54 protein-coding genes (2 of these 54 running past the window's edge) are annotated in these 56,901 nt (G+C 56.0%); 33 read left to right on the forward strand and 21 right to left on the reverse strand.

Features of this window, described 5'->3' with window-relative positions:
* The 5 genes from brnQ to ACMGGH_RS10385 all read left to right on the forward strand — a co-directional run.
* A protein-coding gene (gene brnQ / locus ACMGGH_RS10365) for a branched-chain amino acid transporter carrier protein BrnQ (protein WP_028012134.1) crosses the window boundary here: on the forward strand, positions 1 to 1,186 show its 3' portion. 134 nt of this gene lie to the left of the window's left edge; the window shows 1,186 of its 1,320 coding nt (coding positions 135-1,320); its start codon lies beyond the left edge, outside the window; its stop codon occupies positions 1,184 to 1,186.
* Between the two features lie 81 nt (positions 1,187 to 1,267).
* The gene (gene proY / locus ACMGGH_RS10370) at positions 1,268 to 2,641 is read left to right on the forward strand and encodes a proline-specific permease ProY (protein WP_088205240.1); all 1,374 of its coding nucleotides are present in this window, start codon (positions 1,268 to 1,270) and stop codon (positions 2,639 to 2,641) included.
* Positions 2,642 to 2,782: 141 nt separating this feature from the next.
* Complete coding sequence (malZ, locus tag ACMGGH_RS10375; protein WP_232948750.1) at positions 2,783 to 4,600, forward strand: maltodextrin glucosidase; 1,818 nt, start codon at positions 2,783 to 2,785, stop codon at positions 4,598 to 4,600.
* A gap of 85 nt (positions 4,601 to 4,685) precedes the next feature.
* A complete protein-coding gene (locus tag ACMGGH_RS10380; RefSeq protein ID WP_232948751.1) occupies positions 4,686 to 7,307 on the forward strand; it encodes a DUF2339 domain-containing protein in 2,622 nt (873 codons plus the stop codon).
* Entirely contained in the window at positions 7,304 to 8,689 is a 1,386-nt protein-coding gene (locus tag ACMGGH_RS10385) for a DUF3999 domain-containing protein (RefSeq protein ID WP_232948752.1), read from the forward strand. Before ACMGGH_RS10380 ends, ACMGGH_RS10385 begins: the two co-directional genes overlap by 4 nt.
* 43 nt (positions 8,690 to 8,732) lie before the next feature.
* On the opposite strand, the gene ACMGGH_RS10390 is transcribed toward ACMGGH_RS10385, so the two are convergent.
* Together ACMGGH_RS10390 and acpH are read right to left on the reverse strand one after the other, a co-directional pair.
* Positions 8,733 to 9,335: a peroxiredoxin gene (locus ACMGGH_RS10390; protein ID WP_008503347.1), complete on the reverse strand. Its 603-nt coding sequence runs from the start codon at positions 9,333 to 9,335 to the stop codon at positions 8,733 to 8,735.
* Between the two features lie 127 nt (positions 9,336 to 9,462).
* Entirely contained in the window at positions 9,463 to 10,044 is a 582-nt protein-coding gene (gene acpH, locus ACMGGH_RS10395; protein ID WP_041911095.1) for an ACP phosphodiesterase, read from the reverse strand.
* Between the two features lie 92 nt (positions 10,045 to 10,136).
* Here acpH and queA point away from each other — a divergent pair, with 92 nt between their 5' ends.
* The 7 genes from queA (at position 10,137) to ACMGGH_RS10430 (ending at position 16,803) form a co-directional block, all read left to right on the forward strand.
* Positions 10,137 to 11,207, forward strand: a complete 1,071-nt coding sequence (gene queA / locus ACMGGH_RS10400; protein ID WP_028012140.1) for a tRNA preQ1(34) S-adenosylmethionine ribosyltransferase-isomerase QueA — start codon at positions 10,137 to 10,139, stop codon at positions 11,205 to 11,207.
* 53 nt (positions 11,208 to 11,260) lie between these two features.
* Positions 11,261 to 12,388 carry a tRNA guanosine(34) transglycosylase Tgt gene (gene tgt, locus ACMGGH_RS10405; protein WP_232948753.1) on the forward strand — a complete coding sequence of 376 codons (1,128 nt, stop codon included), beginning with the start codon at positions 11,261 to 11,263 and terminating at the stop codon, positions 12,386 to 12,388.
* 22 nt (positions 12,389 to 12,410) lie between these two features.
* On the forward strand, positions 12,411 to 12,743 hold the full coding sequence (gene yajC / locus ACMGGH_RS10410) for a preprotein translocase subunit YajC (RefSeq protein ID WP_000007630.1): 333 nt from the start codon (positions 12,411 to 12,413) through the stop codon (positions 12,741 to 12,743).
* Positions 12,744 to 12,770: 27 nt separating this feature from the next.
* The gene (secD, locus tag ACMGGH_RS10415; protein WP_072031998.1) at positions 12,771 to 14,618 is read left to right on the forward strand and encodes a protein translocase subunit SecD; all 1,848 of its coding nucleotides are present in this window, start codon (positions 12,771 to 12,773) and stop codon (positions 14,616 to 14,618) included.
* Positions 14,619 to 14,628: 10 nt separating this feature from the next.
* Entirely contained in the window at positions 14,629 to 15,600 is a 972-nt protein-coding gene (gene secF, locus ACMGGH_RS10420) for a protein translocase subunit SecF (RefSeq protein ID WP_047367602.1), read from the forward strand.
* A gap of 142 nt (positions 15,601 to 15,742) precedes the next feature.
* Positions 15,743 to 16,108 (forward strand): VOC family protein, encoded by a 366-nt coding sequence (locus tag ACMGGH_RS10425; RefSeq protein ID WP_045259891.1) that lies wholly within the window; start codon positions 15,743 to 15,745, stop codon positions 16,106 to 16,108.
* A 14-nt stretch (positions 16,109 to 16,122) separates the two neighbouring features.
* Positions 16,123 to 16,803 (forward strand): helix-turn-helix transcriptional regulator, encoded by a 681-nt coding sequence (locus ACMGGH_RS10430; protein WP_028012145.1) that lies wholly within the window; start codon positions 16,123 to 16,125, stop codon positions 16,801 to 16,803.
* 118 nt (positions 16,804 to 16,921) lie between these two features.
* Here the strand turns inward: ACMGGH_RS10430 and ACMGGH_RS10435 are convergent, their stop codons facing one another.
* Positions 16,922 to 17,806 carry a nucleoside-specific channel-forming protein Tsx gene (locus tag ACMGGH_RS10435; protein ID WP_028012146.1) on the reverse strand — a complete coding sequence of 295 codons (885 nt, stop codon included), beginning with the start codon at positions 17,804 to 17,806 and terminating at the stop codon, positions 16,922 to 16,924.
* A 270-nt stretch (positions 17,807 to 18,076) separates the two neighbouring features.
* A complete protein-coding gene (locus tag ACMGGH_RS10440) occupies positions 18,077 to 18,616 on the reverse strand; it encodes a DUF3251 domain-containing protein (protein WP_232948754.1) in 540 nt (179 codons plus the stop codon).
* A gap of 150 nt (positions 18,617 to 18,766) precedes the next feature.
* On the opposite strand from ACMGGH_RS10440, the gene nrdR reads away from it, so the two are divergent.
* The 5 genes from nrdR (at position 18,767) to thiL (ending at position 22,372) form a co-directional block, all read left to right on the forward strand.
* Positions 18,767 to 19,216 carry a transcriptional regulator NrdR gene (gene nrdR / locus ACMGGH_RS10445; RefSeq protein ID WP_008503337.1) on the forward strand — a complete coding sequence of 150 codons (450 nt, stop codon included), beginning with the start codon at positions 18,767 to 18,769 and terminating at the stop codon, positions 19,214 to 19,216.
* Between the two features lie 4 nt (positions 19,217 to 19,220).
* On the forward strand, positions 19,221 to 20,324 hold the full coding sequence (gene ribD, locus ACMGGH_RS10450) for a bifunctional diaminohydroxyphosphoribosylaminopyrimidine deaminase/5-amino-6-(5-phosphoribosylamino)uracil reductase RibD (protein ID WP_045259892.1): 1,104 nt from the start codon (positions 19,221 to 19,223) through the stop codon (positions 20,322 to 20,324).
* Between the two features lie 87 nt (positions 20,325 to 20,411).
* Entirely contained in the window at positions 20,412 to 20,882 is a 471-nt protein-coding gene (gene ribE / locus ACMGGH_RS10455; protein WP_006176874.1) for a 6,7-dimethyl-8-ribityllumazine synthase, read from the forward strand.
* Positions 20,883 to 20,903: 21 nt separating this feature from the next.
* On the forward strand, positions 20,904 to 21,323 hold the full coding sequence (nusB, locus tag ACMGGH_RS10460) for a transcription antitermination factor NusB (protein WP_006809908.1): 420 nt from the start codon (positions 20,904 to 20,906) through the stop codon (positions 21,321 to 21,323).
* Positions 21,324 to 21,400: 77 nt separating this feature from the next.
* Positions 21,401 to 22,372 (forward strand): thiamine-phosphate kinase, encoded by a 972-nt coding sequence (gene thiL / locus ACMGGH_RS10465; protein WP_041911088.1) that lies wholly within the window; start codon positions 21,401 to 21,403, stop codon positions 22,370 to 22,372.
* A gap of 49 nt (positions 22,373 to 22,421) precedes the next feature.
* Here thiL and ACMGGH_RS10470 read toward each other — a convergent pair whose 3' ends face one another.
* The 4 genes from ACMGGH_RS10470 to xseB form a co-directional block, all read right to left on the reverse strand.
* Complete coding sequence (locus ACMGGH_RS10470; protein WP_028012150.1) at positions 22,422 to 23,396, reverse strand: aldo/keto reductase; 975 nt, start codon at positions 23,394 to 23,396, stop codon at positions 22,422 to 22,424.
* 62 nt (positions 23,397 to 23,458) lie between these two features.
* On the reverse strand, positions 23,459 to 25,321 hold the full coding sequence (gene dxs / locus ACMGGH_RS10475) for a 1-deoxy-D-xylulose-5-phosphate synthase (protein WP_059357422.1): 1,863 nt from the start codon (positions 25,319 to 25,321) through the stop codon (positions 23,459 to 23,461).
* Between the two features lie 24 nt (positions 25,322 to 25,345).
* Positions 25,346 to 26,245: a (2E,6E)-farnesyl diphosphate synthase gene (gene ispA / locus ACMGGH_RS10480; RefSeq protein WP_028012152.1), complete on the reverse strand. Its 900-nt coding sequence runs from the start codon at positions 26,243 to 26,245 to the stop codon at positions 25,346 to 25,348.
* Complete coding sequence (xseB, locus tag ACMGGH_RS10485; RefSeq protein WP_003859094.1) at positions 26,246 to 26,488, reverse strand: exodeoxyribonuclease VII small subunit; 243 nt, start codon at positions 26,486 to 26,488, stop codon at positions 26,246 to 26,248.
* A 178-nt stretch (positions 26,489 to 26,666) separates the two neighbouring features.
* Between xseB and thiI the strand changes: the two genes are divergently transcribed.
* Complete coding sequence (thiI, locus tag ACMGGH_RS10490; protein ID WP_045259896.1) at positions 26,667 to 28,115, forward strand: tRNA uracil 4-sulfurtransferase ThiI; 1,449 nt, start codon at positions 26,667 to 26,669, stop codon at positions 28,113 to 28,115.
* Positions 28,116 to 28,202: 87 nt separating this feature from the next.
* Here thiI and yajL read toward each other — a convergent pair whose 3' ends face one another.
* Both yajL and panE read right to left on the reverse strand, forming a co-directional pair.
* Complete coding sequence (gene yajL, locus ACMGGH_RS10495; RefSeq protein WP_028012154.1) at positions 28,203 to 28,796, reverse strand: protein deglycase YajL; 594 nt, start codon at positions 28,794 to 28,796, stop codon at positions 28,203 to 28,205.
* On the reverse strand, positions 28,759 to 29,670 hold the full coding sequence (gene panE, locus ACMGGH_RS10500; RefSeq protein WP_232948755.1) for a 2-dehydropantoate 2-reductase: 912 nt from the start codon (positions 29,668 to 29,670) through the stop codon (positions 28,759 to 28,761). Before panE ends, yajL begins: the two co-directional genes overlap by 38 nt.
* 121 nt (positions 29,671 to 29,791) lie before the next feature.
* Between panE and ACMGGH_RS10505 the strand changes: the two genes are divergently transcribed.
* On the forward strand, positions 29,792 to 30,283 hold the full coding sequence (locus ACMGGH_RS10505) for a YajQ family cyclic di-GMP-binding protein (protein WP_023293165.1): 492 nt from the start codon (positions 29,792 to 29,794) through the stop codon (positions 30,281 to 30,283).
* A gap of 32 nt (positions 30,284 to 30,315) precedes the next feature.
* Here ACMGGH_RS10505 and ACMGGH_RS10510 read toward each other — a convergent pair whose 3' ends face one another.
* From ACMGGH_RS10510 to ACMGGH_RS10545, 8 genes are all read right to left on the reverse strand, one after another.
* Complete coding sequence (locus ACMGGH_RS10510; RefSeq protein WP_232948756.1) at positions 30,316 to 31,677, reverse strand: MFS transporter; 1,362 nt, start codon at positions 31,675 to 31,677, stop codon at positions 30,316 to 30,318.
* 148 nt (positions 31,678 to 31,825) lie between these two features.
* The gene (gene cyoE, locus ACMGGH_RS10515) at positions 31,826 to 32,713 is read right to left on the reverse strand and encodes a heme o synthase (protein WP_003859062.1); all 888 of its coding nucleotides are present in this window, start codon (positions 32,711 to 32,713) and stop codon (positions 31,826 to 31,828) included.
* An 11-nt stretch (positions 32,714 to 32,724) separates the two neighbouring features.
* The gene (locus ACMGGH_RS10520) at positions 32,725 to 33,051 is read right to left on the reverse strand and encodes a cytochrome o ubiquinol oxidase subunit IV (RefSeq protein WP_006176899.1); all 327 of its coding nucleotides are present in this window, start codon (positions 33,049 to 33,051) and stop codon (positions 32,725 to 32,727) included.
* On the reverse strand, positions 33,051 to 33,665 hold the full coding sequence (locus ACMGGH_RS10525; RefSeq protein ID WP_003859057.1) for a cytochrome o ubiquinol oxidase subunit III: 615 nt from the start codon (positions 33,663 to 33,665) through the stop codon (positions 33,051 to 33,053). The genes ACMGGH_RS10520 and ACMGGH_RS10525 overlap by 1 nt, the downstream gene beginning before the upstream one ends.
* Positions 33,655 to 35,646, reverse strand: coding sequence for a cytochrome o ubiquinol oxidase subunit I (cyoB, locus tag ACMGGH_RS10530; RefSeq protein WP_028012157.1), 1,992 nt, complete (start codon positions 35,644 to 35,646; stop codon positions 33,655 to 33,657). Before cyoB ends, ACMGGH_RS10525 begins: the two co-directional genes overlap by 11 nt.
* Positions 35,647 to 35,662: 16 nt before the next feature.
* The gene (gene cyoA / locus ACMGGH_RS10535) at positions 35,663 to 36,610 is read right to left on the reverse strand and encodes a cytochrome o ubiquinol oxidase subunit II (protein WP_008503322.1); all 948 of its coding nucleotides are present in this window, start codon (positions 36,608 to 36,610) and stop codon (positions 35,663 to 35,665) included.
* A gap of 477 nt (positions 36,611 to 37,087) precedes the next feature.
* Positions 37,088 to 38,563: a muropeptide MFS transporter AmpG gene (gene ampG, locus ACMGGH_RS10540; RefSeq protein WP_232948757.1), complete on the reverse strand. Its 1,476-nt coding sequence runs from the start codon at positions 38,561 to 38,563 to the stop codon at positions 37,088 to 37,090.
* 45 nt (positions 38,564 to 38,608) lie between these two features.
* On the reverse strand, positions 38,609 to 39,187 hold the full coding sequence (locus ACMGGH_RS10545; protein WP_028012160.1) for a lipoprotein: 579 nt from the start codon (positions 39,185 to 39,187) through the stop codon (positions 38,609 to 38,611).
* 306 nt (positions 39,188 to 39,493) lie between these two features.
* On the opposite strand from ACMGGH_RS10545, the gene bolA reads away from it, so the two are divergent.
* The 11 genes from bolA to ACMGGH_RS10600 all read left to right on the forward strand — a co-directional run bounded on the left by bolA (position 39,494) and on the right by ACMGGH_RS10600 (position 50,571).
* A complete protein-coding gene (gene bolA, locus ACMGGH_RS10550) occupies positions 39,494 to 39,811 on the forward strand; it encodes a transcriptional regulator BolA (RefSeq protein ID WP_003859051.1) in 318 nt (105 codons plus the stop codon).
* Positions 39,812 to 40,141: 330 nt separating this feature from the next.
* Positions 40,142 to 41,440 carry a trigger factor gene (gene tig, locus ACMGGH_RS10555; RefSeq protein WP_008503318.1) on the forward strand — a complete coding sequence of 433 codons (1,299 nt, stop codon included), beginning with the start codon at positions 40,142 to 40,144 and terminating at the stop codon, positions 41,438 to 41,440.
* 260 nt (positions 41,441 to 41,700) lie between these two features.
* The gene (gene clpP, locus ACMGGH_RS10560) at positions 41,701 to 42,324 is read left to right on the forward strand and encodes an ATP-dependent Clp endopeptidase proteolytic subunit ClpP (RefSeq protein WP_010428105.1); all 624 of its coding nucleotides are present in this window, start codon (positions 41,701 to 41,703) and stop codon (positions 42,322 to 42,324) included.
* 125 nt (positions 42,325 to 42,449) lie between these two features.
* On the forward strand, positions 42,450 to 43,724 hold the full coding sequence (gene clpX / locus ACMGGH_RS10565; protein WP_028012161.1) for an ATP-dependent protease ATP-binding subunit ClpX: 1,275 nt from the start codon (positions 42,450 to 42,452) through the stop codon (positions 43,722 to 43,724).
* Positions 43,725 to 43,907: 183 nt separating this feature from the next.
* A complete protein-coding gene (gene lon / locus ACMGGH_RS10570; RefSeq protein WP_023334706.1) occupies positions 43,908 to 46,262 on the forward strand; it encodes an endopeptidase La in 2,355 nt (784 codons plus the stop codon).
* A gap of 210 nt (positions 46,263 to 46,472) precedes the next feature.
* Positions 46,473 to 46,745 (forward strand): nucleoid-associated protein HU-beta, encoded by a 273-nt coding sequence (hupB, locus tag ACMGGH_RS10575; protein WP_002444653.1) that lies wholly within the window; start codon positions 46,473 to 46,475, stop codon positions 46,743 to 46,745.
* Between the two features lie 212 nt (positions 46,746 to 46,957).
* The gene (gene ppiD / locus ACMGGH_RS10580) at positions 46,958 to 48,829 is read left to right on the forward strand and encodes a peptidylprolyl isomerase (RefSeq protein ID WP_028012162.1); all 1,872 of its coding nucleotides are present in this window, start codon (positions 46,958 to 46,960) and stop codon (positions 48,827 to 48,829) included.
* 148 nt (positions 48,830 to 48,977) lie between these two features.
* Positions 48,978 to 49,358 carry a helix-hairpin-helix domain-containing protein gene (locus tag ACMGGH_RS10585; RefSeq protein WP_028012163.1) on the forward strand — a complete coding sequence of 127 codons (381 nt, stop codon included), beginning with the start codon at positions 48,978 to 48,980 and terminating at the stop codon, positions 49,356 to 49,358.
* 97 nt (positions 49,359 to 49,455) lie between these two features.
* Complete coding sequence (locus ACMGGH_RS10590) at positions 49,456 to 49,854, forward strand: YbgC/FadM family acyl-CoA thioesterase (RefSeq protein ID WP_025756175.1); 399 nt, start codon at positions 49,456 to 49,458, stop codon at positions 49,852 to 49,854.
* 47 nt (positions 49,855 to 49,901) lie between these two features.
* On the forward strand, positions 49,902 to 50,255 hold the full coding sequence (locus ACMGGH_RS10595) for a type II toxin-antitoxin system RelE/ParE family toxin (protein ID WP_028012164.1): 354 nt from the start codon (positions 49,902 to 49,904) through the stop codon (positions 50,253 to 50,255).
* Entirely contained in the window at positions 50,242 to 50,571 is a 330-nt protein-coding gene (locus tag ACMGGH_RS10600) for an addiction module antidote protein (RefSeq protein WP_028012165.1), read from the forward strand. The genes ACMGGH_RS10595 and ACMGGH_RS10600 overlap by 14 nt, the downstream gene beginning before the upstream one ends.
* A gap of 2 nt (positions 50,572 to 50,573) precedes the next feature.
* Here the strand turns inward: ACMGGH_RS10600 and queC are convergent, their stop codons facing one another.
* Complete coding sequence (gene queC, locus ACMGGH_RS10605) at positions 50,574 to 51,269, reverse strand: 7-cyano-7-deazaguanine synthase QueC (protein WP_193031416.1); 696 nt, start codon at positions 51,267 to 51,269, stop codon at positions 50,574 to 50,576.
* A 66-nt stretch (positions 51,270 to 51,335) separates the two neighbouring features.
* Positions 51,336 to 53,036, reverse strand: a complete 1,701-nt coding sequence (locus ACMGGH_RS10610; protein ID WP_420299119.1) for an SgrR family transcriptional regulator — start codon at positions 53,034 to 53,036, stop codon at positions 51,336 to 51,338.
* A 101-nt stretch (positions 53,037 to 53,137) separates the two neighbouring features.
* Between ACMGGH_RS10610 and cof the strand changes: the two genes are divergently transcribed.
* Entirely contained in the window at positions 53,138 to 53,956 is an 819-nt protein-coding gene (cof, locus tag ACMGGH_RS10615) for an HMP-PP phosphatase (protein WP_028012168.1), read from the forward strand.
* Between the two features lie 41 nt (positions 53,957 to 53,997).
* On the opposite strand, the gene ACMGGH_RS10620 is transcribed toward cof, so the two are convergent.
* Positions 53,998 to 55,044 (reverse strand): PLP-dependent cysteine synthase family protein, encoded by a 1,047-nt coding sequence (locus tag ACMGGH_RS10620; RefSeq protein ID WP_049137517.1) that lies wholly within the window; start codon positions 55,042 to 55,044, stop codon positions 53,998 to 54,000.
* 115 nt (positions 55,045 to 55,159) lie between these two features.
* Between ACMGGH_RS10620 and ACMGGH_RS10625 the strand changes: the two genes are divergently transcribed.
* Positions 55,160 to 55,618: an Lrp/AsnC family transcriptional regulator gene (locus tag ACMGGH_RS10625; RefSeq protein ID WP_008503307.1), complete on the forward strand. Its 459-nt coding sequence runs from the start codon at positions 55,160 to 55,162 to the stop codon at positions 55,616 to 55,618.
* A 30-nt stretch (positions 55,619 to 55,648) separates the two neighbouring features.
* Positions 55,649 to 56,901: the 5' portion of a SmdA family multidrug ABC transporter permease/ATP-binding protein gene (locus ACMGGH_RS10630; RefSeq protein WP_232948759.1), read on the forward strand. 520 nt of this gene lie beyond the right edge of the window; 1,253 of the gene's 1,773 nt are visible here — the first part of the coding sequence; the start codon lies at positions 55,649 to 55,651; its stop codon lies off the right edge, out of view.

A 56,901-nucleotide genomic window follows, 5' to 3' on the forward strand; every position in this document is an offset into this window, starting at 1 on the left:
GTTTGGTTTCCTGATTACTGCCGTGGGCCTGCCGGTACTGACCGTTATCGCACTGGCGAAAGTCGGTGGCGGCGTGGATAGCCTCAGCACCCCGATTGGCAAAGTGGCTGGCGTTCTGCTGGCTACCGTCTGCTATCTGGCCGTTGGTCCGCTGTTTGCCACCCCGCGTACCGCGACCGTTTCCTTCGAAGTGGGCATCGCCCCGCTGACCGGCGACGGCGCGATGCCGCTGTTCATCTACAGCCTGATTTATTTCGCCATCGTGATTCTGGTTTCCCTCTATCCGGGCAAGCTGCTGGACACGGTAGGTAACTTCCTGGCGCCGCTGAAAATTGTAGCGCTGATCGTGCTGGCCGTGGCGGCCATCATCTGGCCAGCCGGCCCGATTAGCGACGCGATGGATGCCTATAAAAACGCCGCGTTCTCTAACGGCTTTGTGAACGGCTACCTGACGATGGATACGCTGGGCGCGATGGTGTTTGGTATCGTTATCGTTAACGCCGCGCGTTCCCGCGGCGTGACCGAAGCGCGTTTGCTGACCCGTTATACCATCTGGGCTGGCCTGATGGCCGGTGTGGGCCTGACGCTGCTGTATCTGGCGCTGTTCCGCCTGGGCTCTGACAGCGCGATGCTGGTTGATCAGAACGCGAACGGTGCGGCTATCCTGCACGCTTACGTTCAGCACACCTTCGGTGGGGCGGGCAGCATGCTGCTGGCGGCGCTGATCTTCCTGGCGTGTCTGGTAACCGCGGTTGGCCTGACCTGCGCCTGCGCAGAGTTCTTTGCGCAGTATCTGCCGCTCTCTTACCGTACCCTGGTGTTTATCCTCGGTATCTTCTCGATGGCGGTGTCTAACCTCGGTCTGAGCCACCTGATTCAGGTCTCTATTCCGGTGCTGACGGCGATCTATCCGCCGTGCATCGTGCTGGTGGTGCTGAGCTTCACCCGTCCGTGGTGGCATAACTCCTCACGAATTATTGCGCCAGCCATGTTTATCAGCCTGATTTTTGGTATCCTTGACGGGATTAAAGCATCAGCGTTCGCTGAAATTCTGCCAGCCTGGACACAGCGTCTGCCGCTGTCCGAGCAGGGCCTGGCCTGGCTGATGCCTACCGTTGTTGCACTGGTTCTGGCGGTTATCTGGGACCGTGCTGCAGGGCGTCAGGTCACATCGAACGCTCATTAATCAACGGCAACAAACTGTTTAACCACGGGGCTTAAGGCCCCGTGGTTTTTTGTTTTTTTCGTGTTGAATGGCAAGATTTAAATGGAAAGCACTAACAAACTTAAACGTGGATTGAGCACGCGCCACATCCGCTTTATGGCGCTGGGCTCTGCTATCGGCACCGGTCTTTTTTATGGCTCGGCAGATGCCATCAAAATGGCCGGTCCAAGCGTGCTGCTGGCCTACATCATCGGCGGTGTGGCGGCGTATATCATCATGCGGGCTCTCGGCGAAATGTCGGTTCACAACCCGTCTGCCAGCTCCTTCTCCCGCTACGCGCAGGAAAACCTCGGCCCGCTGGCCGGGTTTATCACCGGCTGGACCTACTGCTTCGAAATTTTGATTGTGGCGATTGCCGACGTAACCGCATTCGGCATCTACATGGGCGTCTGGTTCCCGGCGGTGCCGCACTGGATCTGGGTGCTGAGCGTGGTGTTGCTCATTTGCGCCGTCAATCTGATGAGCGTGAAGGTGTTCGGCGAGCTGGAGTTCTGGTTCTCCTTCTTCAAGGTCGCGACCATCATCATCATGATTGTGGCGGGTTTCGGGATCATCATCTGGGGGATTGGCAACGGCGGCCAGCCGACCGGCATCCATAACCTCTGGAGCAACGGCGGCTTCTTCAGCAATGGCTGGCTCGGGATGGTGATGTCGCTACAGATGGTAATGTTCGCCTACGGGGGCATCGAGATTATCGGCATCACCGCCGGGGAAGCGAAAGATCCGGAGAAATCCATTCCGCGCGCCATCAACTCGGTGCCGATGCGTATTCTGGTGTTCTACGTGGGTACGCTGTTCGTGATTATGTCCATCTACCCGTGGAACCAGGTGGGCACTAACGGTAGCCCGTTTGTCCTGACCTTCCAGCATATGGGCATTGCCTTTGCTGCCAGCATTCTCAACTTTGTGGTGCTGACCGCGTCGCTTTCGGCCATCAACAGTGACGTCTTTGGCGTGGGCCGCATGCTGCACGGCATGGCGGAGCAGGGCAGCGCGCCGAAGGTATTCGCCAAAACTTCACGCCGCGGCACGCCGTGGGTGACGGTGGTGGTGATGACCGTAGCGCTGCTGTTCTCGGTTTACCTGAACTACATCATGCCGGAGAACGTCTTCCTGGTGATTGCGTCCCTGGCGACTTTCGCGACCGTGTGGGTGTGGATCATGATCCTGATGTCGCAGATTGCCTTCCGCCGCCGTCTGTCGCCGGATGAGGCGAAAGCGCTGAAGTTTAAGGTGCCGGGCGGGGTGGCGACGACCGTGGTCGGGCTGATCTTCCTGGTGTTTATCATTGGCCTGATTGGCTACCATCCGGATACCCGCATTTCCCTGTACGTGGGCTGTGCGTGGATCGTTCTGCTGCTGATCGGCTGGGTGTTTAAGTGCCGCCGTGACCGTCAATTGGCAGAAGCACAGTAATATTTTTATCCCCCCTCCCTCGCGGGAGAGGGGATTTTTGCCTCCTCCCCCGTCCTCCTCCCCCAATAAATCTCGTCATGGTGAGCTATCCTTAACCACCCTGTGGCAAGGTGACGTCAATTTCATCAGAGGGGATTCGTGATGTTAAACGCCTGGCACCTTCCGGTTGCCCCATTTGTTAAGCAAAACAAAGACAACCTTGTGATTACGCTCTGGCTGGCGGGGGAAAATCAGCCGGAACGCGTGACGCTCCGCGCCGAAATTGATAACGAAGAGACCGGGCTGAAAATGCACAAGCTGCGCAGCCAGCCGCAGCCGGGGATTACGGCGTGGCGGGCGAATATCGATTTGCGCAGCGGGCAGCCGCGCCGTCGCTATAGCTTTAAGCTTTTATGGAACAACCGCCAGCTGTGGTTTACCCCGCAGGGGTTTAGCCGTTTCCCTCCGGCCCGGCTGGAGCAGTTCGCCGTCGATTACCCGGATAACGGCCCGCAGTGGGTTAACGATCAGGTCTTTTATCAGATTTTCCCGGACCGCTTTGCGCGCAGCGAAAAACGCACCGCCGGCCAGGACAAGGTCTATTACCATCATGCCGCGGGTCACGACATCATCCTGAAAAAATGGGATGAACCGGTGACGGCGCAGGCGGGCGGCTCGACGTTCTACGGCGGCGATCTCGACGGCATCAGCGAAAAGCTGCCGTACCTGAAAAAACTCGGCGTGACGGCGCTGTACCTTAACCCCGTGTTTAAAGCCCCGAGCGTACACAAATACGATACCGAAGATTATCGCCACGTTGACGCGCAGTTTGGCGGTGACGAGGCGCTGCTGCGCCTGCGTAAGAACACCCAAAAAGAAGGCATGCGCCTCATTCTGGACGGTGTGTTCAACCACAGCGGCGATTCGCACGCGTGGTTTGACCGTCATAACCAGTCGATGGGCGGGGCGTGCCATAATCCGGACTCCCCGCAGCGCGACTGGTACAGCTTTAACGAGGAGGGCCGCGCGCTGGACTGGCTGGGCTACGCGAGCCTGCCGAAGCTGGACTTCCAGTCCCAGTCTCTGGTGAACGAGATTTACGGCGGGGAAGACAGCATCGTGCGTCACTGGCTGAAGGCACCGTGGAATATGGACGGCTGGCGTCTGGATGTAGTGCATATGCTCGGTGAAGCGGGCGGGGCGCGAAATAACCTTCAGCACGTGGCCGGGATCGCGCGTTCGGCGAAAGCGGCTCAGCCGGAGGCGTTTGTCTTTGGCGAACACTTTGGCGACGCGCGCCAGTGGCTGCAAAACGATGCCGAAGATGCGGCGATGAACTATCGCGGCTTTACCTTCCCGCTGTGGGGATTCCTGGCTAACACCGATATCTCCTACGATCCGAACCATATCGACGCCGAAACCTGCGCCGCGTGGATGGATAACTATCGCGCTGGCCTGTCGCATCAGCAGCAGCTGCGGATGTTTAACCAGCTCGATAGCCACGACACCGCGCGCTTTAAATCCCTGCTCGGCAAGGATGTGGCGCGTCTGCCGCTGGCGGTCACCTGGCTCTTCACCTGGCCGGGCGTACCGTGCATTTACTACGGAGACGAAGTGGGGCTGGACGGCAACAACGATCCGTTCTGCCGCAAAACCTTCCCGTGGGAGGCAGAGAAACAGGATAAGGTGCTGTTCAGCCTGTATCAGCGGCTGGCGAAGCTGCGCAAACAGAGTCTCGCCCTGCGCTACGGCGGCTGTCAGGTGGCGTACGCCCACGATAATGTGGTGGTCTTTGTCCGCGTCTATAATCAGCAGCGCGTGCTGGTGGCGATTAACCGGGGCGAGGCCTGCGAAGTGGTGCTGGATGATTCGCCGCTGCTTAAGGTGGCGACGTGGACGAACAAAGAGGGCAAGGCGACGATACAGGATGGCGTGCTGGCGCTGCCTGCGGTATCCGCGACGGTCTGGCTCGGCAGCTAATGCGCTAAAGTTTCCCCTTTTAAGATGGCGCAAATGCAACGATTTGTGTCAATCTTAACGGATCGTTTACGGTGAAGGTGGAAACATGGACGAGCTTTACATCCTTGGCTGTTTATTCCTGGTTTTTGCGCTGCTGGTTGCGCCCGTGCTTGCGGTTATCGGGTTTAATCGAAGCACGGCGGCGCAGCAGGAGATCGCCCGGCTACGCCAGCGCATTGAGGTGCTTGAGCAGCGCGGCGCAGTTCAGGTAGCGCCGGAGACAGAACAGGTGCAAGCGGTCACTCCGGCTGTAGTGACCGCGCCTGTGGCTGAGGACGCGCCCGCGCCTGTCGATCCCTGGCGTCCCGACATTCCTACAGCTGAGGCAAAACCCGCTCCGGCCCCTGCGCCTGCGGCTAAAAAGCCTTCTGCCTTTGGCGGCATTGTGACGTCGCTGACGCGCTGGTTTATGCAGGGTAATCCCCTGGCGAAGCTTGGCATTCTGCTGCTCTTCCTCGGCCTCTCTTTCCTGCTGCGCTATACCGTTGAACACTCCCTGTTCCCGCTTGAGCTACGCCTGGTGGCGACGGCGCTGTTTGCCATCGTGCTGCTGGCGTTTGGGTGGCGGCTGCGGCACAAGCAGCCGATCTACGCGCTTATCTTACAGGGCGGGGCGACGGGCATTCTCTACCTGACGGTCTTCGGCGCCTTCCGGCTCTGGCAGATGCTGCCGATGACGCTGGCCTTTGCGCTACTGGTGGTGATTTGCGCCGCGAGCGTTGGGCTGGCCGTGCTGCAGAAAGCGCTGAGCCTTGCCATGCTGGCGAGCCTCGGCGGGTATCTTGCGCCGCTGCTGCTATCTACCGGGGGCGGCAGCTTTGTGGCGCTGTTTTCCTTCTATCTCCTGCTTTCCATCGGCATTCTCGCCATCAGCATCTGGCAGCACTGGCGCGAGCTCAACCTGCTCGGGCTGCTCTTTACCTTTGGCGTGGGCGGCCTGTGGGGGCTGAGGGAGTACCAGCCTGAAGACTATTGGATCTGCCAGCTGTTCCTGATTGCCAATACGCTGATATTCGGCGTGCTGAGCGTGGCACTGTCGCTGCGGGCGCAGGAGAAAGGAAAGCAGATTATTGACGGCGTGCTGCTGTTTGCCCCGCCGCTGATAGGCTTTGGGATGCAGTACGGTATGACCCGGCACTGGGAATATGGTCCGGCCCTGAGCGCTTTGGGATACGGCGCATTTTATCTTGCCCTCGCTTTCCTTGCCCTGCGCCGCTATCCGTCCATCGGGCGACCGCTGGTGATGGCGGCGCTGGCGATCGGCGGCGGGTTTGCCACGCTTGCGATTCCGCTCGCGCTCTCCGCGCGGTGGACGGCGATGGCCTGGGCGCTGGAGGGGCTGGGCATCCTCTGGCTGGGCGTGCAGCAGCACCAGCGGCGCATGAGCTATAGCGGGACGGCGCTGCTGGGGCTGGCGCTCGGCAGCGCGCTGTGGGCGCAGATGAACGGCGTTACGCCGCTGAGCCTGCTGCTTATCTTCGCCATCCTTAGCCTTTGCTGGCTGGCTGCGGCCTGGCTGTGGCGGAACCTCTTTCTGCCGGTTAGCTGGGCGCTGCTGGCAGGCGGGCTGCTGTTCTGGCTCGTGGCGCTATTTGGCGCGTCGCGGCTGGTGTTGAAGCAGGAACTGCCTGTTCTGGCAGGCGTGCTGGCGCTGACGGCGGCGTCGGTCTGGGGCTGGCGGCAGGCTGCCGTTCGTCTGGCGTGGCGGGAGCTGGATGCCAGCAAATGGCTGCTGTGGCCGCTGATGCTGGTGATGGTGGGCTATCAGCTCTCGCACCAGCAGATGTTCGCCGCCGGCTGGTCAAATCTGGCCTGGGGTATTGCGCTTCCCGCCGCGCTGATGCTGCTGCGGCGCGACGGCGCCCGTTTAGCGCCGCGCATCTCTATGGGGCTGCATCTGGCGCTGTTCTGGATGATATTACTGGCGCTGGCGGCGGAGCTTTACTGGTTTGCCCGGTCGCTGCCGTGGGGCATGGCGGCCTGGGGCAGCGGGCTGGCGATGGCCGCAGGCGGCGGGGTGATTATGGCGCTCTCTGCGGCGGTGCGCCGTCGCGGGTGGCCGTTCCGGGAGTGGCCCGCGCTCTACGCGTGCATAGCACCGATCCCCGTGCTCGCGGCGCTGCTGGTATTGCTGGTGGTGACCAATTTCCAGGACGGCGTGGTTTATCGTCAGACCTGGCTGCCGCTGGTGAACCCGCTTGAAGAAGGCGCGGCGTTCGCGCTGCTGGGGCTGGTGGTCTTTTACCGGGCGGTGGATCGCTACTACCCGACGCAGCTCTTGCAGGCCCGTCCGTGGCCTGCCGTCGCGATTATGGCGTTTGGCTTCTGGTGGCTTAACGGTGCGCTGATGCGCGCCCTGGCCTGGTACGGCGACGTGGCCTGGAATATGGCGTCGCTGTGGGATTCGCGGCTGATCCAGACCTCGTTTGCCCTGTTCTGGATGCTGAGCGCGCTGGTTATCATGGTCCACGCCACCCGTAGAGCTTCCCGTCAGGAGTGGCTTGGCGGTGCCGCGCTGCTGGGCGTGGTGATGGTTAAACTGATGCTGGTGGACAGCGCGGGTGGAGGCGGTCTGTCGCGTGCGGTGGCGTTTATCGGCGTGGCAATACTGGTGCTGATCGTGGGGTATTTCTCGCCGCTACCGCCCAAAACAGGAGATGAAAAATGAAATGGATGAAAGCGGTAGCTTGTACCGCTCTGCTGGCGCTTGCAGGCCCGGTGTTCTGCGACGAGGTACAAACGGAATCGCCCCGGGACTATGCCTTTGGCCGCTCGCTGGATACGTCTGCTCCTTCCCAGTGGTATCGGGTGACGCTGCCGCTCGCCGTCTATACACAGAGCACGTCGCCGGATCTGCATGACGTTCGCGTCTTTAACCAGTCGGGCGAGCCGGTTCCTTTCAGCCTGGTCACCGCGACGCGTCCGCAGGTGGCAGCGCAATCCACGGCGCTGCGCCTCTTTCCTCTGGACGCCTCACCGCTTGCGCCTGCGCGTGGGGATGAGGGCAGCGATAAGATCCTGCTCCGTTCCGGAAACGGCGTAGAGATTGTGCTGGAGGGGCAAAAAGCCGCCGCAGCCGGGCAGCATTATCTGCTGACCCTGCCGGAGCAGGCTACGGGTGAGATTGCCCTGTCCCAGCTGCAGCTGCTCTGGAATACCCCTCAGGCGCCGTGGCAGGGAACGGCATCGGTCTATTACAGCGAGGATCTTAAGCGCTGGTATACCCTGCGCGAGGATATGCCGCTGCTGGACGTGATGAGCGGGCAGGATCGTCTTAAGCTCGATCGGATCGATACCGATATCGTTTTGTCTCCCGATACGAATCGCTATCTCCTGGTTGTGCTGAATGCTCAGAGCCAGGGGGTGGCCTTAACCGGCGTTAACGCGATTAGCGCTCCTGCGCGGGCGACGCCGGACGCGATCGCTCTTGAGGGGGTAGGGGAGCAGCTATCGACAAGCGAAGCGCAGTGGCACTGGGCGCAGCCGCAGCCGCTGAGTGCTATCAGCATTTTACTGAATGGCGACGGCGTCCTTCCCGTGGAGATAGCGTGGCGGAGTACGGAAAAAGACACATGGCACCCCCTGAAAAAAGAGGTGCTTTACCGTCTGGAGGGCAAAACGTCTCCACCGGTTTCGCTTAGCGGAGGCCTGGTGCAGGCGGTGAAAATCACGACGCTGAATGCGCGCCTGCCGGAATATCTGCCGGGCGTCACCGGGCATCGTGACCGCTATGACCTGGTGTTCAACGCGCAGGGAAAAGCGCCGTACGTGCTTGCCTGGGGCAATGGCGCTGCAAAGCCTGCCAGCGTGGAACCTGACATGCTGATCCCCGCCGACCTGCGCAAAACCTATGATATGGAGCGCCTGCCGCAGGCCGACATTCTGGATGATGTCGCGTTAGGCGGCGAGGGGCGTCTGACCGCTACCTCTGCGTCCGAGCGGGAGAGCCGGATGAACGCGCTGCTGGTGTGGGGCGTGCTAATTGCGGGCGTAATTCTGCTGGCGGGAATGGCCTGGCGCATCTGGCGAGAGACGCTGCGTAAGGCATAAAAAAAGGCCCGCATAAGCGGGCCTTCTTCGTAAACCGTGCCGATTACAGGCTGGATACGTTCTCTGACAGGTATTTAGCAACGCCGTCTGGGGAAGCAGCCATACCTTCTTTACCTTTTTCCCACTGAGCCGGGCACACTTCGCCGTGCTCTTCGTGGAACTGCAGCGCGTCAACCATGCGCAGCATTTCGTCGATGTTACGACCCAGCGGCAGATCGTTCACAACCTGGTGACGAACGATGCCGTTTGCGTCGATCAGGAAGGAACCGCGCAGCGCAACGCCAGCGTCCGGATGTTCAATACCGTAAGCCTGCTGGATTTCGCGTTTGATGTCCGCAACCATCGCGTATTTCACCGCACCGATGCCGCCTTTGTCGACAGGGGTGTTACGCCATGCGTTGTGTACAAATTCAGAGTCGAAGGAGACGCCAACCACTTCCACGCCACGCTTCTGGAATTCTTCATAACGTTTGTCGAACGCGATCAGCTCAGACGGGCAAACGAAAGTGAAGTCCATTGGCCAGAAGAACAGAACGGTCGCTTTACCGTTGGTGTGCTGTTTGAAGTTGAAGTTTTCAACGATTTCACCGTTGCCCAGAACTGCTGCAGCTGTAAAATCCGGAGCCGGACGAGTTACCAGAACCATATGATTCTCCTGTAGATACTAAGGTTATTTGGAACGCAACGCGAGCCAGTATAGAGAGTGTTCGTGGATAAGACAAAGAGGTGGTGACAATCGTTCCGCCAGCTTTTACCTATCAATGATCGTGCTGTCAGAGCTGCTTGTTTTTCGCCTGCGCCATCATGCGCGGATAAAACTGCCAGAATTGGCTCTCCAGCGCATCGTAATGCTCATCCAGGTCGTACCAGGAGTCCCGCAGCGCATCCAGCCGCGGGCGACGGCTCGCCATGCCATTCAAGACATTCTGGATAAAGTCCATCTCGCGATAGCGCTCCAGCCAGCGTTCCGACCACAGGTAGTTATTCAGATTCACAAAGCGCGGCGGCGAGTCGGGCAGAATTATCGACACCTGCTGGTGGGCGTAGCGCACAAACGCCGGCAACGGCATCTCCGGCGAGAGCTGTTCCCAGTGGCGAGACAGGAAGTGGTCCCACATCACGTCGAGCGTGATCGGCGCAACGCGGCGCGTTTCAGGGCGAAACCACGCTTTCGCTTCCGTCACCTCGGGCAGATTATCAGTGATGACATCAATGCGGCGGTGCATAAAAATCCCGTCGACAACCTCGGGAGAATACGCTTCAGCGGGGTTGCCGCGCACGAAATCGGCCAGCAAATTGCCGGAAAGGGAGCTGTCAGCGAGGTGAGCGAGATGCAGGTGAGCGAGAAAATTCATGCGTTTTATTTGTCCGGGGGCGGCTAGTTGTTGCAGCAAAAGGGTGTGAGCACTAGACTATGCCGCCTGTTTTTAAGTCACGAGTATACGTCATGCGCGTCGCCGATTTCTCCTTTGAACTACCTGAATCCCTGATTGCTCACTATCCCATGCCTGAGCGCAGCAGCTGTCGCTTACTGTCACTGGATGGGCCAACGGGCGAGCTGACGCACGGTACTTTCACCGATTTGCTCGACAAGCTCAACCCTGGCGATCTGCTGGTCTTTAACAATACCCGCGTGATCCCGGCGCGCCTGTTTGGCCGTAAGGCCAGCGGCGGCAAGATTGAAGTGCTGGTCGAACGTATGCTCGATGATAAACGTATTCTGGCACATATTCGCGCTTCCAAAGCGCCGAAGCCGGGCGCGGAGCTGCTGCTGGGTGATGACGAAAGCATCAAGGCGACCATGACCGCGCGCCACGACGCGCTGTTCGAGGTGGCGTTCGACGACGAGCGCACGGTGCTCGACATCCTGAACGCCATCGGCCATATGCCGCTGCCGCCGTACATTGAGCGCCCGGACGAAGAGGCCGATCGCGAGCTGTACCAGACCGTCTACAGCCAGAAGCCTGGCGCGGTCGCGGCACCAACCGCAGGTCTGCACTTTGATGAACCGCTGCTGGAAAAGCTGCGCGCGAAGGGCGTTGAGATGGCGTTTGTGACGCTGCACGTCGGCGCGGGCACCTTCCAGCCGGTGCGCGTGGACAGCATTGAAGACCACATCATGCACTCCGAGTATGCCGAAGTGCCGCAGGATGTGGTGGACGCGGTGCTGGCGGCGAAAGCGCGCGGTAGCCGCGTCGTGGCCGTCGGTACGACGTCCGTGCGTTCACTGGAAAGCGCCGCGCAGGCAGCTAAAAACGGTCTTATCGAGCCGTTCTTTGGCGATACGCAGATCTTCATCTACCCGGGCTATCAGTACAAAGTGATTGACGCGCTGGTGACCAACTTCCATCTGCCTGAATCGACGCTGATTATGCTGGTCTCTGCGTTTGCGGGTTATCAGCATACGATGAATGCGTACAAGTCTGCGGTAGAACAAAAATATCGCTTTTTTAGCTACGGGGACGCGATGTTTATCACGTACAATCCGCTGGCTTTGAATGAGCGTGTCGGGGAATAAGTCCGCGGCACCGTATGACAACGTTGGACTGTTTTTCTGACGTCGGAGAAAAAATGAAATTTGAACTCGATACCACCGATGGCCGCGCGCGTCGCGGTCGCCTGGTGTTTGATCGCGGCGTGGTGGAAACCCCCGCGTTTATGCCTGTGGGCACGTACGGCACCGTAAAAGGGATGACGCCGGAAGAAGTTGAAGCCACGGGCGCACAGATTATCCTCGGTAATACCTTCCACCTGTGGCTGCGTCCAGGTCAGGAGATCATGAAGCTCCACGGCGATCTGCACGATTTTATGCAGTGGAAAGGCCCGATCCTGACCGACTCCGGCGGCTTCCAGGTCTTCAGCCTGGGCGATATCCGCAAGATCACCGAGCAGGGCGTACACTTCCGTAACCCGATCAACGGCGACCCGATTTTCCTCGATCCGGAAAAGTCGATGGAGATTCAGTACGATCTCGGCTCCGACATCGTGATGATCTTCGACGAATGTACGCCGTACCCGGCAGACTGGGACTACGCGAAACGCTCTATGGAGATGTCTCTGCGCTGGGCGAAGCGCAGCCGCGACCGTTTTGACTCCCTGCAGAACAAAAATGCGCTGTTCGGCATCATTCAGGGCAGCGTTTACGAAGATTTACGCGATATCTCTGTTAAAGGTCTGGTAGAGATAGGTTTTGATGGCTACGCTGTCGGCGGTTTGGCTGTGGGTGAGCCGAAGGAAGACATGCACCGCATTCTGGAGCACGTCTGCCCGCAAATCCCGGCGGATAAACCACGATACCTGATGGGTGTGGGTAAACCCGAAGATCTGGTGGAAGGCGTACGTCGCGGCATTGATATGTTCGACTGCGTGATGCCAACCCGCAACGCGCGTAACGGTCATCTATTCGTTACCGATGGCGTGGTGAAAATCCGTAACGCGAAGCATAAAAGTGACACCAGCCCGCTCGATTCCGAGTGCGATTGCTATACCTGTCGCAATTATTCTCGCGCGTATCTGCATCATCTCGATCGTTGTAATGAGATTTTGGGCGCGCGTCTCAATACGATTCATAATCTTCGCTACTATCAGCGCTTAATGTCTGGTTTACGCAAGGCTATCGAAGAGGGTAAATTAGAGAGCTTCGTGACCGATTTTTACCAACGTCAGGGGCGGGATGTTCCATCGTTGAACGTTGATTAATATTAATAATGAGGGAATTTGAATGAGCTTTTTTATTTCTGATGCGGTAGCGGCAACAGGTGCTCCGGCGCAGGGCAGCCCGATGTCTCTGATCCTGATGCTGGTTGTGTTCGGTCTGATCTTCTACTTCATGATCCTGCGCCCACAGCAGAAGCGTACCAAAGAGCACAAAAAGCTGATGGACTCCATCGCGAAAGGCGATGAAGTGCTGACCAACGGTGGTCTGGTCGGCCGCGTAACCAAAGTGGCTGAAAGCGGCTACATTGCTATCGCCCTGAACGACACCACTGAAGTGGTTATCAAACGTGACTTCGTAGCTGCCGTTCTGCCGAAAGGCACCATGAAGGCGCTGTAATCCCAACTTTTCCCAAAGGGAACTGCCGTGTTAAACCGTTATCCTTTGTGGAAGTACATCATGCTGGTCGTCGTGATTATCGTCGGCCTGCTGTACGCGCTTCCCAACCTGTATGGTGAGGATCCGGCCGTTCAAATCACTGGCGCGCGCGGTGTCGCCGCCAGTGAGCAAACGCTGATCCAGGTCCAGAAAACGTTACAAGAAGAAAAAATTACCGCTAAGTCTGTGGCTCTGGAAGAGGGTGCAATTCTTGCTCGCTTCGACACCACCGACACGCAGCTCCGCGCTCGCGAAGCGCTGATGGGCGTGCTGGGTGACAAATATGTCGTGGCGCTTAACCTTGCTCCTGCAACCCCTCGCTGGCTGGCTGCGCTGAACGCAGAGCCAATGAAGCTGGGTCTTGACCTGCGTGGCGGCGTTCACTTCCTGATGGAAGTGGATATGGATACCGCGCTCGGCAAGCTGCAGGAACAGAATATCGACAGCCTGCGCAGCGATCTGCGCGACAAAGGCATCCCATACACTACCGTGCGTAAAGAAGATAACTACGGCATGAGCATCACGTTCCGCGACAGCGCGGCGCGCGATCAGGCTGTAGATTACCTGACCCAACGTCACCGTGACCTGGTGATCACCTCTCAGGGCAGCAACCAGCTGCGCGCGGTGATGACCGATGCGCGTCTGAAAGAAGCGCGTGAATATGCCGTTCAGCAGAACATCAACATTCTGCGTAACCGTGTAAACCAGCTGGGCGTGGCTGAGCCGCTGGTACAGCGTCAGGGTGCTGACCGTATCGTGGTTGAACTGCCGGGTATCCAGGATACCGCGCGTGCGAAAGAGATCCTCGGTGCGACCGCGACGCTGGAATTCCGTCTGGTGAACTCCAATGTCGATCAGTCTGCCGCGGCGTCTGGCCGTATTCCGGGTGACTCCGAAGTGAAACAGACCCGCGAAGGTCAGCCGGTTGTGTTGTACAAGCGCGTGATCCTGACCGGTGACCACATCACCGACTCCACTTCAAGCCAGGATGAGTACAACCAGCCGCAGGTTAACATCTCGCTGGATAGCGCGGGTGGTAACATCATGTCTAACTTCACCAAGGACAACATCGGCAAACCGATGGCGACCCTGTTCGTGGAGTACAAAGACAGCGGTAAGAAAGATGCAAACGGCCGTGCGGTGCTGGTGAAAGAGGAAGAGGTGATTAACATCGCCAACATCCAGTCTCGTCTGGGTAACAGCTTCCGTATTACCGGTATTAGTAACCCGAACGAAGCGCGTCAGCTCTCGCTGCTGCTGCGTGCCGGTGCGCTGATTGCGCCAATTCAGATTGTTGAAGAACGTACCATTGGTCCAACTCTGGGTATGCAAAACATCCAGCAGGGTCTGGAAGCGTGTCTGGCCGGTCTGGCAGTCTCTATCCTCTTCATGATCTTCTTCTATAAGAAGTTCGGTCTGATTGCGACCTCCGCGCTGATCGCAAACCTGGTGCTGATTATCGGCATCATGTCCCTGCTGCCGGGGGCGACGCTGACCATGCCGGGGATTGCGGGTATCGTTCTGACCCTTGCGGTGGCGGTCGACGCCAACGTACTGATTAACGAACGTATCAAAGAAGAGTTGAGCAACGGTCGCTCTGTCCAGCAGGCGATTGATGAAGGTTATAAAGGCGCGTTCAGCTCTATCTTCGATGCGAACGTAACAACACTGATTAAGGTTCTTATCCTGTATGCAGTGGGTACTGGCGCGATCAAAGGCTTTGCGATTACCACCGGTATCGGTGTCGCAACGTCAATGTTTACCGCTATTGTCGGCACCCGTGCCATCGTGAACCTGCTGTACGGCGGCAAGCGCGTCAAAAAGCTGTCTATCTGAGGAGTGCGTTGTGGCACAGGAATATACTGTTGAACAATTGAACCATGGCCGTAAAGTCTGGGACTTTATGCGCTGGGACTACTGGGCCTTCGGCATTTCAGGTTTACTGCTGATTTTGTCCATCGTCATTATGGGCGTGAAAGGCTTTAACTGGGGTCTCGATTTCACCGGTGGTACGGTCATCGAGATCTCCCTGGAAAAACCGGTCGATATGGACCAGATGCGCGAATCGCTGCAGAAAGCGGGCTTTGAAGAGCCGCTGCTGCAGAACTTCGGCAGCAGCCGCGACATTATGGTGCGTATGCCTCCGGTGCACGATGCCAACGGCAGCCAGGAGCTGGGCAGCAAGGTCGTACAGGTCATTAACGAGACCACCAGCCAGAGTGCGGCGGTCAAGCGTATTGAGTTCGTCGGCCCGAGCGTGGGTGCGGACCTGGCGCAAACCGGCGCCATGGCGCTGCTGGTGGCGCTGATCTCCATCCTGGTGTACGTCGGTTTCCGCTTCGAGTGGCGACTGGCGGCCGGTGTGGTTATCGCCCTGGCGCACGACGTGGTGATCACCATGGGCATACTGTCTCTGTTCCACATTGAGATTGACCTGACCATTGTGGCATCCCTGATGTCCGTAATCGGTTACTCACTGAACGACAGTATCGTGGTATCTGACCGTATCCGTGAAAACTTCCGTAAGATCCGTCGCGGCACGCCGTACGAAATCTTTAACGTGTCGTTGACCCAGACGCTGCATCGTACCTTGATCACCTCCGGTACTACCCTGATGGTGATCCTGATGCTGTTCCTCTTCGGTGGCCCGGTGCTGGAAGGCTTCTCGCTGACCATGCTGATCGGTGTCTCCATCGGTACGGCGTCGTCTATTTACGTGGCGTCCGCTCTGGCACTGAAACTTGGCATGAAGCGCGAGCACCTGCTCCAGCAGAAGGTCGAGAAAGAAGGGGCGGATCAGCCGTCCATTCTGCCGTAAGGCGACGTTTAGCGCGTTATCGGAATCCCGGTCTGTTGACCGGGATTTTTTTTATCTGCTCCTGACAAACACTCCTGACAGTATGCTGTCAGGAGCCCTGCCGTAGACTCCTTCTGAACCCAAACAACAGGCAGGAGGATGTATGAAAAGCGTAATTAACTGGTTTGAAATTCCGGTTTCGGATATGGATCGCGCCATCAAATTTTATGAGCCGGTGATGCAGCTCGCGCTGCGTCGCGAGAAAATGGACATTGCCGAGCTGGCGGTTTTCCCGCATGAGGATCCCGCCACCGGAGGAGCGCTGGCAAAATTTGACGGCGTTACGCCCTCTTTGCAGGGCGCTATTATTTACCTGCATACTGACAATCTGGCGGCCACGCTCGATCGCATTGCCTCTGCGGGCGGCGAGTGCGTGTTTGGCCCGCTGGAACTGCCGCATGGTATCGGCACTATCGCACTGTTTACCGACAGCGAGGGTAACCGCGTCGGCCTTCATCAACCTGCCTGAGAGCGAATGACGTTATGACCCGACGCGCTGACCGTTTGTTTCAGATTGTGCAGATCCTGCGGGGCAGGCGTCTGACAACGGCAGCGCATCTGGCGGACCGGCTTGGCGTGTCCGAGCGTACGGTCTACCGCGATATCCGCGACCTGTCGCTTTCCGGCGTGCCGGTGGAAGGCGAGGCGGGAAGCGGATATCGGCTGATGTCGGGTTTTGACCTGCCGCCGCTGATGCTGACAAATAAGGAATCCGAAGCGCTGATGGTCGCGATTCGCCTGCTCAAAACCTGGGGAGGTGAATCGCTGTCGCGCGAGCTGGAGTCGGCTCAGGAGAAGGTGCTGGCTATTCTGCCCGAGGAGAGCCGCAGAAAGGCGGAGCAGACGCGGATCTACGCCCCGGATTTTTGCATGCAAAGCCACTCCCGCAGCGATTTTGACATGATTCACCAGGCGATTTCCGCTCAGCGCGTATTGGCGCTGCATTATCGTGATGAAGCCGGGCTGCTCTCAAAACGTGAGGTGCAACCGCTGGGGTTATTCTTCTGGGGGGAGCGCTGGCTGCTGGCGGCATGGTGTGAACGGCGCGATGACTACCGCTGTTTCCGGCTCGACCGGTGTCTCAATGTTGTAATGACGGAGAGGCGGTTCAGTGAGAGTGCGGACAGGTCTTTGGCAGATTTTTTGCGCAAGGTGAAGCAGTAAAAAGCCGGGTGGCGAGGTAAAAGCAAAACGGCAACGATGTTGCCGTTTTTTGTGTTTGCGCCCTCTCTCATGGGAGAGGGAAGGGGTGAGGGCACCAGCCCGCACAATCCCGCACTGATTAGAAGTTGTAACCCACGACCAGGTAACCACCCCAGCCGGTAGAGCGGACGCTAAAGTCGCCGTTACCGAAGTTCAGGCTCGCGTCGTCGTTCCACTGGCCACCGTTGTGCCAGTAACGCGCAACAACAGAGTAGTGCCAGTGATCGTAGTTCAGCGCCAGGATGTGGCTGGAGGCGATGGAATCGTTGGTACGCGCTTTCTTGCCGTTCAGGTCACGGAAATCGTCGTCGCCCAGGTCTGAGCCCCAGTCAAAGTTAGTGAAGCCGATGTAGCTCAGATTACCGCCCCAAAGCTGGGTAATTGGCACGAAGTATTTCACTTTGAAACGGTAGCCGTCCCACTCGTTTTCATTCGCTGCGCCGTAGTTCTGCCACTGGTATTTTGCATACACGTTCAGGGACAGGCTCATTGGCAGGCCGGTGTCAATGTCAGTACCCAGACCCATATACCAGGTGCTCTGACGACCGGACTTATTGCGGCCCATGTCGTAGATGTAGTTGTTCGCGAAGTACCACTCTTTGAACGGACCAAACGCCAGGCTGGTACCGGTCAGTTTGTCGATGGAGAAGCGCGGTTCAATCTCCATGAACAGTGGGGAACCGTGGTTCCAGATACCTTTCGCATCGGTGTTACCACCGAAGAACACAGGCGCATCCATATAGCCGTAGAAATCAAACCAGTCTTTCTTGGCGAACGCTTCATATTCCAGGTAAGTATCGTTGCGGATCTGCGGTCCGAAACGGGTGTGGTAGCTGCCTACCACGTTAACGCTCTGGTGCCACCAGTCGGAGAGGTATTGTGGTTTCTCGTTTTCCGCTGCGTTAACAGTGAAAGAGGAGGACAGTGCCAGAACTGCACCGGCTGCGAGTAATGTTTTTTTCATAATCATGCCACTGATTGAAATTCCCTTCCGGGAGTGAAAAATGCGCGAATTGCGTTTCTAAATATTTCGTGTTTCTGCGGTGCCTATTATAGGAATCCCTGCTCACAAAAATATGTGTTGTTTCACATATCTCTCACACGCGTAATCGATTGCGTTCACGTTTGCGTACTTTAAACGGCCGGGATTGTAGCGGCAATCATTTCTGTTGCCAATCCATACGAAATGTAAATGTTAGCGGAGTGACATTTCACTCCGCTCAAAAGGAAGGGATTACTGCGCGGCAGGTTGGATGTCGTGAATGCGGATAAAGCCTAACTGCTCAGGCGTAAGTCCGCTTAGCTGAAGTGGAATATCCACATCGCTGGGCGCTAACACGCTGGCCGGAGCGGTGAACAGCTGGTTCTTCACGTTCACCTCCTGGTAGCTCTCCGTGGTGCCCTGGATCTGGCCCCACTCTACGGTGCCGCTGAAGGCGGGCAGCGGCTCGTTGGACTCACCGTGAATACGTAATGTTGCGCGCGTACCATCCGCATTCGCCGCCACATTCACCAGAGACATCTTCAGCGCGCCAATCTGGCTATTAAGCAGGGCAGGCGTATTCGCTCCAGGCAGCAGATATACCCCGCTGGTGGATTTGGCGTTCAGCGCGTTTTGCTGGGTGATCTTCACCGTTTCTTTGTTCAGTTTGTCCATCGCCGTGTTGAGCGTATTCACGCTTTGTTTCATCTGGCGGACTTCGGTTTGCTGTGCACAGGCACTAAGGGTGAAGAGGCTCCCCACCAGTAAAATTTTCAGGTAACGTCTTGTCATAGCGTTTATTCCTTGAAATGACGGATCCCCATAATGGTAGCCAGCAACGTACCGCCAGACATAGATCCTTTATCTCAAAAGCTCCTCCTTTGTTGTCAGGCCAGATCAGGGTAAAATGAAAATCAGTTAACCAGATAACAGGGATACCGTATGCATTGCCCATTCTGCTCCGCTGTGGATACCAAAGTCATCGACTCTCGCCTTGTGGGCGAAGGGTCTTCTGTGCGCCGTCGTCGGCAGTGTCTGGTGTGCAACGAGCGTTTCACGACCTTTGAGGTTGCAGAGCTGGTAATGCCGCGCGTGGTAAAAAGTAACGACGTGCGCGAGCCGTTTAACGAAGAGAAACTGCGCAGTGGAATGCTGAAGGCCCTCGAAAAACGGCCCGTCAGCGCGGATGATGTCGAAATGGCGTTAAACCACATTAAATCTTACCTGCGTGGCCTGGGCGAGCGTGAAGTGCCGAGCAAAATGATCGGCAACCTGGTGATGGAGCAGCTGAAAAAGCTCGATAAGGTCGCCTATATCCGCTTCGCCTCTGTCTACCGCAGTTTCGAAGATATCAAAGAGTTTGGCGAAGAGATCGCCCGCTTACAGGATTAAGCCCATGCAGGATGAGAAGTACATGGCGCGAGCCATGAAGCTGGCGCAGCGCGGTCGTTTTACCACCCATCCTAACCCCAACGTCGGGTGCGTTATCGTGAAAGATGGCGAGATCGTGGGGGAAGGGTTTCACTATCGCGCAGGCGAGCCGCATGCTGAAGTGCATGCCCTGCGTATGGCGGGGGAGAAAGCGCGAGGCGCGACGGCCTACGTGACGCTGGAGCCCTGCAGCCACCACGGGCGCACGCCGCCGTGCTGTGAAGCGCTGATTGCGGCAGGGGTTTCGCGCGTGGTCGCCGCTATGCAGGATCCTAACCCGCAGGTGGCGGGCCGCGGCCTGTATCGTCTGCAACAGGAAGGGATCGACGTCAGCCACGGCCTGATGATGCAAGATGCGGAAGCCATCAACAAAGGCTTTCTGAAGCGCATGCGCACCGGCTTCCCGTTTATTCAGCTTAAGCTGGGCGCCTCGCTGGACGGCCGTACGGCAATGGCGAACGGTGAAAGCCAGTGGATCACCTCGCCGCAGGCAAGGCGCGATGTGCAACGTCTGCGCGCGCAAAGCCATGCTATCCTCACCAGCAGTGAAACCGTTCTGGCTGACGATCCGGCCATGACCGTGCGCTGGGATGAGCTGAATGCCGATACCCAGGCGCTTTATCCGCAGGAGAACCTGCGCCAGCCGCTGCGTATTATTATTGATAGCCAGAACCGCGTGACCCCGGCGCACCGCATCGTGCAGCAGCCGGGTGAAACCTGGATTGCGCGCACCAAAGAAGATACGCGCGAATGGCCGGAAGGCGTGCGTAGCATTATGGTGCCGGAGCATAACGGACATCTGGATCTCGTGGTGCTGATGATGTTGCTCGGCAAGCAGCAGGTGAACAGTATCTGGGTCGAAGCCGGTCCGACGCTCGCCGGCGCGCTGCTCCAGGCGGGGCTGGTGGATGAACTGCTCGTCTACGTTGCGCCTAAACTGTTAGGTCACGACGCGCGCGGCCTGTTTGTGCTGCCTGGCCTTGAAAAACTGGCCGATGCACCGCAACTCACATTCAGCGAGATTCGTCCGGTGGGTCCGGATGTCTGCCTCCATTTAAAGACAGCGTAATTGCTCCCGAAATAGGGAAGCAGTGCGCAAAGTATTATGATAAAATCCGCCCCCCTGCGGGGCCAAATGAACCCGTAAAGGAAGAGTATGAACATTATTGAAGCTGCTGTAGCTACCCCGGACGCTCGCGTCGCCATCACCATTGCGCGTTTCAACAACTTCATCAACGATAGCCTGCTGGAAGGTGCGATTGACGCCCTGAAACGTATCGGCCAGGTTAAAGATGACAACATTACCGTTGTTTGGGTTCCAGGCGCTTATGAGCTGCCACTGGCGGCGGGCGCGCTGGCGAAAACCGGTAAATACGACGCGGTGATTGCGCTGGGTACCGTTATTCGTGGCGGCACTGCGCACTTCGAATACGTTGCGGGCGGTGCAAGCAACGGTCTGGCACACGTTGCGCAGGATGCTGAAATTCCTGTCGCGTTCGGCGTGCTGACCACCGAAAGTATTGAACAAGCCATCGAACGTGCTGGCACCAAAGCCGGTAACAAAGGTGCAGAAGCTGCACTGACCGCGCTTGAAATGATCAATGTATTGAAAGCCATTAAGGCCTGATTTTTTTGTAAGGGGAATTCCGTGAAACCTGCTGCTCGTCGCCGCGCCCGTGAATGTGCCGTCCAGGCACTTTACTCCTGGCAGTTGTCCCAGAACGACATCGCTGATGTTGAATACCAGTTCCTGTCAGAACAGGACGTGAAAGACGTTGACGTTCTGTACTTCCGTGAACTGCTGTCGGGAGTGGCGACTAATAGCGCGTATCTCGATGGCCTGATGAAGCCATACCTGTCCCGTCTGCTCGAAGAACTGGGTCAGGTAGAAAAAGCAGTGTTGCGTATCGCGCTGTTTGAGTTGTCTAAACGTGATGATGTGCCGTACAAAGTGGCCATCAACGAAGCGATCGAACTGGCGAAAACCTTCGGCGCCGAAGACAGCCACAAGTTCGTTAACGGCGTACTTGATAAAGCCGCACCTGCGATCCGTCCCCACAAAAAGTGATCCGCAAACCGGAGTTCTGCATTGCCTGACGGGCAGTGCGGCTCCGGTTTTTTCTTTTATTTGCTGAGGCATAACGTATGGCATGCGGCGAATTCTCCCTGATTGCCCGTTATTTCGACCGTGTCAGAACCTCTCGTCTTGATGTTGAAACCGGCATTGGCGATGACTGTGCACTTCTCAATATTCCTGAAAAGCAGACGCTGGCAATCAGCACCGACACCTTAGTGTGCGGACGTCATTTCTTACCTGATATCGATCCTGCCGATCTGGCGTATAAAGCGCTGGCGGTCAACGTCAGCGATCTGGCGGCAATGGGCGCTGACCCGGCCTGGCTGACGCTGGCCCTGACGCTGCCGGAGGTGGATGAAGCCTGGCTTGAAGCGTTCAGCGATGCGCTGTTTGAACAGCTGAACTACTACGATATGCAGCTGATTGGCGGCGATACGACTGCCGGGCCGCTGTCGATGACGCTGGCGATCCACGGCTATGTGCCGCTCGGTCGCGCGCTGAAGCGCTCGGGCGCTAAACCGGGCGACTGGATCTACGTGACCGGTACGCCGGGAGACAGCGCGGCAGGGCTGGCGATCCTTCAGGATCGCTTAAACGTGAAGGACGCTGACGATGCGGCGTATCTGGTGAAGCGCCACCTGCGCCCGACACCACGTATTCTGCACGGTCAGGCGCTGCGCGAGCGGGCCAGTTCGGCTATCGATCTCTCTGACGGTCTCATCTCGGACCTCGGACATATCCTGAAGGCCAGCGGGGTGGGCGCGCGCGTTGACCTGGATCTGTTCCCGCTGTCGGAGCAACTGCTTCGCCATGTGGAGCCTGAGCAGGCGCTGCGCTGGGCGCTCTCCGGGGGGGAAGACTACGAGCTGTGCTTCACGGTGCCAGAGCTGAACCGTGGAACGCTGGACGTGGCATTGGCCCATCTTGGCGCAAAGTTTACCTGCATCGGTCAGATCATGCCGGAGAGTGAAGGGCTGAAGTTTGTGAAAGACGGTGCGCCCGTTACGCTGGACTGGAAAGGGTACGATCACTTCGGGTAAGTTTGTGCACTCAGTATTGCCGGGTAAGCGTACGCCACCCGGCAAGTGTTTACTTAAACCCCACCACCGGATGCTGCTGATACGGCGTCTCCAGCTCGGCAACCTGCTCCGGCGTCAGCGATAAATCCACCGCGCTTAACAACTCGTCCAGCTGTTCTTCCCGCGATGTACCAATAATCGGTGCGGCGACACCCCGCTTGCCCAGCAGCCACGCCAGCGCCACCTGCGCGCGCGTTGCGCCGATATCGTCGGCGATCCCGGCTAAACGTTCGGCAATCAGCGCATCGCTGGCTTCGGTACCGGAATAAAGATTTTTACCCACTTCATCCGATACCAGCCGCGCCGTGGTTTCTCCCCACGGACGAGTTAAGCGTCCGCGCGCCAGCGGGCTCCACGGGATCACCGCCACGCCTTCCTGGTAGCAGAGCGGCAGCATCTCGCGTTCTTCTTCCCGGTAAATCAGGTTGTAGTGATCCTGCATGGTGACAAAGCGTGCCCAGCCGTGCTGCGCCTGGAGATCGAGCGCCTGAGCAAACTGAGATGCGTGCATTGACGACGCGCCGATATAGCGCGCTTTACCCGCTTTCACGACATCGTTCAGCGCTTCAAGGGTTTCTTCAATCGGCGTGTTGTAATCCCAGCGGTGAATTTGCAGCAGGTCGACGTAATCCATGTTCAGGCGTCTGAGGCTGTCATCAATGGAGCGCAGGATCTGCGCGCGAGAGAGGCCTTCAGCCAGATCGCCTGACGGGTAATACACCTTGGTGGCGACCACAATCTCATCCCGACGGGCAAAATCACGCAGAGCGCGGCCCACAATCTCTTCGCTGCTGCCGTCAGAGTAGCTGTTGGCGGTATCGAAGAAGTTGATGCCGCCGTCTATAGCGCGCTTGATGATAGGGCGGCTGCTCTCTTCCGGCAGCGTCCAGGCGTGATTTCCCCGGTCAGGCTCGCCAAAGGTCATGCAGCCCAGGCAAAGCCGGGACACCCTGAGGTCCGTTTTTCCTAATGTCGTGTATTGCATGGTTCCGCTCCTGCTGTTTAAACAATACGTTTAAGCATAGCAGGAGCAGAAAAGGGGAGGGATCAGGCCAGCCAGCTGCGGATTCTGGCTTCGATACCGGCGGCGTCCAGGCCGATATCGGCACGCGCCTCGTCCTGAGTGCCTTGCGGGATGAAGTGGTCCGGCAGGCCGAGGTTCAGCACCGGAACCAATTTACGGTTCGCCATCAGTACCTCGTTAACGCCGCTACCCGCGCCACCCATGATGGCGTTCTCTTCCAGCGTGACCAGCACGTCGTGGCTTTCCGCCATGCTCAGAATCAGAGATTCATCGAGCGGCTTCACAAAGCGCATATCCACCAGCGTCGCGTTCAGGGCTTCAGCGACTTTTGCCGCTTCCGGCATCAGCGTACCAAAGTTCAGGATCGCCACTTTTTCGCCGCGACGTTTCACCAGACCTTTACCGATGTCCAGTTTTTCCAGCGGCTGAAGTTCAACGCCCAGGGCATTGCCGCGCGGATAGCGTACCGCGCAGGGGCCGTCCTGATAGTGGTAGCCGGTATACAGCATCTGACGACACTCGTTTTCGTCGCTTGGCGTCATGATGACCATGTCCGGAATGCAGCGCAGGAAGGAGAGATCAAACGCCCCCTGGTGCGTCTGGCCGTCAGCCCCCACGATGCCCGCGCGATCGATAGCAAACAGCACCGGCAGCTTCTGAATGGCAACGTCATGGATCACCTGGTCGTAGGCGCGCTGCAGGAAGGTGGAGTAAATCGCCACCACCGGCTTGTAGCCGCCAATCGCCAGCCCTGCCGCAAAGGTGACCGCGTGCTGCTCGGCAATGGCGACGTCGAAATACTGGTCCGGGTATTTTTTGGAGAACTCGACCATGCCGGAGCCTTCACGCATGGCAGGCGTGACCGCCATCAGCTTGTTATCTTTTGCCGCCGTCTCGCACAGCCAGTCGCCAAAGATTTTTGAGTAGCTTGGCATTCCGCCGCTGCTTTTCGGCAGGCAGCCGCTGGTATGGTCGAACTTTGGCACCGCGTGGAAGGTGATCGGATCTTTCTCCGCCGGTTCGTAGCCACGCCCTTTTTTGGTCATGATGTGCAGGAACTGCGGGCCTTTCAGGTCGCGCATGTTTTTAAGCGTGGTCACCAGACCCAGCACATCGTGCCCGTCCACCGGGCCGATATAGTTAAAGCCCAGCTCTTCGAAAAGCGTGCCCGGCACGACCATGCCTTTGATGTGTTCTTCGGTACGCTTGAGCAGCTCTTTGATCGGCGGCACGCCGGAGAAAACTTTTTTCCCGCCTTCCCGCAGCGACGAGTAAAGCTTGCCGGAAAGCAGCTGCGCCAGATGGTTGTTCAGCGCGCCGACGTTCTCGGAGATCGACATTTCGTTATCGTTGAGGATAACCAGCATGTCCGGCTTGATATCGCCCGCGTGGTTCATGGCTTCAAAAGCCATCCCGGCGGTGATCGCACCGTCGCCAATCACGCAGACGGTGCGGCGCTGCTTGTTCTCTTTCTCGGCGGCAACGGCAATACCGATGCCCGCGGAAATGGAGGTAGAGGAGTGGCCGACGCTCAGCACGTCATACTCGCTCTCACCGCGCCACGGGAACGGGTGCAGGCCGCCCTTCTGACGAATGGTGCCAATTTTATCGCGACGTCCGGTCAGAATTTTGTGCGGATAGGCCTGGTGGCCAACATCCCAGATCAGCTGATCGAACGGCGTGTTATAGACGTAATGCAACGCCACGGTCAGCTCAACCGTGCCAAGCCCGGAGGCGAAGTGGCCGCTGGAGCGGCTAACGCTGTCGAGCAGGTAGCGACGCAGCTCGTCACACAGCTTCGGCAGACTCTCTTTCGGCAACAGACGTAACTCCTGGGTGGAGTCAACTAACGCCAGTGTCGGGTATTTGGCAATATCAAAACTCATCAAAGGCTCATCGAGATATATAGTTTATTTATCACGCTGGATTATATAGTCCGCTAGCGCTTCCAGTGCCGAGGTATCCAGCGATTGCGCGGCCAGCTCATTCAGCGACTGGCGGGCATCGTCAATCAGATCCCGGGCTTTACGTTGGGCTTGCTCAAGACCCAGCAGGGCGGGATAGGTACTTTTGCCAAGCTGCTGGTCCGCACCCTGACGTTTACCCAATGTTGCAGTATCGCCCACCACATCCAGAATGTCATCCTGAACCTGGAATGCCAGACCGATACTTTCTGCGTATCTGTCCAGAATCGGCAGGGCTTTGCGCCCTTGCTCACCCGCGCTCAGCGCGCCCAGGCGAACGGCGGAACGAATAAGCGCGCCCGTCTTATGGCGATGAATACGCTCCAGCTGTTCCAGATTAACCTGACGTCCTTCCGCTTCAAGATCCAGCGCCTGACCGCCGCACATGCCGGCCACGCCGCTGGCCATTGCCAGTTCGGAGATCATCGCCAGGCGGTCGCGGTCGGCCACTTCCGCCATCGGCGCATCGCTCAGAATCGAGAACGCCAGCGTCTGCAAGGCATCGCCCGCCAGAATGGCATTCGCCTCGCCAAACTTAATGTGGCAGGTTGGCTGACCCCGGCGCAGATCGTCGTCGTCCATCGCCGGGAGATCGTCGTGGATCAGCGAGTAGGCATGGATGCACTCCACGGCGGCAGCCGGGGCGTCCAGCGTATTATCGCTGATGCCAAACATATTGCCCGTGGCATACACCAGGAACGGGCGCAGGCGTTTTCCCCCTAAGAGTGCGCCATAGTGCATGGCTTCAACCAGTGGAGTGTTCTGAAAAGGCTGTGGCTCAATAAAACGGCGCAGGGCGTCGTTGGCGCGAACGACGCGCGCCTGAAGCGCGTTGGTAAAATCCATTTACTCGGCGTCCGGTGTGAATGGCGTGGTTTTAGCGTCTTCGCTGTCGGAAAGCAGGATCTGCACACGCTGCTCGGCCTGCTGGAGTTTTACCTGCCCCTGGCGCGCAAGCTGCACCCCGCGCTCAAATTCGTTGAGGGCGTCTTCCAGCGGTAAATCGCCGCTCTCGAGGCGGGTAACAATCTGCTCAAGCTCACTCAGCGCAGTTTCAAAACTGGCCGGTGCGTCGTTCTTCTTCGGCATAGTGAATTAACTCTTATATTCTTCGCCCCAACATGGTAACGGACTCGGGGCAATTATCAAATAACGCGAGTGGCGCGATGGTGGTATACTTGCGCGCCTGGATGCAGCCACGGGTGTGGGCTGCTGTATCATTTTCCACTACAAGCCTTTATAAGCTTGCCTAAGAAACATTGCCGCCATGAAGTTTATCATTAAATTGTTCCCTGAAATCACCATCAAAAGCCAATCTGTGCGTTTGCGCTTTATTAAAATTCTCACCGGGAACATTCGTAACGTATTAAAACACTACGACGAAACGCTCGCCGTAGTGCGTCACTGGGACCACGTTGAAGTCCGTGCGAAAGACGAAAGCAAACGCCTTGATATTCGCGACGCGCTGACCCGTATTCCAGGTATTCACCATATTCTGGAAGTGGAAGACGTTCCGTTCAGCGATATGCACGATATCTTCGAAAAGGCGCTGGTACAGTACCGCGACCAGATCGAAGGCAAAACCTTCTGCGTGCGCGTGAAGCGTCGCGGTAAGCACGAGTTTAGCTCGATTGAAGTTGAGCGCTACGTCGGCGGTGGTCTGAACCAGCACGTTGAGACGGCGCGCGTGCGCCTGACTAACCCGGACGTCACCGTTAACCTTGAGATCGAGAACGATCGTCTGCTGCTGGTTAAGGGCCGTTATGAAGGTATTGGCGGTTTCCCGATCGGCACGCAGGAAGATGTGCTGTCGCTGATCTCCGGCGGCTTCGACTCCGGCGTCTCCAGCTATATGCTGATGCGTCGCGGCTGCCGCGTGCACTACTGCTTCTTCAACCTGGGCGGCGCGGCGCATGAGATTGGCGTTCGTCAGGTGGCGCATTACCTGTGGAACCGCTTCGGCAGTTCCCACCGCGTGCGTTTTGTGGCGATCAACTTTGAGCCGGTAGTGGGCGAAATCCTTGAAAAAGTGGATGACGGCCAGATGGGCGTGATCCTCAAACGTATGATGGTGCGCGCGGCGTCCAAAGTCGCCGAGCGCTACGGCGTGCAGGCGCTGGTCACCGGCGAAGCGCTGGGCCAGGTCTCCAGCCAGACGCTGACCAACCTGCGTCTGATCGACAACGTATCAGATACGCTGATCCTGCGTCCGCTGATCTCCCACGATAAAGAGCACATCATCGACCTGGCGCGCGAAATCGGCACCGAAGACTTTGCCCGCACCATGCCGGAATACTGCGGTGTGATCTCTAAAAGCCCGACCGTCAAGGCTGTGAAGGCGAAGATCGAAGCGGAAGAAGAGAACTTCGATTTCAGCATCCTGGAAAGAGTAGTGGCAGAAGCGTCCAACATCGACATCCGCGAGATTGCCCAGCAGACCGAGCAGGAAGTGGTTGAAGTGGAAACCGTGAGCGGTTTCGGTGCGAACGATGCGATTCTGGATATCCGCTCCATCGACGAGCAGGATGACAAGCCGCTGAAGGTTGAAGGCGTAGAGGTGGTTTCTCTGCCGTTCTACAAGCTGAGCACTAAGTTTGGCGACCTCGATCAGAGCAAAACGTATCTGCTGTGGTGTGAGCGCGGGGTGATGAGCCGCCTGCAGGCGCTGTACCTGCGCGAGCAGGGATTCGCGAATGTGAAGGTGTATCGTCCGTAGCGTGCGGCCTGGTGCCCTCACATTAAAAACGGCAACCAAAGGTTGCCGTTTTGCTTTTACCTCGCGCCACCCGGCTTTTTTTATGCACTACTCTTCATAGTAATTATAAATCCCCGCCGGCATCACCAGCGACGACGCCACTTCGTAGGCCTTCTCCCGCCCGACCAGCAGATCAATAATCTTTAAGCCAAAATCAATCGCGGTGCCGGGCCCCTGGCTGGTCAGCAGGTTGACGCGCGGATCCCAGACGACGCGTTTATCCACCCAATGCTCTTCCGGGATCGTATCCTTAAGCCCCGGGAAGCCAGTCATATTGCCGATGGGGAAGATATCGTGCGGAATCAGAACTGTTCCAGCGGCGGCACAGATTGCCGCGACGATGCGGCCGGACAGATGAAACTGACGCACGGTTTCAACCAGCAGCGGGCTGTCGCGGAAACATTCCGCGCCTTTTAAGCCGCCGGGCAGGACGATGATGTCGTAATCGCCGTCAGCAACCTGGACAAGCGGTGCGTCTGCCAGGATTTTCACCCCTCGTGAACAGGTGATTGCCAGATTGCCGTCGCTGGCTACGCTGGCGGTTGTTACCTTAATGCCGCCACGTACCATTAAATCAATGGTGGTGACCGCTTCCATCTCTTCGCTACCAGGAGCGAGGCAAATCAGTGCCGACGCGCTCATATTCACTCTCCTTACGTTTAACCAGGTCATACAGACGGGCGTTTTCCGGCACGGCGATGCCGTGCGAGCGGGCGCGCTTTAGCAGATAGCCGGTAATGTAATCTATCTCCGTATGGCGTAATGCCCGAACGTCCTGCAGCATCGAGGAGATGTTCTCAGCCGTACTCTCAATAACCTGCTCGACATAACAGCGTAAATCCTCTGCTGAGGTGTGCAGGCCTTCTCGCTCAATGACCGACGCGACTTCTGCACACAGGGACGCCACCTCCTGCGGATGGTTTTTCAGTTCCCCGTTCGGGCAGTTCCACAGCGCCGTCAGAGGATTGATCACGCAGTTTACGGCCAGCTTGCGCCACAGCTGAGGGCGGATGTTGTTGTGCCAGGCGACGTCCGGCAAGACCTTTTGCAGAACATCGGCCAGATAGCTGTAGTCGCCATCCTGTGTTCTGGCCGGGCCGATGTGCGTCACGCCGCTGGCGACATGCACGATAATAGTCCCGTCGCGACGCGCAGCGTGGGTGGTGGTCGCCATTAGCAGAGGCTGCGGGACGCTTTTCAGCTCATCAAGGGTTCCCATACCGTTATGCAGCAGCAGTATGAGGGACGTGGGGGGGAGCTGCGCGGCCAGAGTCTTAACCGCATCTGAGACCTGCCACGCCTTGAGCGTCACCAGCAACAGGTCGCTTTGCGCCAGGAAATCAGGATCGTTCGCGGTGAGGGATTCGTTAAAAATGCTTCCGTCTTCACCAATCAGGTTGACACTGCAATAGGGCTGGGGCACGCGCAGCCAGCCCTGAACCTCATGTCCGTGCTTGCACAGCGCGGTCAGCCACAGCTGGCCGAGCGCTCCGCATCCGAGCACCGTAATTTTCATTGTTCCTCCTCACCTGCAACTGCGCCAGGTGTTACAGCTTAATTATACAGCTAAGCTTCTGTTGAGTTATGCCTCGTAGCGGGTATTATGCAACGCAACAAAAGTGAAGGGAGAAGAAAAGATGCCATCTTTCGATATTGTTTCCGAAGTTGATATCCAGGAAGTTCGCAACGGCGTTGAGAACGCAACCCGCGAAGTTGAGTCACGTTTCGATTTTCGCGGCGTTGAGGCGTCGTTTGAGCTGAACGACGCAAATAAGACCATTAAGGTGCTGAGCGAGTCTGATTTCCAGGTGAATCAGCTGCTCGACATTCTGCGCGCCAAGCTGTTAAAACGCGGCATCGAAGGAACGTCTCTGGACGTGCCGGACGAGTTTGTCCACAGCGGTAAGAACTGGTTTGTAGAAGCCAAACTGAAGCAGGGCATCGAGAGCGCGGTGCAGAAGAAGATCGTGAAGCTGATTAAAGACAGCAAGCTGAAGGTGCAGGCGCAGATCCAGGGCGAAGAAATTCGCGTGACCGGTAAATCTCGCGATGACCTCCAGTCCGTGATGGCGCTGGTGCGCGGCGGGGATTTGGGTCAACCTTTCCAGTTTAAAAACTTCCGCGATTAAGACAAAAAAGCCCGGTTCATCCGGGCTTTTTTTCACGCTTTGATCGCCTGCTCCACCTCGAAACGGTTCGTCACTTTGCTGTCAATTTTGACATAAGCACTGCGCTCTTCGGGAACAATCAGCACCTCTGTGACCCCTTCTTTTCCTTCCAGACGCTGCTTCAGCGCGTCGCTAATCTCCACGTCATCCGGGATTTCTACCCGCAGGCTGCTCACATAGCGTGGCTCTTTCATGGTGCTGGCAACCAGCAGCCAGACTGTCGCCAGCAGCGCGCCCGCGAGAAACACGGTTTGTGAATCAAACAGGCCGTCGACCCAGCCGCCAAGCGATCCGCCGATCGCCACGCCGAGGAACTGGCTGGTGGAGTAAATGCCCATTGCCGTGCCTTTGTAACCGGCGGGGGACTCTTTGCTGATCAGTGACGGCAGCAGCGCTTCCATCAGATTAAACGCCAGGAAGAACAACTGCACGCCTGCGATCAGCTCCCAGAAGTGCGGGCCGGCACCCCACAGCACGATCTCGGCAATCAGCAGTAACGCCACGCAGCCCACGAAGACGCGCTTCATTTTGCGCTTCACTTCGGCGTAGATGATGAACGGCACGACAGAGACAAACGAAATCAGCATCGTGACCAGATAAATTTTCCAGTGCTCGGCCGCCGGGAAACCTGCTGCGGCAAGCTGGCCGGGCAGGGCGACGAAGGTGGACATCAGCAGAATATGCAGGCACATAATGCCGAAGTTAAGCTTTAGCAGACGCGGCTCGGCGATGACTTTGCTAAAGCAGCCTTTAACCATCCCGGATTCACGGTTAAGGACATGATTTTTACTGTCTGGCACAACCCACAGGGTGAGTGCGATCCCGATGGTCGCCAGCACCGCAATCATCCAGAACAGGGCGTGCAGACCCAGTTTGTGCGTAATGATGGGACCGAGCACCATCGCAATCGCAAACGTTACGCCAAAGCTCACGCCGATGAACGCCATCGCTTTGGTGCGGTTTTGCTCGCGGGTTAAATCTGACAGCAGCGCCATCACCGCGGCGGCAATCGCACCGGAGCCCTGCAGGGCGCGGCCCAAAATAATGCCCCAGATGGAGTGGGAGAGGGCGGCAATAACGCTCCCGAGCACAAAGACCAGCAGCCCGCCGACAATCAGCGGCTTGCGGCCCACCCGATCAGAGAGCAGGCCAAAGGGGATCTGGAACACCGCCTGCGCCAGACCGTAGATACCGATCGCCAGACCAATCAGCGCTTCGCTGGAACCCTGTAACGCCATGCCGTACGTGGTCAGAACGGGCAGGACCATAAACATGCCAAGCATCCGCAGCGAGAAAACAGTCCCTAAACCCCAGGTCGCACGCAGCTCGCCCGGCGTCATTTTATAATCGTTCATTACCACCTCAGTTCAAAAGCAGGCCATAGTGTAGTGCGGGGAAGGGGCGGGGTAAATAAAGGCTTATTTAACAAATATTACATGCGCAATTAATAGATTTCGTGAATAAAAAAGGGTGCCGAAGCACCCTTTTCATCATCACATAAACTTACCAGACGTAAGTCAGCAGGTTTTGCGAGTCCGGCACCATGAAGTCTACGGACATCATCACGGACAGGGAGGTGATGGCGACAATCGAGAACACAAACAGCTTGCGTGCCCAGACTTTGTCATCTTCCACCTTGTAGCCGCGCAGGGCCATGCCGAGCCACCAGACGCTCACCGCGGCCGCTACCACCAGATATTTATATCCGGCGTAACCGCCCAGAGAAAGCATCAGCGTTGCCACGGCAAAAGCGATGATGTAGAGCGTGATGTGGTTCTTGGCAACTGAAATGCCCTTCACGACCGGCAGAACCGGAATGTTCGCCGCCTGATAATCCTTGAAGCGGAAAATCGCGATGGCATAGGAGTGCGGCATCTGCCACAGGCTAAAAATAGCCAGCAGGATGAGCGCACCGCTGTCGAACTCGTTCGTGACGGCGCAGTAGCCAATCACCGGCGGCGCAGCGCCGGAGAGAGAACCAATCAGCGTGCCGTAGACGGAGTGACGCTTCATATACAGGCTGTAGACGCCTACATACACCACGAACCCCATCACCCCCAGCCAGCAGGCCAGCGGGTTAGCACCAAACCACAGCAGCATAAAGCCAGCAATACCCAGCAAGGTGGCGTACACCAGCGAGACGGAAGGGGCAATCAGGCCTTTAACCAGCACCCGATTTTTGGTCCTTTCCATCTTCTTGTCGATATCCATGTCGATGTAGTTGTTAAATACACAACCGGACGCAACCACCAGTGACACACCGACCAGCGTGTAAATAAAGAGGGTGTAATCAATGCTGCCTTTAGAGGCCAGCAGGAACCCTCCGATTACGGAGATCAGGTTGCCAAAGATGATGCCTGGTTTCGTGACTTGCAGGTATTGCTTAAACATACTCGCCGCTCTTAGTGAACCATCATGTTGTAGTTGAGGTTCCACATAATCCAGATGGAACCGACTACCAGGATAGCGATGATAATCACGGTAAAGATAAAGGCAGTCATATTCCAGCCTTCATCGGACTTGGTGTTCATGTGCAGGAAGCAAACCAGATGCACCAGAATCTGAATCACCGCGGTCACCAGGATTGCTCCCAGGATAACCGGCTTGGACGCAGAACCGCTCATCACCATCCAGAACGGGATCACCGTCAGGATGATCGACAGGATGAAACCTGTCATGTAGGTTTTTACGCTGCCGTGGGAAGCGCCATGATCGTTAGAATGACTCATTACATCGCCCCCATCAGATAGACAACAGAGAACACGCAGATCCATACCACGTCCAGGAAGTGCCAGAACAGGCTCAGGCACATGATACGGGTACGGTTAGTGCTGGTCAGGCCGCGGCGGGAGATCTGGAACATCAGTACTGCCATCCAGATCAGACCCGAGGTCACGTGCAGACCGTGGGTACCCACCAGCGCGAAGAACGCGGACAGGAAGCCACTGCGATCCGGTCCGAAGCCTTCCATAATCAGGTGGTGGAATTCATAGATTTCCATCCCGATAAAGCCAGCACCAAACAGCCAGGTCAACGCCAGCCAGGAGACAACCTGGCTCTTGTTGTTTTTGTACATGGCGATAGCCGCCATGCCGTAGGTGATGGAGCTGAATAACAGCAGTGCGGTTTCAACCAGAACGAACGGCAGTTCAAAAATGTCCTTGCCGGTCGGGCCGCCCGCTGTGCCGTTCACCAGAACGGCATAGGTCGCGAACAGACAGCAGAACAGAATGCAGTCGCTCATCAGGTAGATCCAGAAACCGAAGACTTTGGTCGGTCCTGTATCATGGTGCGCATGTTCATGCGCGTGGGCAGTTGAGTGCGCCAGAGTATCAGTTGCCATTTTTCAGCCCCGCTTTAGAAATCTCGTCGAAATGCTGATTTTCCAGCTTTTCAACTTCACGGACTGGTACGTAGTAGTCCACGTCCTCGTCAAAGCTCTTCACAATCCAGCTGATTACGATGCCAGCGAAGCCAACAATCGCCATCCACCAGATGTGCCAGATCATTGCGAAACCAAATACCGTTGCGAAAGCGGCAATCACGATGCCCGCAGCGCTGTTTTTCGGCATATGGATCTCTTCGTAATGCTCAGGTTGCTTGTACGCTTCACCTTTTTCTTTCATTTCCCAGAATGCGTCACGCTCGTGAATGTGCGGCACTACGGCAAAGTTATAGAACGGTGGTGGAGAAGAGGTTGCCCACTCCAGCGTACGGCCACCCCATGGGTCACCGGTCAGGTCGCGGTTCAGGTTACGGTCGCGGATGGACACGTAGTACTGAATCAGCTGGCACAGAATACCGCAGGCAATCAGCGCTGCACCGCCCGCTGCAACCATCAGCATTGGGTGGAACTGCGGATCGATCTGCTGGCTCAGACGACGGGTCATACCCATGAAGCCCAGCACGTACAGCGGCATAAATGCCACGAAGAAGCCGATGATCCAGAACCAGAACGCGCGTTTACCCCAGGTTTCGTTCAGCGTGAAGCCAAACGCTTTAGGCCACCAGTAGGTCACACCTGCGAAGCAGCCGAAGACGACGCCGCCGATGATAACGTTATGGAAGTGCGCAATCAGGAACAGGCTGTTGTGCAGAACGAAGTCAGCACCTGGTACCGCCAGCAGTACGCCGGTCATCCCACCTACGGAGAAGGTCACGATGAAGCCGATGGTCCACAGCATTGCTGAGTGGAACACGATACGGCCCTGGTACATGGTGAACAGCCAGTTGAAGATCTTCACCCCGGTAGGGATGGCGATAATCATGGTGGTGATACCGAAGAAGGCGTTTACGTTCGCGCCCGCACCCATGGTAAAGAAGTGGTGCAGCCAAACGATGAACGACAGAACGGTAATACACACGGTTGCCCACACCAGAGAGGTGTAACCAAACAGACGCTTACGCGAGAAGGTTGCCGCGATTTCGGAGAACACACCGAAGACAGGCAGAACCAGAATGTACACTTCTGGGTGACCCCAGGCCCAAATCAGGTTGATGTACATCATCATGTTGCCACCCATATCATTCGTGAAGAAATGGGTGCCCAGGTAGCGGTCCAGGGTCAGCAGCGCGATGGTGACGGTCAGAATTGGGAACGACGCGATAATCAGTACGTTGGCGCACAGAGATGCCCAGGTAAATACTGGCATCTTGAACATCGTCATACCTGGTGCACGCATCTTCAGGATGGTCACGAAGAAGTTGATACCGGTCAGGGTAGTACCGACACCGGAGAGCTGAAGCGCCCAAATCCAGTAGTCAACGCCTACACCCGGACTGTACTCAATTCCCGAAAGCGGCGGGTAAGCCAGCCAGCCGGTCTGTGCGAATTCGCCCACGCCCAGTGACAGGTTAACCAGGATAACGCCGACAACCGTGAACCAGAAGCTCAGGTTGTTCAGGAACGGGAACGCTACGTCGCGCGCGCCAATCTGCAGCGGAACGACAACGTTCATCAGACCGATTACCAGCGGCATCGCCACGAAGAAGATCATGATAACGCCGTGGGCGGTAAAGATCTGATCGTAGTGGTGCGGTGGCAGGAAGCCGGCTTCGCCCGCAGACGCGAGTGCCTGCTGGCTACGCATCATGATTGCATCCGCAAAGCCACGAATTAACATGACGATACCGACGATGCAGTACATGATACCGAGTTTTTTGTGGTCAACCGAAGTCAGCCACTCATTCCACAGGTAGCTCCACTTACCGAAGTAAGTGATCAGGCCAACTAAGGCCGCGCCACCAATGATAATTGCAGCCACCGTAACCATGATAATCGGTTCATGGTAGGGCACTGCATCCAGTGTCAATTTTCCGAACATTTTCTTCCTCGGCCCCTTAGTGAGCGGTTTCCGCGTGGCTCATGTCCATGCCTTCCATACCTTCGTGCGCGCTGTGCTCGCCTTCTGGCTGGGTCATGTCCATGCTCTTGCCGTGATCCATAAATTTGCCAATAACGTCTTTGAACAAATCTGGTTTCACGTTAGAGAAGTACTCCACCTTGTTGTATTCGCTAGGTGCAGCCACTTTTTCGAACGCCGCCATGTCAGACATGGTGTTTGGAGACTGCTTCGCTTTTTCAACCCACTGGTCGAAAGCGGCACGGTCCGGCGTCGCAATAGCTTTGAACTTCATACCTGAGAAGCCCGGGCCGCTATAGCTGGCGGAGATACCATCGTAGGTGCCTGCTTCATTCGCGATCAGATGCAGGTTCGTCTGCATACCGGCCATCGCGTAAATCTGGCTACCCAGACGCGGGATGAAGAAGGAGTTCATTACGGAGTTGGAGGTCACTTTGAACTGAACCGGAGTGTTCGCCGGGAAGGCGATTTCATTCACGGTAGCAATGCCCTGCTCTGGATAGATGAAGAACCATTTCCAGTCCATGGAGACCACTTCAATGGTAATAGGTTTTTCATCGTGAACCAGCGGCTTGCTTGGCTCAAGTGCGTGAGTGGTTTTCCAGGTCAGCACGGCAAGGAACAGGATGATCAGGATAGGTACCGTCCAGACCACAGCTTCAACTTTGTTGGAGTGTGACCAGTTCGGGCTATACTTCGCATCTTTATTGCTCGCACGATACTTCCAGGCGAAACCAACAGCCATCAAAATGGCAGGAATAACCACAATCAACATCAGGCCAAAAGCCGTCAATATCAGTGAACGTTGTTCCAGTCCAATCTGTCCTTTGGGGTCTAGTAGTGCAGAATCACAGCCACTGAGTAATACAGTACCTGCGAATAATGACAACCATCCCAAACTTTTATTGTATTTCCTGAGTCTCATTTAACGACCTCAATTCCACGGGAGTCTGGTGGCGTTTAAAGTGTGCGGGCATTTTACGGGAAGGTTACATTACTGTAAACATCATTAGGCCTGTGTCAGGAAGGTGTTACCGGGTTCTGCCGCACGTGTCACAAGTGTTGCAGATTATGTCGGTTTTTATGACCGAAGCCGCATGATATGGGCTTTATAACGAAAGGACCCCCAAGCATACCCTAAAAGGGGCAATTGGTATAACCATTGTTAAAAATATACAAAAAATTAACAATTAATTATCAATAAAAAGACATCTAAAAAACGAAAAATCAAACTTTCCAATGCTGAATCGTTTAATGAAAAATAGCGTTTTGGAATTGGCTCCAATAATTTCCAAATCCTATCCCGCACAAAACAACAAATATTTTTTTAGCGGCTGTTGGCTATTTCACCGTTATAATTTCGGTTAGTGATTACAACGGGAAATAACCTTTCACTTTTTCTTCAGGTCATCTTCGTTTTACGCAATGCCATAAAATCTAGCAAACCGCCCGTCAGGATCCCGGCGATGGCCAGCAGGGCTCCTGCGTCCAGCAGAAGAGCTTCGAGGGGGAGCGCCAGAGACGTACTGGCGTTAACGATAAGTACCACAAGCCATAGCGCCAGCGCGCCGCAGCCCGCCATTAGCAGACGTAACGCAAATCGGTAGGCGCGGTGATATTCAGTACGCGGCATAAAGTGTTCGGTCCGCTGGGTATATTCCAGCGTCTGGCGACACACCAGCAATAATAAAATCCCCGGCACGGCAGCCGCGACCGAGAAGAGATAAAACGTTGGCCAGCCGTGGGCTTCTACAAACCAGCCGGCAATCGGACCTACGTACACGCGGCCAACGGCCGAGAGCGCCGAGAGCAGCGCAAACTGCGTAGCGGAAAACGATTTATTGCACAGGGTCATCAGCAGGGCGACAAACGCCGCCGTCCCCATGCCGCCACAGAGATTTTCAAAGAACACCGCCGCGGCCATGCTGAACATATGCTTGTCCGTCACCGACAGCAGCCAGTAGCCCGCGTTAGATGCGCCCTGCAGGATGCCGAAGATCAGCAGCGCGCGGAACAGCGTCAGGCGCTGCATCAATACCCCGCCGTAAAGCGCGCCGACGATGGTCGCAAACAGCCCCAGCGTTTTATTCACCACGCCCACTTCACCGGCATCAAAACCGACGCCGCGGATCAGGAAGGTGGTGGTCAGGCTCATGGCAAAGGCATCGCCCAGCTTATAAAGGACAATGAGCAGCAGGATCAGCCAGGCATTGTTGCGGCCAAAAAAGTCACGCAGCGGTTCGGCCACGGCCTGCTCCAGCGAGCGGGGAACCGGAATGACGTCGCTCGGTTCGGGTGCAAATAGCGTAGCGATAATGCAGGGGATGAGCAGGGCAGCCATCAGCCAGTACATACCCTGCCAGCCGAGATAACGGTCGGCCAGCCACAACGCCAGCCCGCCGGAGACCAGCATCCCGAGGCGATAGCCCAGCACGCTGATCGCCGCACCGGCACCGCGCTCTTCCGCAGGTAACACGTCCGTCTTCCAGGCGTCGAACACGATATCCTGAGAGGCGGAACAGAAGGCTATCACCACCGCAAGCGCGGCCATCCAGCGGAGCTGTGTGGTCGGCTCAAGAAAGCCCATCGCCGCAATCGCCAGCAGCAGCAGGACCTGTGTCATCACTAACCAGCCGCGACGACGCCCCAGAAACGGCGGCGTATAGCGATCCATCACCGGCGACCACAGGAACTTAAAGACATACGCCTGACCGACAAGCGAGAAGAAACCAATGGTTTTGAGATCGATGTTCTCAACCGTCATCCACGCCTGAAGCGTGCCGGAGGTGAGCGCGAGGGGTAAACCGGAGGCAAAGCCGAGGATCAGCAGAATTGCTGATTTCGGTTGCTGGAAAATGCGTAAGTAGTGACTGGACATGTTCTTATGAACTGACCCGGTGAAGCACCGGGCCAGTGAGCAGGATTAACGTGCGTTCTGCTTGATAAAGTCGTGAATGCTGGTGTCCTGCGCCATATCGGCGATGGTGTCCGTCAGCACGCTGTTAACGGCGTTAGCAATATTCTTGTTAGAGGCCTGGAACGCGCCTTCAACAGAGTAGCTGGCGCGGTAGTTTTTGGTCATCTTGTTGCCGTTCTTCGCGGTGGCAATGATGGCGATATCCGCTTTGGTCGCAATGTTGTAGCGCACGTTGCCCTGAGAGACGTCTGCGTACAGGTTGTTGACGATAATCTGCAGATCAACCGCGCCGCTTGGGCCAATCATGTAACCGCGAGCGGTCATTTGCTTCTCAAGCACTTCCTGCAGCAGGAAGCGCAGGTCGCGGGACGCGGTCAGCGTCACCTGCTGGTTGTCGCGGGTTACTTTTGCCAGCGCCTGGTCCTGACGCTGATCGGCACCGTTAATGCTCACGGTGACGCCCATCAGGCTTGGGTCCTGCTGAGGCAGGGTGATTTTTGGTGAGACATCAATAGTGGTAGGCGGAGTCGCACAGCCTGCCAGCATAAAAAGGGCTACCAACGGAAAGAAGAGTTTTTTAAACATTTTCAGGTTCTCAACGAATCGTAAGCATTAAAGAGAGAAAAATTGCCGCCATCATATCATCGACTACGGCCAGGGGAAGTGGTCAACGCATGTAAATTCATCGTCTTGTCTGAAAACTGACCAGCTCATCCTTTTTCTCCTCCCGCCAGAGACGACAGGTATGAGTCTCACAGTGAACTTCATGCATTTGAATGAGAAAATCAGACGAAAGCTAAATATTTGTTGTCAAGGTGTAATGGAAACGGTAAAAGCGGCTAACATTTAAAGGGATGGGTGACATCTTAGCGTTGTCGGAGGAGTAATTTCATGATGATACGTGAACAGATAGAAGAAAAATTAAGGGCAGCGTTCAACCCTGTGTTCCTCGAAGTCGTCGACGAAAGCTATCGTCATAACGTGCCGGCAGGTTCTGAAAGCCACTTTAAAGTGGTTCTGGTTAGCGATCGCTTCACGGGAGAACGTTTCCTGAACCGACATCGCCTGATCTACAGCACCTTGACGGAAGAACTCTCCACGACCGTGCATGCGCTGGCACTGCATACCTATACCATTAAGGAATGGGAAGGCTTGCAGGATACGGTTTTTGCGTCGCCGCCTTGTCGCGGTGCAGGCACCATCGCCTGATAAATCGGATTTGCAACGGCTGGAGCTTTTCCAGTATGTTGCTTACAGATTTCCTCAAAACGGCCTCCGGGCCGTTTTGTTTTGTCTGAGTTTTGAGCGGATGGTGCGATTTTAAGGCTAAAAATAGCCTTAAAGTGTGAAAAAAGCCGCAGCAACATGCTCCAACCGTTCTCGACTCACCTAAGTGATGCCGCTATAATGCCGCGTCTTATTGAATGTCTTCGGGATGATTCTGGCGACAGGGAATGTGAATCTGCACTAAGAGAGCATCCCGGTATAACAGACAGATTCAGAGTTGACCGAGCACTGTGATTTTTTTGAGGTAACAAGATGCAAGTTTCAGTTGAAACCACTCAAGGCCTTGGCCGCCGTGTAACGATTACTATCGCTGCTGACAGCATCGAAACTGCTGTGAAAAGCGAGCTGGTCAACGTAGCAAAAAAAGTACGTATTGACGGCTTCCGTAAGGGCAAAGTACCAATGAATGTTGTTGCTCAGCGTTATGGCGCTTCCGTGCGTCAGGATGTGCTGGGTGAACTGATGAGCCGCAACTTTATCGACGCGATCATCAAAGAAAAAATCAATCCAGCCGGCGCGCCAAACTACGTGCCAGGCGAATACAAACTGGGCGAAGACTTCACCTACTCCGTAGAGTTCGAAGTGTACCCGGAAGTTGAGCTGAAAGGCCTGGAATCTATCGAAGTTGAAAAACCGATCGTTTCCGTGACTGACGAAGACGTTGACGGCATGCTGGACACCCTGCGTAAGCAGCAGGCGAACTGGAAAGAGAAAGAAGGCGCTGTTGACGCGGAAGACCGCGTAACCATCGACTTCACCGGTTCTGTAGACGGCGAAGAGTTCGAAGGCGGCAAAGCGTCTGACTTCGTACTGGCAATGGGCCAGGGTCGTATGATCCCAGGCTTCGAAGACGGCATCAAAGGCCACAAAGCGGGCGAAGAGTTCACCATCGACGTGACCTTCCCTGAAGAGTACCACGCTGAAAACCTGAAAGGTAAAGCAGCGAAGTTCGTCATCAACCTGAAGAAAGTTGAAGAGCGCGAACTGCCAGAACTGACTGAAGAGTTCATCAAGCGTTTCGGCGTGGAAGATGGTTCTGTTGCTGGCCTGCGTACCGAAGTGCGTAAGAACATGGAGCGCGAGCTGAACGGTGCTGTGCGTAACCGCGTGAAATCTCAGGCGATTGAAGGTCTGGTAAAAGCGAACGAAATCGACGTTCCTGCTGCCCTGATCGACAGCGAAATCGACGTGCTGCGCCGTCAGGCTGCACAGCGCTTCGGTGGCAACCAGCAGCAAGCGATGGAACTGCCGCGCGAGCTGTTCGAAGAGCAAGCGAAACGCCGCGTTGTTGTTGGCCTGTTGCTGGGCGAAGTGATTCGTACCCACGAGCTGAAAGCTGACGAAGAGCGTGTGAAGGGCCTGATCGAAGAGATGGCGTCTGCATACGAAGATCCATCAGAAGTGATCGAGTTCTACGGTAAGAACAAAGAGCTGATGGACAACATGCGCAACGTCGCACTGGAAGAGCAGGCTGTTGAAGCGGTACTGGCGAAAGCGAAAGTGACCGAAAAAGCGACCTCTTTCAACGAACTGATGAACCAGCAGGCGTAATTTCGCTCTAACGGTTTAAAGTTTGAACAAAAAACCCGTTGCCTTCCGGCGACGGGTTTTTTTTATCGCTGCATGGGTTCTGGAAGGGTGCTAAAACGCCCTTTCAGTGTTAGCGTTACAACAAAAGGTTGTTATGCTTGAAATAGGGCGTGGCGAACCCCATAAGTATGTAATCACGATGATTGAGACTGGCTGATAATCCGTCCATAAGGTTACAATCAGTACAGCAGGTGTTTTCAATTTTGAACCAGGAGACGGAAATGTCATACAGTGGCGAACGAGATAACTTTGCACCCCATATGGCGCTGGTGCCAATGGTTATTGAACAGACCTCACGCGGTGAGCGTTCTTTCGATATCTATTCCCGTCTGCTCAAGGAACGCGTTATCTTTCTGACCGGCCAGGTAGAAGACCATATGGCTAACCTGATCGTGGCGCAGATGCTGTTCCTGGAAGCGGAAAACCCGGAAAAAGACATTTACCTGTACATCAACTCGCCTGGCGGTGTGATTACGGCGGGCATGTCCATTTATGACACCATGCAGTTCATCAAGCCAGATGTCAGCACTATCTGTATGGGGCAGGCTGCATCCATGGGGGCCTTCCTGTTAACCGCAGGGGCGAAAGGTAAGCGTTTCTGCCTGCCTAACTCCCGCGTGATGATTCACCAGCCGCTGGGGGGTTACCAGGGGCAGGCGACGGATATCGAAATCCACGCCCGCGAAATTCTGAAAGTAAAAGCGCGCATGAATGAACTTATGGCGCAGCATACGGGTCAACCTCTCGAGCAGATCGAGCGCGATACCGAGCGCGATCGCTTCCTCTCTGCTCCAGAGGCAGTTGAGTACGGCTTAGTCGACTCCGTATTGACCCATCGTAATTGATGCCCGCGACGCGAGTGTGCCGCTATACTAAGGTAGGGCGGCACGCTGCTTAAAGCACACGCGTCTTAGAATGGCATTTGCGTCGTCATGTGCGGCACAAAGAACTTAAAAAGAGGTTTGGACTCATGACAGATAAACGCAAAGATGGTTCGGGCAAACTGCTGTACTGCTCTTTTTGCGGCAAAAGCCAGCATGAAGTGCGTAAACTGATTGCCGGGCCGTCCGTGTATATCTGCGACGAATGCGTCGATTTATGTAACGACATCATTCGCGAAGAGATTAAAGAAGTTGCGCCGCACCGTGAGCGTAGCGCATTGCCAACGCCGCATGAGATTCGTCATCACCTTGACGACTATGTCATCGGTCAGGAGCAGGCTAAGAAAGTGCTGGCGGTGGCGGTATACAACCACTACAAACGTCTGCGTAACGGCGACACCAGCAATGGCGTAGAACTGGGCAAAAGTAACATTCTGCTGATCGGGCCAACCGGCTCCGGTAAAACGCTGCTGGCGGAAACCCTGGCGCGCCTGCTGGATGTTCCGTTTACCATGGCGGATGCCACCACCCTGACCGAAGCCGGTTATGTGGGTGAAGACGTTGAGAACATCATTCAGAAGCTGCTGCAGAAGTGCGATTACGACGTTCAGAAAGCACAGCGCGGGATTGTTTATATTGATGAGATCGACAAGATCTCCCGTAAATCAGACAACCCGTCCATCACCCGTGACGTGTCGGGTGAAGGCGTGCAGCAGGCCCTGCTGAAGCTGATCGAAGGTACGGTTGCGGCCGTTCCGCCGCAGGGTGGACGCAAACATCCGCAGCAGGAGTTCCTGCAGGTCGATACCTCCAAGATCCTGTTTATTTGCGGCGGCGCGTTTGCTGGTCTGGATAAAGTCATTTCCCACCGTGTTGAAACCGGCTCCGGCATCGGTTTTGGCGCAACGGTGAAGGCGAAGTCCGAGAAAGCCAACGAAGGTGAACTGCTTTCGCAGGTTGAGCCCGAAGATCTGATCAAATTTGGTCTGATCCCTGAATTCATTGGCCGTCTGCCGGTTGTGGCAACGCTGAATGAGCTGAGCGAAGACGCGCTGATTCAGATCCTGAAAGAGCCGAAAAATGCGCTGACCAAGCAGTATCAGGCGCTGTTCAATCTGGAAGGCGTTGAGCTGGAATTCCGTGACGAAGCGCTGGATGCGATTGCCAAGAAAGCGATGGCGCGTAAAACCGGTGCGCGTGGTTTGCGCTCTATCGTTGAAGCGGCATTGCTCGACACCATGTACGATCTGCCGTCGATGGAAGACGTCGAAAAAGTGGTTATCGACGAGTCCGTGATCGGCGGCCAATCCAAGCCGCTGCTGATTTACGGTAAACCGGAAGCCCAGCAGGCATCTGGCGAATAATTCACCAAATCATACAAGCAGTTAATCAAAAAGGGGGGATTTTATCTCCCCTTTACTTTTTCCGTATTCATAGCGTTGAATGTGTGGGAAACATCCCCATATACTGGATACATGTTAATGGTTATGTGAAGCACTGTGACATGACCAGCTTACCTGGCGGACACTAAACTAAGAGAGAGCTCTATGAATCCTGAGCGTTCTGAACGCATTGAAATCCCCGTATTGCCGTTGCGCGATGTGGTGGTTTATCCGCACATGGTCATACCCTTATTTGTAGGGCGGGAAAAATCTATCCGTTGCCTCGAAGCCGCCATGGATCATGATAAAAAAATCATGCTGGTGGCCCAGAAAGAAGCATCAACGGATGAGCCGGGTGTAAACGATCTTTTCACCGTCGGGACCGTGGCCTCTATTTTACAAATGCTGAAGCTGCCGGACGGCACCGTGAAGGTGCTGGTCGAAGGCTTACAGCGTGCGCGTATTACCACGCTGTCAGACGATGGCGAACACTTCTCTGCCAAGGCAGAGTACCTTGATTCGCCTGAACTTGATGAGCGCGAGCAGGAAGTGCTGGTACGTACCGCGATTAGCCAGTTCGAAGGCTATATCAAGCTGAACAAGAAAATCCCACCAGAAGTGCTGACGTCGCTGAACAGCATCGACGATCCTGCGCGTCTGGCGGACACCATCGCTGCACACATGCCGCTGAAGCTGGCTGACAAACAGTCCGTGCTGGAGATGTCCGACGTTAACGAACGTCTGGAATATCTGATGGCGATGATGGAGTCTGAAATCGATCTGCTGCAGGTTGAGAAGCGCATTCGTAACCGCGTGAAAAAGCAGATGGAAAAATCTCAGCGTGAGTACTATCTGAATGAGCAAATGAAGGCCATTCAGAAAGAGCTGGGCGAGATGGACGACGCACCGGACGAAAACGAAGCGCTGAAGCGTAAGATCGACGCGGCGAAGATGCCGAAAGAGGCGAAAGAGAAAGCCGAAGCAGAACTGCAGAAGCTGAAAATGATGTCTCCGATGTCGGCTGAAGCAACCGTCGTGCGCGGTTACATTGAGTGGATGGTGCAGGTTCCGTGGAACGCCCGCAGCAAGGTCAAGAAAGACCTGCGTCAGGCCCAGGAGATCCTCGATACTGACCACTACGGCCTGGAACGCGTGAAAGACCGCATCCTTGAGTACCTCGCGGTACAGAGCCGTGTAAACAAAATTAAAGGCCCAATTCTGTGCCTGGTAGGACCGCCGGGGGTGGGTAAAACCTCTCTGGGCCAGTCCATCGCCAAAGCGACCGGACGTAAGTACATCCGTATGGCGCTGGGCGGCGTGCGTGATGAAGCGGAAATCCGCGGTCACCGCCGTACCTACATCGGTTCTATGCCGGGTAAACTGATCCAGAAAATGGCGAAAGTGGGGGTTAAAAACCCGCTGTTCCTGCTTGATGAGATCGACAAAATGTCGTCGGACATGCGCGGCGACCCGGCGTCTGCTCTGCTGGAAGTGCTTGATCCAGAACAGAACGTGGCGTTCAGCGATCACTATCTGGAAGTGGACTACGACCTCAGCGATGTAATGTTCGTGGCAACGTCCAACTCCATGAACATACCGGCACCGCTGCTGGACCGTATGGAAGTGATCCGCCTCTCCGGTTATACCGAAGACGAAAAGCTGAACATTGCTAAACAGCACCTGCTGCCGAAGCAGATTGAGCGTAACGCGCTGAAAGCCAACGAGCTGACCGTCGAGGACAGCGCGATTATCGGCATCATTCGCTACTACACCCGTGAAGCGGGCGTGCGTAGCCTTGAGCGCGAAATATCTAAGCTGTGCCGTAAGGCGGTAAAACAGCTGCTGCTGGATAAGAGCCTGAAGCACATCGTGATTAACGGTGACAATCTGCATGCCTACCTCGGCGTTCAGCGCTTCGACTATGGCCGCGCGGATAACGAAAACCGCGTGGGTCAGGTGACCGGTCTGGCATGGACGGAAGTGGGCGGCGATCTGCTGACCATCGAAACCGCCTGTGTGCCGGGCAAAGGCAAGCTGACCTACACCGGCTCGCTGGGTGAAGTGATGCAGGAGTCCATCCAGGCTGCGCTGACCGTGGTGCGCGCGCGCGCAGAAAAACTGGGTATCAACCCGGATTTCTACGAAAAACGCGACATTCACGTTCACGTTCCTGAAGGGGCGACGCCGAAAGATGGCCCAAGCGCGGGTATTGCCATGTGTACCGCTCTGGTTTCCTGTCTGACGGGCAACCCGGTACGTGCCGATGTGGCAATGACCGGTGAAATTACCCTGCGCGGTCAGGTCCTGCCAATCGGCGGGTTAAAAGAAAAACTGCTGGCGGCACACCGCGGTGGGATCAAAACCGTATTGATCCCTTACGAAAACAAACGCGATCTGGAAGAGATTCCGGACAACGTGATTGCCGATCTGCAGATCCATCCTGTTAAGCGAATTGAGGAAGTTCTCAGTCTCGCACTGCAGAATGAACCCTCCGGAATGCAGGTTGTAACCGCAAAATAGTGACCTCGCGCAAAGAGCGTCAATAAAAACAAGGCTGGTAAGTCATTTCGCACTTGCCAGCCTTTTTTTGTATAGCTAATTTAGATTGCTGATCAGGTCAGCCATCAACAACGGGTGTTGTAAGGTCATGGCAGGCCTGATATAACTGCTGCGCGGTCGCGTTGTGAAGGACTCAGGCGCGATATAAATTATAAAGAGAGGAAGAGAACAGTGAATAAATCTCAACTGATTGACAAAATTGCTGCTGGTGCTGATATTTCTAAAGCTGCAGCTGGACGTGCGTTAGATGCATTAATTGCTTCTGTTACTGAATCTCTGCAGGCTGGGGACGACGTTGCACTGGTAGGCTTCGGTACTTTTGCTGTTAAAGAGCGTGCTGCCCGTACTGGCCGCAACCCTCAGACCGGTAAAGAGATCACCATTGCTGCTGCTAAAGTGCCGGGTTTCCGTGCAGGTAAAGCGCTGAAAGACGCAGTAAACTGATTGCTTTCCCGTTTCAGGGAAGCCGGATAGTACAAGGGCGCATCGTTTGATGTGCCTTTTTTGTTTGTCCAGACCTGATTTGTGCGAGTTTATGCGAGTTGTGGGCTGACAATCGCCCCGTTTTCTTGTCACAATACGCCTTCACGCGCGACGGGCAGGATTTTCCGTCAGCGTCAGGTAACCAGTCACCTACAGCGGAGTGTTGTTACACCATGATGGACAGCTTACGCACGGCTGCTAACAGTCTCGTGCTCAAGATTATTTTCGGTATCATTATCGTGTCGTTCATATTGACCGGCGTGAGCAGTTACCTTATTGGCGGTGGCGCGAACTATGCCGCAAAAGTGAATGGCCAGGAAATCAGCCGTGGTCAGTTCGAGAATGCTTTTGCCGGTGAGCGTAACCGTATGCAGCAACAGCTGGGCGACCAATTCTCTGAACTGGCGGCGAATGAAGGGTACATGAAAACCCTGCGCCAACAGACACTGAACCGTCTTATCGACGAAGCGCTGCTGGATCAGTATGCCAAAAAGCTGGGCCTTGGCATCAGCGACGAACAGGTCAAAAAAGCGATCTTCGCCACTCAGGCATTCCAGTCTAACGGTAAATTCGACAACGCGCGTTACAACAGTATCGTTAACCAGATGGGCATGACGGCGGATCAGTACGCGCAGGCGCTGCGTAACCAGCTGACAACCCAGCAGCTCATTAACGCTGTCGTGGGTACCGATTTCATGCTTAAAGGTGAAACCGACGAACTGGCCGCGCTGGTGGCCCAGCAGCGCGTGGTCCGTGAAGCGACCATTGATGTGAACGCCCTGGCGGCGAAACAGCAGGTGAGCGACGCAGACGTTAATGCTTACTACGAGCAGAATAAAAACGCCTTTGTTTCTCCGGAGCAGTTCCGCGTCAGCTACATCAAGCTGGATGCAGCTGCGCTGCAGGAAAGCGCGTCTGATGCCGAGATCCAGTCTTACTACGACCAGCATCAGGATCAGTTCACTCAGCCGCAGCGTAACCGCTACAGCGTGATTCAGACCAAAACTGAAGCAGATGCTAAGGCGGTACTGGATGAGCTGAACAAAGGCGCTGATTTCGCCACCCTTGCGAAAGCGAAATCCACCGACATTATCTCTGCGAAAAACGGCGGTGATATGGGCTGGCTGGAAGACGCAACCACGCCCGACGAGCTGAAAAATGCCGGCCTGAAAGAGAAAGGCCAGCTGTCTGGTGTGATTAAATCATCCGTTGGTTTCCTGGTCGTGCGTCTGGACGACATCACCCCGGCGAAAACCAAGCCGCTGGCTGAAGTTCGTGATGATATTGCCGCGAAAGTGAAACAGGAAAAAGCCCTGGATGCCTACTACGCGCTGCAGCAGAAGGTGAGCGATGCTGCCAGCAACGACAACGAATCTCTGGCAGGTGCAGAGCAGGCGGCGGGTGTGAAAGCGGTTGAGACCGGCTGGTTTGGTCGCGACAACCTGCCGGAAGAGCTGAACTTCAAACCGGTTTCTGATGCCATCTTTAACGGTGGTCTGGTGGGCGAGAACGGCACGCCGGGCAGCAACTCTGACATCATTACCGTTGACGGCGATCGCGCCTTTGTTCTGCGCGTCAGCGAGCACAAGCCAGAAGCGGTCAAACCGCTGGCGGAAGTGAAGGATCAGGTCGTCGCTCAGGTTAAGCACAACAAAGCAGAACAGCAGGCTAAACTGGACGCTGAGAAGATTCTGGCCGATCTGAAAGCGGGTAAACAGGACGCGCTGAAAGCGGCAGGTCTGAGCTTCGGTGAGGCGAAAACGCTGAGCCGTACCGGTCAGGACCCAATCAGTCAGGCCGCGTTTAGCCTGACGCTGCCGGCAAAAGACAAGCCAAGCTTCGGTACCACCACCGATATGCAGGGTAACGTTGTTCTGCTGGCGCTGGACGACGTGAAAGCCGGCACTCTGCCAGAAGCGCAGAAGAAGGCGATGGTTCAGGGCATTACTCAGAACAATGCTCAGATTGCTTTCGAAGCCATGATGAGCAACCTGCGTAAAGACGCCAAAATCAAGCTGGGCGATGTCATGACTCAGCAGCAGTAATTACGTGTCTGCTCGCAGATTTTCGTAACGCTCTGCAAAAACTAAAGGCCGCTTTCGCGGCCTTTTCCATTTCTGCAATCTGCTGTTTGTGCCTGTTTTCACAGGCGGCTATCGTTGCGTGGCTGTCAACAAACAAGGAGATAACAGCATGAAATGTGGAATCAAAGCACTGTTAATTACGCTGGCTATTGCCACCACCGGGATGAGCGCGGGCGCGCAGGCGGCGACGCCCGCCGCCAAACCACAGGCTACGCAGAGCAAGTCAGACGCGGCCGCGCCGGTACAAGGGCAGACCAAAGCGGCTGACGCCGGTAAAAATGCGGATGATGACGGTACGCGGGTCAGCATTAACTCGGCCTCGGCAGAGGATCTCGCCCGCGCAATGAATGGCGTGGGCCTGAAAAAAGCGCAGGCTATCGTCAGCTATCGTGAAGAGTACGGCCCATTCAAAACGGTCGACGATCTCAAACAGGTTCCGGGCATGGGCAGCGCGCTGGTTGAGCGCAACCTCTCACACCTGACACTGTAATAACGCAATTTCTTGCACTGCGGCAAAAGTTTGCCAGGATAAAGAGGTCATACCAGTTATGACCTCTGATCCTAAAACAATGAAAGGCTATTGCGCTATGCAGACAAAAATCAAAGTACGCGGTTTCCATCTTGATGTTTATCAGCACGTCAATAACGCTCGCTATCTCGAGTTTCTTGAAGAAGCGCGCTGGGACGGGCTGGAAAACAGCGAAAGCTTTCAGTGGCTGACCGCGCACAACATTGCGTTCGTGGTCGTCAATATCAACATCAACTATCGCCGTCCGGCCGTGCTGGGCGATGTGCTCACCGTGACCAGCCAGGTACAACAGCTAAACGGCAAGAGCGGCGTGTTAAGCCAGGTGGTGACGCTCGATCCAGAAGGGCAGGTGGTGGCTGATGCACTGATCACCTTTGTCTGTATCGATCTGAAAACTCAGAAAGCGCTGCCGCTGGAAGGGGAGCTGCGGGAAAAGCTGGAGTTGATGATCGCGTAGGATTTTGTCTTTTATAAAAGACAAAAGGATTTTTCAGGGATAGAATAATGGACAGGGACTACGTTGTTGAACGTTACCGGACCCGTGACGGGAAAGTGCCGTTTGAGGAGTGGGTAGCCAGAATGAATCGAAGGGATCCGGATACGGTTTTCCGGATCCTTATGCGGATCAACCGCGCAATAAAACGTAATTTTGGCGATTACAGATACCTCAGGGAAGGTGTTTGGGAGATGCGAGTCGACAGTGGCCCCGGCTACAGAATCTATTTTGCAGTAAAGAATCGGCAGGTTTTATTGTTACTTATCGGTGGTGACAAAAAGAGCCAAAAAGCGGATATCAAACTGGCAATAGATTACTGGAAAGATCATCAAATTAAAGGACAATCGAATGAGCGCCACTGAACGAAAATATTCGAGTTCTGTTAGCCATCATGATGCTGTTGTGAAAATGCTACGAGAGAATCCTTCCTACGCTCAGCGTTATTTGCAAACAGCCCTGGAAGAAATCTATGAAGACCAGGGGATCCCTGCCTATCTCATTGCACTCCGCCAGGTTATCGAAGCACGCGGTGGCATCGGAGAAATTTCTGCTAAATCAGGCCTCTCTCGTCAGCAGCTATACCGAACCTTATCAGACAACGGCAACCCAACGCTGACAACGCTGATGAAAGTCACCCGTGCTGCCGGTGTGAAACTGTTCGACAGCACGGTTAAGTAGCCCTATTTAAGCCCGGTCTTTTTCTGCATCGCGGCCATCACGCCGGCTTTATCGGCAAGATAGTGGTTAAGCCCGTTAGCGCGCAGATTACAGGCGGCGCACTGGCCGCAACCGTCGCCTTTGATGCCGTTATAGCAGGTGAGGGTTTCGCTGCGAACCAAATCCAGCTTGCCCCAGTAGTCGGCCAGCGCCCATGTTTCGGCTTTATCTAGCCACATGAGCGGGGTTTCAAAGCGCGTCTCTTTCGCCATCCCCAGACTGACGGCGTGGTTGAGCGCTTTGACAAACTCATCGCGGCAGTCCGGGTATCCTGAGAAGTCGGTCTCGCATACGCCCGTAATTACCGCTTCGGCTTTTACCTGATAGGCATAAATCGCCGTCAGGGTCAGGAACAGAATATTACGCCCCGGCACAAACGTGTTCGGAATGCCGCTGGCATCGGGTTCGTAGTCCGGTACAGGAATACTGTCCCGGGTGAGGCTGCTGACGGCCAGTTCATTTAACAGCGTAACGTCCAGCACCTTGTGCGCGCGTGCCCCTAGTTTGAGAGCCAGTTCACGGGCAACGTCGATTTCAGCGCGGTGACGCTGGCCATAATCGAAAGTCACACAGTGAACTTCATCATACTGATGAAGGGCCTGAACCAGGCAGGTTGTAGAGTCTTGTCCTCCGCTGAACACGACGACGGCACGTTTCATAAATCATCTCGACTGTTACGGTAAAAACGTTATGTTACCGTCTGGCTACGGCGGCGACCAGCTTCTTCACGATTTGGGGGCGGGTAGCCAGGCTTCGGTAAAATCAAACCAGCCGCGGGTGTTGAGGCGTATGCCGTTGACTCCCGGCGGGGCGCTGATTTGATATTGATAGTTAAAAAGTGGCGTCAGCACCGCATTCTCCATCAGGCGGTTGAAAATGGCTTGCAGGCCGGCGTGTCGGTCCCGAGCTTCGGCCTGAGACTGCACCGCATCCAGCGTGGCTTGCAGATGGGCGTAGGCCGGTGCGCTTAACACGTGCGGCCACAGGGCATCGCAGCGCAGCCACTGCTCAAGCGTATACGCTGGCGCTTCGCCAATCAGCCTGTCCCCCATCATGATGTCTGCATCGGCAAGCTGCTGGCATCCGTCCCACGTCTTGGCGTCGTGGAAGATGACGGTCAGGTCACAACCCTGTTGCGCCAGGTACGCCTTTAACTGGCTGGCCATGGTGTGAAGCTCAACGGGAAGATGGTAAACCAGCGTCAGCGCCTCAGGCAGGGCAACGTCCGTTAAGTCAGGCCATTCGGGGATTGTCCAGCCGGGAAGCAGTTCCCCGGTGGGCGTAATGAGTCCTTCGTTGAGCGGAAGCGTGTGCAGAAGCCTGGAGAGATGGATGATATTGATAAGCCGCTTCGCCTGGATCTCACTCAGACGCGCGCTCTGTTTCAGCGTGAGGTAACAGAAGCCCAGGCTGGTGCTGCTGCTGACCAGCCTCAGGGTTTCAAGCTCATCGGCCTCGCCAATCGCGATTTGCACCGGGTGACGACAGCTGGTGCCCAGCCTGTAATAAAACAGCTGGGGGGTGATCCAGTATTCGATGGCTTTGAGCAGCGGATGGCTCAGGTGGTATTGCTCATGGCTTTCCAGACGAACCAGGTCGGGCTCAAAGGCGGCCAGCCGGAAGGGGCCGCAGCCAAGTTCAGGATAGTCGGGATGCGCCAGACGGCTGCAGTAGGTTGCCAGCCTGTGCGCCAGCCAATAGTCCGGTTGATGCAGCATAAATGTCAGACACTGTGGATGCGTTGTTTCGATACGTAAAACGCTCCTGAACAGAGTGCGCAGGGCGGGAAGCGTCAACAGTGCCGTCAGGCTTCGCTGGAGCTGCGCCGTTTCTATTTTATCGCCGTTATGCCAGTGCAGGGTGGAGCGAATGTAGAAATGCCAGCGCAGCCCGTCAGCAGAGACCTCCCAGTGATGCGCGAGATCGCCCGTGGGTTCACTGCTGTTACCGTTAAAACGCGTCAAGCCTGAAAATACCTGTCCTGCCAGATGCTGCTCCGCCCGGCCAGGCAAAAAGCCCGGCTGAAGCGGCTCCAGCGAGCGATAGTAGGGGATGCGCAGCGTCGGCGTGTCGTTTTGCCACTGCCCGCCTAAAAACGGATGCAGCAACGATCTCAGCGCTTCAGGAGCAAGCTGGGCCAGCTCCAGCGCGTTATGCTGCTGCCCGCTTTTCAGCGCCTCTTCCATCATCGCATTGCGCAGTGACTCCGGGCTGGCATTGAACGTCAGCTCACCGCGCTTGCCGCGACCAGACCGCGCGTGCCAGCTAAGCCAGCCCGCCTCCTGAGCCTGACGCAGCAGGGTGCGGACATGCCGCTCGCTACAAAAACAGCGGCTGGCAAGCTCACTTATGGTGACCTGCTGTGGAGCGCCAGCGGAAGGTTGCCACAGGCGTTGATACTGGTTAAGACGGTTAAGCTGGCGCATAAGAAACCCGGAACAATAATTTTCATCTATTCACTATTACTTCCGTATATCTCACACGATACTGATGCACAAGTTAATCGCATCACATTTCAGGAGTAATCATGGCCCGCCTCGCTGCATTTGATATGGACGGTACGTTGTTAATGCCGGATCACCGTCTGGGGGAGAAAACGCTGAGTACCCTGAAGCGTCTGCGCGAGCGTGATGTCACCCTGACGTTTGCCACTGGCCGCCACGTGCTGGAGATGCGTCATCTGCTGGGCACGTTTTCCCTGGATGCGTTTTTAATCACGGGTAACGGAACGCGCATTCACACCGTTGAAGGAGAGGTGCTGCACCGCCAGGATCTCAACCCGGAAGTGGCGGATATTGTTCTGCACAGCACGTGGGACACGCAGGCCAGTATCCACGTATTCAACGATCAAGGCTGGTTTACCGGAAGCGAAATCCCCGAATTATTACACGCGCATGTTTATAGCGGCTTCAAATACCAGCTTATCGATCTGCGCCGGATCCCTGCCCACGCGGTGACCAAGATTTGCTTCTGTGGCGATCACGACGATCTTTGCCGCTTACGCATTCAGTTAAATGAGGCGCTGGGCGACCGGGCGCACCTGACCTTCTCGGCGGTGGATTGTCTTGAAGTCCTGCCGGTGGGCTGTAACAAAGGTTCAGCCCTGGCGGTGCTCAGCGACCACCTGGGCTTAACGCTGCAGGAGTGTATGGCGTTTGGCGACGCCATGAATGACCGCGAAATGCTGGGCAGCGTGGGGCGCGGTCTGATTATGGGGAATGCGATGCCGCAGCTGATCGCAGAGCTTCCTCATCTGCCGGTTATCGGACACTGCGGCAACGAAGCGGTGTCCCATTTTTTGACGCATTGGCTGGACAACAACAACCTCCCATATTCCCCCGAATAGTGAGACCCTTCCAGCAAGCCAGACTTCGGTCTGGCTTTTTTTTATTTCAGCAGCTGCGCAATCTGCGCTTTCCACGGGGTGATGTCGCCGATGTTGGCCTGTACCCACTCCGCATTGTAGTAGGTCTCAAGGTAGCGCTCGCCGCTGTCGCACAGCAGCGTGACGATGGAGCCGGTACGGCCTTCCTCGCGCATGCGTGCCGCAAGCTGCAGTGCGCCCCACATGTTGGTGCCCGTTGATGCGCCCACTTTGCGCCCAAGCTGCGTTTCCAGCCAGTGCGCGGTGGCGACGCTGGCGGCGTCCGGCACGCGGAGCATTTCGTCGACAACGTCAGGAATGAACGACGGTTCCACGCGCGGGCGGCCAATTCCTTCAATTTTACTGCCCACCGGACTGCGCAGGCCGGCATCGCGGCTTTGCCAGTAGTCGAGAAACACGGAGTTCTGGGGGTCAACCACCATCAGTTGGGTATCGTAGCCTTGACAACGAATGTAGCGTCCGATAGTGGCTGACGTGCCGCCCGTACCGGCGCTCATCACAATGTACGACGGAACCGGATGCGGTTCGTGGGTCATCTGGCGGAAAATACTGTCGGCAATGTTGTTATTGCCGCGCCAGTCCGTTGCGCGCTCGGCAAAGGTGAACTGGTCCATATAGTGGCCGTTTAGCTCGCGGGCGAGCATTTCAGAGGCGGCGTAGATTTCGCAGGCGCTTTCCACAAAATGGCAGCGTCCGCCGTAAAATTCGATCTGCTCGATTTTGCGTTTTGCGGTGCAGGAGGGCATCACGGCGATAAACGGCAGGCCCAGCAGACGAGCGAAATAGGCTTCAGACACCGCCGTTGAACCGGATGAGGATTCAATAATGGTCGTGCCTTCTTTGATCCAGCCGTTGCACAAACCGTATAAAAACAGAGAGCGCGCCAGGCGATGCTTCAGGCTACCGGTAGGATGGGTGCTTTCATCCTTCAGGTAGAGCTGAATACCGTCAAATCCCGGCAGGGGGAGGCGAATCAGGTGGGTATCCGCCGAGCGCTGGTAGTCGGCATTGATTTCGCTGATGGCATGTTTAACCCAGGTGCTATTCATCGTAGTTATCCGTTTGTCATTTTGTGCCCAGCATAGCGAAAAGCACAGAAAAAATTGTTGCTATCTGGCCTTTAAAATAGAATGAAGGGAGAAAAATTTTCTCTATGAGGTGGGTATGCTAGATAAAATTGACCGCAAGCTCCTTTCATTGCTGCAAAGTGACTGTACCCTCTCTTTGCAGGCGCTGGCAGATGCCGTTAATCTGACCACCACACCGTGCTGGAAGCGCCTAAAAAAGCTGGAAGATGACGGCATTCTTCTGGGGCGCGTCGCATTACTCGATCCCGAAAAACTGGGGCTTGGGCTGACGGCATTTGTGCTGATAAAAACCCAACACCACAGCAGCGAGTGGTATTGCCGCTTCGTCACTCAGGTGTCTGAGATGCCCGAGGTGCTCGGCTTCTGGCGTATGGCCGGCGAGTACGACTACCTGATGCGCGTCCAGGTGGCTGACATGAAGCGCTATGATGATTTCTACAAGCGGCTGGTGAACAGCGTCCCGGGCTTGTCGGACGTCACCTCAAGCTTCGCCATGGAACAGATTAAGTACACCACAGCCTTACCTATTGAATAACTTCGTAAAATACCTTCAGGAACAAACCGCGTGCGATTATTTGCCCAATTAAGCTGGTACTTTCGTCGGGAGTGGCAACGCTACCTCGGTGCAGTCGCCCTGCTTATTATCATTGCCATTTTGCAGCTGATCCCGCCGAAGGTGGTGGGCTACGTCGTGGATGGCGTCACTGAACAGCATTACACCACCGCACGGGTGTTGATGTGGGTCGGCACGCTGGTGCTGACGGCGGTCATTGTTTATCTCCTGCGCTACGTCTGGCGCGTGCTGCTGTTTGGTGCGTCCTATCAGCTGGCCGTTGAGCTGCGTGAAGATTTTTACCGCCAGCTGAGCCGACAGCATCCCGAATTTTATCTGCGTCATCGCACCGGGGATCTCATTGCCCGCGCGACGAACGACGTCGATCGCGTGGTCTTTGCCGCCGGGGAAGGGGTGCTGACGCTGGTGGACTCGCTGGTGATGGGCTGTGCGGTGCTGATCGTCATGTCCACGCAGATCAGCTGGCAATTAACCCTGCTCGCCCTGCTGCCGATGCCGATCATGGCGCTGGCGATCAATCGCTACGGCGAACAGCTGCACGAGCGCTTCAAGCTGGCGCAGGCGGCGTTTTCTTCTCTGAACGATCGCACCCAGGAGAGCATGACCAGCATCCGCATGATCAAAGCGTTTGGCCTGGAAGATCGGCAGTCCGCGCTGTTTGCGGCCGATGCGGCAGACACGGGGGCGAAAAACATGCGCGTCGCGCGTATTGATGCGCGATTTGATCCAACGATTTATGTCGCAATCGGTATGGCAAACCTGCTTGCCATTGGCGGCGGGAGCTGGATGGTGGTGCAGGGCACATTGACCCTGGGGCAATTGACCAGCTTTGCGATGTATCTGGGGCTGATGATCTGGCCGATGCTGGCGCTGGCCTGGATGTTTAATATCGTAGAGCGCGGCAGCGCCGCCTACAGCCGCATCCGCGCCATGCTGGCCGAAGCGCCGGTGGTCAATGACGGCAGCGAAGCGGTGCCGGAAGGGCGCGGCGTTATGAACGTCGACGTTCGCAAATTTGTCTATCCGCAAACGGAACATCCTGTGCTGGAGAACGTTAGCTTTACGCTGCGGCCGGGCCAGATGCTGGGCATCTGCGGCCCGACGGGGTCCGGAAAAAGTACCGTGCTCTCTCTGCTTCAGCGCCACTTTGACGTCATCGAGGGCGATATCCGTTTCCATGATATCCCCCTGGCGAACCTGCTGCTGGATGAGTGGCGTGGCCGACTGGCGGTAGTCAGCCAGAC

It is taken from the genome of Enterobacter sp. BNK-16 (assembly GCF_048684955.1).
GTDB classification, from domain to species: domain Bacteria; phylum Pseudomonadota; class Gammaproteobacteria; order Enterobacterales; family Enterobacteriaceae; genus Enterobacter; species Enterobacter bugandensis.

Bases quoted from the DNA above. Each gene is read 5' to 3' on its own strand.
- ACMGGH_RS10600 (WP_028012165.1), top strand. From the start codon at position 50,242: ATGAGCGCCACTGAACGAAAATATTCGAGTTCTGTTAGCCATCATGAT.
- lon (WP_023334706.1), top strand. From the start codon at position 43,908: ATGAATCCTGAGCGTTCTGAACGCATTGAAATCCCCGTATTGCCGTTG.
- ampG (WP_232948757.1), bottom strand. From the start codon at position 38,563: ATGTCCAGTCACTACTTACGCATTTTCCAGCAACCGAAATCAGCAATT.
- ribE (WP_006176874.1), top strand. From the start codon at position 20,412: ATGAACATTATTGAAGCTGCTGTAGCTACCCCGGACGCTCGCGTCGCC.
- queC (WP_193031416.1), bottom strand. From the start codon at position 51,269: ATGAAACGTGCCGTCGTCGTGTTCAGCGGAGGACAAGACTCTACAACC.
- ACMGGH_RS10610 (WP_420299119.1), bottom strand. From the start codon at position 53,036: ATGCGCCAGCTTAACCGTCTTAACCAGTATCAACGCCTGTGGCAACCT.
- clpP (WP_010428105.1), top strand. From the start codon at position 41,701: ATGTCATACAGTGGCGAACGAGATAACTTTGCACCCCATATGGCGCTG.
- ACMGGH_RS10545 (WP_028012160.1), bottom strand. From the start codon at position 39,187: ATGTTTAAAAAACTCTTCTTTCCGTTGGTAGCCCTTTTTATGCTGGCA.
- ACMGGH_RS10425 (WP_045259891.1), top strand. From the start codon at position 15,743: ATGAAAAGCGTAATTAACTGGTTTGAAATTCCGGTTTCGGATATGGAT.
- proY (WP_088205240.1), top strand. From the start codon at position 1,268: ATGGAAAGCACTAACAAACTTAAACGTGGATTGAGCACGCGCCACATC.
- thiI (WP_045259896.1), top strand. From the start codon at position 26,667: ATGAAGTTTATCATTAAATTGTTCCCTGAAATCACCATCAAAAGCCAA.
- ispA (WP_028012152.1), bottom strand. From the start codon at position 26,245: ATGGATTTTACCAACGCGCTTCAGGCGCGCGTCGTTCGCGCCAACGAC.
- ppiD (WP_028012162.1), top strand. From the start codon at position 46,958: ATGATGGACAGCTTACGCACGGCTGCTAACAGTCTCGTGCTCAAGATT.
- tig (WP_008503318.1), top strand. From the start codon at position 40,142: ATGCAAGTTTCAGTTGAAACCACTCAAGGCCTTGGCCGCCGTGTAACG.
- tgt (WP_232948753.1), top strand. From the start codon at position 11,261: ATGAAATTTGAACTCGATACCACCGATGGCCGCGCGCGTCGCGGTCGC.
- malZ (WP_232948750.1), top strand. From the start codon at position 2,783: ATGTTAAACGCCTGGCACCTTCCGGTTGCCCCATTTGTTAAGCAAAAC.
- bolA (WP_003859051.1), top strand. From the start codon at position 39,494: ATGATGATACGTGAACAGATAGAAGAAAAATTAAGGGCAGCGTTCAAC.
- cyoB (WP_028012157.1), bottom strand. From the start codon at position 35,646: ATGTTCGGAAAATTGACACTGGATGCAGTGCCCTACCATGAACCGATT.
- nrdR (WP_008503337.1), top strand. From the start codon at position 18,767: ATGCATTGCCCATTCTGCTCCGCTGTGGATACCAAAGTCATCGACTCT.
- ACMGGH_RS10520 (WP_006176899.1), bottom strand. From the start codon at position 33,051: ATGAGTCATTCTAACGATCATGGCGCTTCCCACGGCAGCGTAAAAACC.
- ACMGGH_RS10470 (WP_028012150.1), bottom strand. From the start codon at position 23,396: ATGCAATACACGACATTAGGAAAAACGGACCTCAGGGTGTCCCGGCTT.
- ACMGGH_RS10385 (WP_232948752.1), top strand. From the start codon at position 7,304: ATGAAATGGATGAAAGCGGTAGCTTGTACCGCTCTGCTGGCGCTTGCA.
- queA (WP_028012140.1), top strand. From the start codon at position 10,137: ATGCGCGTCGCCGATTTCTCCTTTGAACTACCTGAATCCCTGATTGCT.
- cyoA (WP_008503322.1), bottom strand. From the start codon at position 36,610: ATGAGACTCAGGAAATACAATAAAAGTTTGGGATGGTTGTCATTATTC.
- clpX (WP_028012161.1), top strand. From the start codon at position 42,450: ATGACAGATAAACGCAAAGATGGTTCGGGCAAACTGCTGTACTGCTCT.
- ACMGGH_RS10525 (WP_003859057.1), bottom strand. From the start codon at position 33,665: ATGGCAACTGATACTCTGGCGCACTCAACTGCCCACGCGCATGAACAT.
- panE (WP_232948755.1), bottom strand. From the start codon at position 29,670: ATGAAAATTACGGTGCTCGGATGCGGAGCGCTCGGCCAGCTGTGGCTG.
- ACMGGH_RS10585 (WP_028012163.1), top strand. From the start codon at position 48,978: ATGAAATGTGGAATCAAAGCACTGTTAATTACGCTGGCTATTGCCACC.
- ACMGGH_RS10510 (WP_232948756.1), bottom strand. From the start codon at position 31,677: ATGAACGATTATAAAATGACGCCGGGCGAGCTGCGTGCGACCTGGGGT.
- xseB (WP_003859094.1), bottom strand. From the start codon at position 26,488: ATGCCGAAGAAGAACGACGCACCGGCCAGTTTTGAAACTGCGCTGAGT.
- ACMGGH_RS10590 (WP_025756175.1), top strand. From the start codon at position 49,456: ATGCAGACAAAAATCAAAGTACGCGGTTTCCATCTTGATGTTTATCAG.
- ACMGGH_RS10435 (WP_028012146.1), bottom strand. From the start codon at position 17,806: ATGAAAAAAACATTACTCGCAGCCGGTGCAGTTCTGGCACTGTCCTCC.
- ACMGGH_RS10440 (WP_232948754.1), bottom strand. From the start codon at position 18,616: ATGACAAGACGTTACCTGAAAATTTTACTGGTGGGGAGCCTCTTCACC.
- ribD (WP_045259892.1), top strand. From the start codon at position 19,221: ATGCAGGATGAGAAGTACATGGCGCGAGCCATGAAGCTGGCGCAGCGC.
- ACMGGH_RS10380 (WP_232948751.1), top strand. From the start codon at position 4,686: ATGGACGAGCTTTACATCCTTGGCTGTTTATTCCTGGTTTTTGCGCTG.
- yajL (WP_028012154.1), bottom strand. From the start codon at position 28,796: ATGAGCGCGTCGGCACTGATTTGCCTCGCTCCTGGTAGCGAAGAGATG.
- dxs (WP_059357422.1), bottom strand. From the start codon at position 25,321: ATGAGTTTTGATATTGCCAAATACCCGACACTGGCGTTAGTTGACTCC.
- thiL (WP_041911088.1), top strand. From the start codon at position 21,401: ATGGCATGCGGCGAATTCTCCCTGATTGCCCGTTATTTCGACCGTGTC.
- yajC (WP_000007630.1), top strand. From the start codon at position 12,411: ATGAGCTTTTTTATTTCTGATGCGGTAGCGGCAACAGGTGCTCCGGCG.
- cof (WP_028012168.1), top strand. From the start codon at position 53,138: ATGGCCCGCCTCGCTGCATTTGATATGGACGGTACGTTGTTAATGCCG.
- ACMGGH_RS10390 (WP_008503347.1), bottom strand. From the start codon at position 9,335: ATGGTTCTGGTAACTCGTCCGGCTCCGGATTTTACAGCTGCAGCAGTT.
- ACMGGH_RS10620 (WP_049137517.1), bottom strand. From the start codon at position 55,044: ATGAATAGCACCTGGGTTAAACATGCCATCAGCGAAATCAATGCCGAC.
- cyoE (WP_003859062.1), bottom strand. From the start codon at position 32,713: ATGTTTAAGCAATACCTGCAAGTCACGAAACCAGGCATCATCTTTGGC.
- ACMGGH_RS10430 (WP_028012145.1), top strand. From the start codon at position 16,123: ATGACCCGACGCGCTGACCGTTTGTTTCAGATTGTGCAGATCCTGCGG.
- acpH (WP_041911095.1), bottom strand. From the start codon at position 10,044: ATGAATTTTCTCGCTCACCTGCATCTCGCTCACCTCGCTGACAGCTCC.
- ACMGGH_RS10625 (WP_008503307.1), top strand. From the start codon at position 55,160: ATGCTAGATAAAATTGACCGCAAGCTCCTTTCATTGCTGCAAAGTGAC.
- ACMGGH_RS10595 (WP_028012164.1), top strand. From the start codon at position 49,902: ATGGACAGGGACTACGTTGTTGAACGTTACCGGACCCGTGACGGGAAA.
- ACMGGH_RS10505 (WP_023293165.1), top strand. From the start codon at position 29,792: ATGCCATCTTTCGATATTGTTTCCGAAGTTGATATCCAGGAAGTTCGC.